At 50.7% G+C, this 57,671-nt stretch carries 55 protein-coding genes (2 of these 55 only partly in view); 37 read left to right on the top strand and 18 right to left on the bottom strand.

All coding sequences use genetic code 11. From position 1 onward, the window contains the following. On the top strand, positions 1-123 hold the 3' portion of the coding sequence (locus tag D4L85_RS02190) for a TonB-dependent receptor (protein WP_160143492.1). 2,805 nt of this gene lie to the left of the window's left edge; 123 of the gene's 2,928 nt are visible here — the last part of the coding sequence; its start codon lies off the left edge, out of view; its stop codon occupies positions 121-123. A gap of 117 nt (positions 124-240) precedes the next feature. Here D4L85_RS02190 and D4L85_RS02195 read toward each other — a convergent pair whose 3' ends face one another. Genes D4L85_RS02195 through D4L85_RS02205 form a run of 3 tightly spaced genes read right to left on the bottom strand, consistent with a single transcriptional unit; the run spans position 241 to position 2,411 of the window. Then, positions 241-987, bottom strand: coding sequence for a copper homeostasis protein CutC (locus tag D4L85_RS02195; protein ID WP_119752780.1), 747 nt, complete (start codon positions 985-987; stop codon positions 241-243). Beyond that, positions 988-1,950, bottom strand: coding sequence for an isoaspartyl peptidase/L-asparaginase family protein (locus tag D4L85_RS02200; RefSeq protein ID WP_119752781.1), 963 nt, complete (start codon positions 1,948-1,950; stop codon positions 988-990). It lies immediately after the preceding gene. Positions 1,951-1,970: 20 nt separating this feature from the next. Further along, the gene (locus D4L85_RS02205; RefSeq protein WP_228450746.1) at positions 1,971-2,411 is read right to left on the bottom strand and encodes a C40 family peptidase; all 441 of its coding nucleotides are present in this window, start codon (positions 2,409-2,411) and stop codon (positions 1,971-1,973) included. A 111-nt stretch (positions 2,412-2,522) separates the two neighbouring features. On the opposite strand from D4L85_RS02205, the gene D4L85_RS02210 reads away from it, so the two are divergent. Further along, on the top strand, positions 2,523-3,938 hold the full coding sequence (locus D4L85_RS02210; protein WP_119752783.1) for an FAD-binding oxidoreductase: 1,416 nt from the start codon (positions 2,523-2,525) through the stop codon (positions 3,936-3,938). 134 nt (positions 3,939-4,072) lie between these two features. Here the strand turns inward: D4L85_RS02210 and D4L85_RS02215 are convergent, their stop codons facing one another. Beyond that, complete coding sequence (locus D4L85_RS02215) at positions 4,073-4,510, bottom strand: hypothetical protein (protein WP_119752784.1); 438 nt, start codon at positions 4,508-4,510, stop codon at positions 4,073-4,075. Between the two features lie 169 nt (positions 4,511-4,679). Here D4L85_RS02215 and rbsK point away from each other — a divergent pair, with 169 nt between their 5' ends. The 4 genes from rbsK to D4L85_RS02235 all read left to right on the top strand — a co-directional run bounded on the left by rbsK (position 4,680) and on the right by D4L85_RS02235 (position 9,181). Then, positions 4,680-5,594 (top strand): ribokinase, encoded by a 915-nt coding sequence (gene rbsK / locus D4L85_RS02220; protein ID WP_119752785.1) that lies wholly within the window; start codon positions 4,680-4,682, stop codon positions 5,592-5,594. Further along, entirely contained in the window at positions 5,591-7,138 is a 1,548-nt protein-coding gene (locus D4L85_RS02225) for an ADP-ribosylglycohydrolase family protein (protein WP_119752786.1), read from the top strand. The genes rbsK and D4L85_RS02225 overlap by 4 nt, the downstream gene beginning before the upstream one ends. A 15-nt stretch (positions 7,139-7,153) precedes the next feature. Further along, complete coding sequence (locus D4L85_RS02230; RefSeq protein WP_119752787.1) at positions 7,154-8,155, top strand: GRP family sugar transporter; 1,002 nt, start codon at positions 7,154-7,156, stop codon at positions 8,153-8,155. A 63-nt stretch (positions 8,156-8,218) separates the two neighbouring features. Beyond that, on the top strand, positions 8,219-9,181 hold the full coding sequence (locus D4L85_RS02235) for a nucleoside hydrolase (protein ID WP_119752788.1): 963 nt from the start codon (positions 8,219-8,221) through the stop codon (positions 9,179-9,181). A 7-nt stretch (positions 9,182-9,188) separates the two neighbouring features. Here D4L85_RS02235 and D4L85_RS02240 read toward each other — a convergent pair whose 3' ends face one another. Continuing rightward, positions 9,189-10,328, bottom strand: a complete 1,140-nt coding sequence (locus D4L85_RS02240; protein ID WP_160143493.1) for a carboxylate-amine ligase — start codon at positions 10,326-10,328, stop codon at positions 9,189-9,191. A 228-nt stretch (positions 10,329-10,556) separates the two neighbouring features. Here D4L85_RS02240 and asnB point away from each other — a divergent pair, with 228 nt between their 5' ends. Beyond that, on the top strand, positions 10,557-12,473 hold the full coding sequence (gene asnB, locus D4L85_RS02250) for an asparagine synthase (glutamine-hydrolyzing) (RefSeq protein ID WP_119752791.1): 1,917 nt from the start codon (positions 10,557-10,559) through the stop codon (positions 12,471-12,473). Between the two features lie 7 nt (positions 12,474-12,480). On the opposite strand, the gene D4L85_RS02255 is transcribed toward asnB, so the two are convergent. Next, positions 12,481-13,146 (bottom strand): CPBP family intramembrane glutamic endopeptidase, encoded by a 666-nt coding sequence (locus tag D4L85_RS02255; RefSeq protein ID WP_160143494.1) that lies wholly within the window; start codon positions 13,144-13,146, stop codon positions 12,481-12,483. Positions 13,147-13,195: 49 nt separating this feature from the next. Between D4L85_RS02255 and D4L85_RS02260 the strand changes: the two genes are divergently transcribed. Further along, complete coding sequence (locus D4L85_RS02260; RefSeq protein ID WP_119758622.1) at positions 13,196-13,561, top strand: DUF4260 domain-containing protein; 366 nt, start codon at positions 13,196-13,198, stop codon at positions 13,559-13,561. A gap of 35 nt (positions 13,562-13,596) precedes the next feature. Here the strand turns inward: D4L85_RS02260 and D4L85_RS02265 are convergent, their stop codons facing one another. Both D4L85_RS02265 and D4L85_RS02270 read right to left on the bottom strand, forming a co-directional pair. Further along, positions 13,597-13,992: a VOC family protein gene (locus D4L85_RS02265; RefSeq protein ID WP_119752793.1), complete on the bottom strand. Its 396-nt coding sequence runs from the start codon at positions 13,990-13,992 to the stop codon at positions 13,597-13,599. 90 nt (positions 13,993-14,082) lie between these two features. Next, complete coding sequence (locus D4L85_RS02270) at positions 14,083-14,835, bottom strand: nuclear transport factor 2 family protein (RefSeq protein ID WP_119752794.1); 753 nt, start codon at positions 14,833-14,835, stop codon at positions 14,083-14,085. A gap of 412 nt (positions 14,836-15,247) precedes the next feature. On the opposite strand from D4L85_RS02270, the gene D4L85_RS02275 reads away from it, so the two are divergent. From D4L85_RS02275 to D4L85_RS02305, 7 genes are all read left to right on the top strand, one after another. Further along, entirely contained in the window at positions 15,248-15,898 is a 651-nt protein-coding gene (locus D4L85_RS02275; RefSeq protein WP_119752795.1) for an outer membrane beta-barrel protein, read from the top strand. 244 nt (positions 15,899-16,142) lie between these two features. Further along, positions 16,143-16,778, top strand: a complete 636-nt coding sequence (locus D4L85_RS02280) for an outer membrane beta-barrel protein (protein WP_119752796.1) — start codon at positions 16,143-16,145, stop codon at positions 16,776-16,778. A 30-nt stretch (positions 16,779-16,808) separates the two neighbouring features. Next, positions 16,809-17,426: a porin family protein gene (locus D4L85_RS02285; RefSeq protein ID WP_119752797.1), complete on the top strand. Its 618-nt coding sequence runs from the start codon at positions 16,809-16,811 to the stop codon at positions 17,424-17,426. 347 nt (positions 17,427-17,773) lie between these two features. Further along, complete coding sequence (locus tag D4L85_RS02290) at positions 17,774-18,415, top strand: outer membrane beta-barrel protein (RefSeq protein ID WP_119752798.1); 642 nt, start codon at positions 17,774-17,776, stop codon at positions 18,413-18,415. Positions 18,416-18,450: 35 nt separating this feature from the next. Beyond that, complete coding sequence (locus D4L85_RS02295; RefSeq protein ID WP_119752799.1) at positions 18,451-19,113, top strand: hypothetical protein; 663 nt, start codon at positions 18,451-18,453, stop codon at positions 19,111-19,113. Positions 19,114-19,399: 286 nt separating this feature from the next. Further along, positions 19,400-20,272 (top strand): SIR2 family protein, encoded by an 873-nt coding sequence (locus D4L85_RS02300; RefSeq protein WP_119752800.1) that lies wholly within the window; start codon positions 19,400-19,402, stop codon positions 20,270-20,272. Positions 20,273-20,351: 79 nt separating this feature from the next. Next, positions 20,352-20,792 (top strand): hypothetical protein, encoded by a 441-nt coding sequence (locus tag D4L85_RS02305; RefSeq protein WP_119752801.1) that lies wholly within the window; start codon positions 20,352-20,354, stop codon positions 20,790-20,792. Between the two features lie 75 nt (positions 20,793-20,867). Here the strand turns inward: D4L85_RS02305 and D4L85_RS02310 are convergent, their stop codons facing one another. Further along, the gene (locus D4L85_RS02310; RefSeq protein ID WP_119752802.1) at positions 20,868-22,448 is read right to left on the bottom strand and encodes an amidohydrolase family protein; all 1,581 of its coding nucleotides are present in this window, start codon (positions 22,446-22,448) and stop codon (positions 20,868-20,870) included. A gap of 47 nt (positions 22,449-22,495) precedes the next feature. On the opposite strand from D4L85_RS02310, the gene D4L85_RS02315 reads away from it, so the two are divergent. The 5 genes from D4L85_RS02315 (at position 22,496) to D4L85_RS02335 (ending at position 29,029) form a co-directional block, all read left to right on the top strand. Beyond that, a complete protein-coding gene (locus D4L85_RS02315) occupies positions 22,496-23,920 on the top strand; it encodes a DUF4403 family protein (RefSeq protein ID WP_160143495.1) in 1,425 nt (474 codons plus the stop codon). A gap of 369 nt (positions 23,921-24,289) precedes the next feature. Continuing rightward, complete coding sequence (locus D4L85_RS02320; protein WP_119752804.1) at positions 24,290-25,633, top strand: ammonium transporter; 1,344 nt, start codon at positions 24,290-24,292, stop codon at positions 25,631-25,633. A 332-nt stretch (positions 25,634-25,965) separates the two neighbouring features. Beyond that, on the top strand, positions 25,966-27,168 hold the full coding sequence (locus tag D4L85_RS02325) for an outer membrane beta-barrel protein (protein WP_119752805.1): 1,203 nt from the start codon (positions 25,966-25,968) through the stop codon (positions 27,166-27,168). Between the two features lie 26 nt (positions 27,169-27,194). Next, the gene (locus D4L85_RS02330; protein WP_119752806.1) at positions 27,195-28,229 is read left to right on the top strand and encodes a glutamine synthetase beta-grasp domain-containing protein; all 1,035 of its coding nucleotides are present in this window, start codon (positions 27,195-27,197) and stop codon (positions 28,227-28,229) included. Positions 28,230-28,375: 146 nt separating this feature from the next. Further along, positions 28,376-29,029 (top strand): SET domain-containing protein, encoded by a 654-nt coding sequence (locus D4L85_RS02335; RefSeq protein ID WP_119752807.1) that lies wholly within the window; start codon positions 28,376-28,378, stop codon positions 29,027-29,029. On the opposite strand, the gene D4L85_RS02340 is transcribed toward D4L85_RS02335, so the two are convergent. Together D4L85_RS02340 and D4L85_RS02345 are read right to left on the bottom strand one after the other, a co-directional pair. Further along, entirely contained in the window at positions 29,017-33,054 is a 4,038-nt protein-coding gene (locus D4L85_RS02340) for a DEAD/DEAH box helicase (RefSeq protein WP_119752808.1), read from the bottom strand. The genes D4L85_RS02335 and D4L85_RS02340 overlap by 13 nt on opposite strands. Positions 33,055-33,123: 69 nt before the next feature. Then, positions 33,124-34,047 carry a ComEA family DNA-binding protein gene (locus D4L85_RS02345; RefSeq protein ID WP_119752809.1) on the bottom strand — a complete coding sequence of 308 codons (924 nt, stop codon included), beginning with the start codon at positions 34,045-34,047 and terminating at the stop codon, positions 33,124-33,126. Positions 34,048-34,204: 157 nt separating this feature from the next. Between D4L85_RS02345 and D4L85_RS02350 the strand changes: the two genes are divergently transcribed. The 3 genes from D4L85_RS02350 (at position 34,205) to hemA (ending at position 36,508) form a co-directional block, all read left to right on the top strand. Further along, positions 34,205-34,609, top strand: a complete 405-nt coding sequence (locus D4L85_RS02350) for a hypothetical protein (protein WP_119752810.1) — start codon at positions 34,205-34,207, stop codon at positions 34,607-34,609. 28 nt (positions 34,610-34,637) lie between these two features. Further along, positions 34,638-35,096, top strand: coding sequence for a group I truncated hemoglobin (locus D4L85_RS02355; RefSeq protein ID WP_119752811.1), 459 nt, complete (start codon positions 34,638-34,640; stop codon positions 35,094-35,096). 149 nt (positions 35,097-35,245) lie between these two features. Beyond that, complete coding sequence (gene hemA / locus D4L85_RS02360; RefSeq protein ID WP_119752812.1) at positions 35,246-36,508, top strand: glutamyl-tRNA reductase; 1,263 nt, start codon at positions 35,246-35,248, stop codon at positions 36,506-36,508. Between the two features lie 247 nt (positions 36,509-36,755). Here the strand turns inward: hemA and D4L85_RS02365 are convergent, their stop codons facing one another. After that, positions 36,756-37,745, bottom strand: coding sequence for an AraC family transcriptional regulator (locus D4L85_RS02365; RefSeq protein ID WP_119752813.1), 990 nt, complete (start codon positions 37,743-37,745; stop codon positions 36,756-36,758). Between the two features lie 92 nt (positions 37,746-37,837). Between D4L85_RS02365 and D4L85_RS02370 the strand changes: the two genes are divergently transcribed. The 4 genes from D4L85_RS02370 to D4L85_RS02385 all read left to right on the top strand — a co-directional run bounded on the left by D4L85_RS02370 (position 37,838) and on the right by D4L85_RS02385 (position 40,984). Next, complete coding sequence (locus D4L85_RS02370) at positions 37,838-38,713, top strand: cytochrome c4 (RefSeq protein ID WP_119752814.1); 876 nt, start codon at positions 37,838-37,840, stop codon at positions 38,711-38,713. Positions 38,714-38,923: 210 nt separating this feature from the next. Beyond that, entirely contained in the window at positions 38,924-39,415 is a 492-nt protein-coding gene (locus D4L85_RS02375; protein WP_228450747.1) for an RNA polymerase sigma factor, read from the top strand. 2 nt (positions 39,416-39,417) lie between these two features. Continuing rightward, positions 39,418-40,029 carry a hypothetical protein gene (locus D4L85_RS02380; protein ID WP_119752815.1) on the top strand — a complete coding sequence of 204 codons (612 nt, stop codon included), beginning with the start codon at positions 39,418-39,420 and terminating at the stop codon, positions 40,027-40,029. Between the two features lie 64 nt (positions 40,030-40,093). Then, positions 40,094-40,984 (top strand): TraB/GumN family protein, encoded by an 891-nt coding sequence (locus D4L85_RS02385; protein WP_119752816.1) that lies wholly within the window; start codon positions 40,094-40,096, stop codon positions 40,982-40,984. Positions 40,985-40,990: 6 nt separating this feature from the next. Here D4L85_RS02385 and D4L85_RS02390 read toward each other — a convergent pair whose 3' ends face one another. Next, positions 40,991-41,683, bottom strand: a complete 693-nt coding sequence (locus D4L85_RS02390; protein ID WP_160143496.1) for an N-formylglutamate amidohydrolase — start codon at positions 41,681-41,683, stop codon at positions 40,991-40,993. 243 nt (positions 41,684-41,926) lie between these two features. On the opposite strand from D4L85_RS02390, the gene D4L85_RS02395 reads away from it, so the two are divergent. After that, on the top strand, positions 41,927-42,829 hold the full coding sequence (locus tag D4L85_RS02395) for a LytR/AlgR family response regulator transcription factor (protein WP_119752818.1): 903 nt from the start codon (positions 41,927-41,929) through the stop codon (positions 42,827-42,829). Positions 42,830-42,969: 140 nt separating this feature from the next. Next, on the top strand, positions 42,970-43,389 hold the full coding sequence (locus D4L85_RS02400) for a COG1470 family protein (protein ID WP_119752819.1): 420 nt from the start codon (positions 42,970-42,972) through the stop codon (positions 43,387-43,389). Positions 43,390-43,448: 59 nt separating this feature from the next. Here the strand turns inward: D4L85_RS02400 and D4L85_RS02405 are convergent, their stop codons facing one another. From D4L85_RS02405 to D4L85_RS02420, 4 genes are read right to left on the bottom strand one after another with little or no spacing between them, the layout of a single operon-like run. Next, positions 43,449-44,693 (bottom strand): carboxylate-amine ligase, encoded by a 1,245-nt coding sequence (locus D4L85_RS02405; RefSeq protein WP_119752820.1) that lies wholly within the window; start codon positions 44,691-44,693, stop codon positions 43,449-43,451. After that, positions 44,690-46,132 carry a RimK family protein gene (locus D4L85_RS02410; protein WP_119752821.1) on the bottom strand — a complete coding sequence of 481 codons (1,443 nt, stop codon included), beginning with the start codon at positions 46,130-46,132 and terminating at the stop codon, positions 44,690-44,692. The genes D4L85_RS02405 and D4L85_RS02410 overlap by 4 nt, the downstream gene beginning before the upstream one ends. Beyond that, the gene (locus tag D4L85_RS02415; RefSeq protein ID WP_119752822.1) at positions 46,110-46,853 is read right to left on the bottom strand and encodes a C39 family peptidase; all 744 of its coding nucleotides are present in this window, start codon (positions 46,851-46,853) and stop codon (positions 46,110-46,112) included. Before D4L85_RS02415 ends, D4L85_RS02410 begins: the two co-directional genes overlap by 23 nt. A 20-nt stretch (positions 46,854-46,873) precedes the next feature. Continuing rightward, positions 46,874-47,671, bottom strand: coding sequence for an RMD1 family protein (locus tag D4L85_RS02420; RefSeq protein WP_119752823.1), 798 nt, complete (start codon positions 47,669-47,671; stop codon positions 46,874-46,876). Positions 47,672-47,766: 95 nt separating this feature from the next. Here D4L85_RS02420 and D4L85_RS02425 point away from each other — a divergent pair, with 95 nt between their 5' ends. Beyond that, positions 47,767-48,525 carry a S1/P1 nuclease gene (locus D4L85_RS02425; RefSeq protein WP_119752824.1) on the top strand — a complete coding sequence of 253 codons (759 nt, stop codon included), beginning with the start codon at positions 47,767-47,769 and terminating at the stop codon, positions 48,523-48,525. Between the two features lie 7 nt (positions 48,526-48,532). On the opposite strand, the gene D4L85_RS02430 is transcribed toward D4L85_RS02425, so the two are convergent. Next, on the bottom strand, positions 48,533-50,926 hold the full coding sequence (locus tag D4L85_RS02430; protein WP_119752825.1) for an ABC transporter permease: 2,394 nt from the start codon (positions 50,924-50,926) through the stop codon (positions 48,533-48,535). A gap of 263 nt (positions 50,927-51,189) precedes the next feature. Between D4L85_RS02430 and D4L85_RS02435 the strand changes: the two genes are divergently transcribed. The 7 genes from D4L85_RS02435 to D4L85_RS02470 form a co-directional block, all read left to right on the top strand. Next, positions 51,190-51,597 (top strand): hypothetical protein, encoded by a 408-nt coding sequence (locus tag D4L85_RS02435; RefSeq protein WP_119752826.1) that lies wholly within the window; start codon positions 51,190-51,192, stop codon positions 51,595-51,597. Positions 51,598-51,766: 169 nt separating this feature from the next. Then, the gene (locus D4L85_RS02440) at positions 51,767-54,163 is read left to right on the top strand and encodes an ABC transporter permease (protein WP_119752827.1); all 2,397 of its coding nucleotides are present in this window, start codon (positions 51,767-51,769) and stop codon (positions 54,161-54,163) included. Continuing rightward, on the top strand, positions 54,160-54,369 hold the full coding sequence (locus D4L85_RS02445; protein WP_119752828.1) for a hypothetical protein: 210 nt from the start codon (positions 54,160-54,162) through the stop codon (positions 54,367-54,369). Before D4L85_RS02440 ends, D4L85_RS02445 begins: the two co-directional genes overlap by 4 nt. Before the next feature lie 96 nt (positions 54,370-54,465). Continuing rightward, a complete protein-coding gene (locus tag D4L85_RS02450; protein WP_160143497.1) occupies positions 54,466-54,951 on the top strand; it encodes a hypothetical protein in 486 nt (161 codons plus the stop codon). A gap of 105 nt (positions 54,952-55,056) precedes the next feature. Next, positions 55,057-55,998, top strand: a complete 942-nt coding sequence (locus D4L85_RS02455; protein WP_119752830.1) for a transglutaminase domain-containing protein — start codon at positions 55,057-55,059, stop codon at positions 55,996-55,998. Positions 55,999-56,351: 353 nt separating this feature from the next. Further along, complete coding sequence (locus tag D4L85_RS02465) at positions 56,352-57,440, top strand: DUF695 domain-containing protein (RefSeq protein WP_119752832.1); 1,089 nt, start codon at positions 56,352-56,354, stop codon at positions 57,438-57,440. A 100-nt stretch (positions 57,441-57,540) separates the two neighbouring features. Continuing rightward, positions 57,541-57,671, top strand: partial view of a class I SAM-dependent methyltransferase gene (locus D4L85_RS02470; protein ID WP_119752833.1) — the 5' end (the start) only. Its footprint extends 559 nt past the window's final position; only the first 131 of its 690 coding nucleotides appear in the window; the start codon lies at positions 57,541-57,543; its stop codon lies beyond the right edge, outside the window.

Here is a 57,671-nt window from a genome sequence, read left to right on the forward strand (position 1 = left end):
AACACCCCAAACGGCACGATGACCATGCAAGTGAAATCCATCATCGAAGACAGCAAGATGACGGGTAACATCACAGTGGGTCAATTCGGAACCTTCCCGCTGAATGCTACGAAAGCACAATAAATAATACGAGTAGTTAGTTGATAAAAGAAACGTCCCGGTCTCGCAAGAGGCTGGGACGTTTTCTTTTAGGAGCGTCTGGAATTTCTTATCAGGTGCTACGTTGTTGACAGCGTTTGCTTACGATGATTTCTTTTCGGCCAACGCGCGAATGGCTTTGATGCGCTCCGGGTCTACCGTTTTCAATTTGAATTCGGAGCCTTCGTCGGAGCCCATGCCGGCAATGTCGGGGTTGCGATATTGCATGAGGCTGTCGGTGGTGGCAGCAGCGGAGAAATGTATTTCCGTTGCGCCGGTTTTGGCTACGAGCTCTTCTACGGTGTTTTCGTTCACACCCGATCCGGGCATGATGGCAATGCGGCCGTTGGCACGCTTGATCAATTCGCCGATCAACGTGGCCCCTTTTATGGCTTGCATTTGTCCACCTGACGTGAGGATGCGATCAAAGCCCGCTTCGATACAATCTTCCAATGCCTGGAAGGGATCGCGGGTCATGTCGAAGGCGCGATGACACGTCACTTTCAGGGGTCGCGCTTTGTCGATCAATTCCTTGCAGCGCTTTTTATCGATAGTGCCATCGGGGTTGAGAATGCCCAACACGACGCCATCCACGCTCAGCTTCTGGCTTTGGTAGATGTCGCGTTTCATGGCGTGGAACTCATAACTTGAATAGCAGAAGTCACCACCGCGGGGACGGATCATCACATAGACGTCGATGCCCAGGTTGGCGCGCACCACTTCCACCGTTCCAAACGACGGTGTGGTTCCTCCTTCTCCGGGGTTGTCGCACAATTCCACACGGTCGGCCCCGCCTTCCTGCGCTTTCAGGGCGGAGGCGATGTTGTATACTACGATCTCTACAGTCATTTAGAAGTTGCTTTTAGAATCAAAGAGTTTGTTTCCGGTGGGGTCGTACTTGGCGTAGGTAAATCCTTTTTGTAAACAGTAGGCGCCATATTCACCATTCTTGTTCAGGGCCAGGAAACCAACTTGTACTTCTTTCGCCTTCGCGGGATTTTTTTTGAGGATGCGCTCGACGGCGAGCTGACAAGCTTCCTGGGGCGAGTGACCTTGTCGCATCAATTCTACCACGAGGTGGCAGCCCACGATGCGGATCACTTCTTCGCCCACACCGGTGGAGGTGGCGGCGCCAATTTCGTTGTCGACATACAGCCCTGCGCCGATGATGGGAGAATCACCTACACGACCGTGCATTTTGTAGGCCATGCCACTAGTGGTGCAAGCGCCGGATAAATTACCATTCGCATCCAGGGCAATGATGCCGATGGTATCGTGGTTCTCGATGTTGGCTACCGGTTTGTATTCCGATTTTTTGGTCCATTCTTTCCACGCCTGCTCCGATTCTTTTGTCAGCAGTTTCTCTTTTTTAAAACCGTTGGCCAAAGCGAACTGTAGTGCCCCTTCACCGACCAGCATGACGTGAGGAGTCTTCTCCATCACCAAACGCGCCACGGAGATGGGATGGACGATGTGCTCGAGGAAAGCCACGGATCCACAGCCGTCATGCTCGTCCATGATGCAGGCATCGAGGGTGACGCGGCCGTCGCGGTCGGGCAACCCTCCTAAACCAACGGAAGTTTCTTTCGGGTCGGCTTCGGGAACACGGGCGCCGGCCTCTACCGCGTCGAGGGCACGGCCGTTGGCAGAGAGTATTTTCCAGGCGGCCTCGTTGGCGGCCAGGCCGAAGTTCCAGGTGGAGAGTACGATGGGCTTGGTGGCCTCTGGTGTAGCGGCCAGGCTTTGAGCCATAGGCAACATGCCCGCACCCAAGGCCGACAACTTCAAGAAATCTCTGCGTGTTTTTTTCATGGTATAGATAGGACTAGCGTTTATTCAATGATCACCCGGCGTGCGCCGCGGAAACGTTTTTGATAGTATTCGGCATACAGGTTGGTCTCCACCACTCCCAGCGAACTGGAAGAATGGATAAATTTCACATCTTCCTTTCCCCTCACGTCTGTGACCAGCCCTACGTGTGTTACTTCTCTTTTTCTTCTACCGGTGGCGAAAAACACGAGGTCGCCCGGCTCCAGTTCTTTCATCGTCACCTCTTCGCCTACTTTGCTTTGGGCCTCGCTGCTTCGGGGCAGCGCGACGTTCACGGCCTGAAACGAATTGATGAGCAACCCCGAGCAGTCCATGCCGTTCCGGGTAGTTCCTCCATACTTGTACGGTGTACCGATGAAGGTGCGTGCTGTGGAGATCACCTTGTCAACCTTGATCTCGCGAGCGTCGGCTTGTCTCACCTTGTGGGCGGCACAGGAACACAAAAAAAGTGTTGCAGCGATTACCCCGTGAAGAACAAGCTTTTGACTAATTTTGAGTTGAAAAAATCGCATCAGCAAAAGGTTAAAAAATAATTATCCAAATATACTTGTTTCATGGCATTTGCAGAAGTTTCCAACGACATCATCGGGCAGTTTGCCGCCATCGTAGGCGAATCGAACATTGTTATTGATCCTGCGCAGCGCTACAACTACTCGCACGATGAAACGGAAGACTATTCATTCCTTCCTGACGTGGTCCTGAAACCGGGCACCCCCGAGGAGATCAGCCAGATCATGAAGCTCTGTCACGAACACGTCATCCCCGTCACCCCACGCGGGGGCGGTACGGGCCTCAGCGGCGGGGCGCTCCCCGTGCAGAAGGGCGTGGTCGTTTCTATGGAACGTTTCAATCGTATTCTTGGTATAGACGAACTCAACCTCCAGGCCACTGTCGAGCCGGGGGTGATCACGGAAGTGTTCCAGAATGCCGTAAAAGCCAAAGGCCTTTTCTATCCCCCCGACCCTGCCAGCCGGGGCACCTGCTTTATCGGCGGCAACGTGTCGGAAAACAGCGGCGGGCCCAAGGCCGTGAAATATGGGGTGACGCGCGACTACGTGCTGAACCTCCAGGTCGTGTTGCCCACCGGCGAGATCATCTGGACGGGGGCCAACGTATTGAAAAATTCAACCGGCTATAACCTTACTCAATTGATGTGCGGCAGCGAAGGCACCCTGGGCATCATCACCAAGATCGTGTTCAAGCTGCGTGGCCTACCTCAAAAAGACGTGTTGCTGCTCATCCCGTTTGCCACCAACGAAGAAGCCTGCAAAGGCATCGCCGAAATATTCCGCGCCGGCGTAACCCCCAGCGGCATGGAGTTCTTTGAACGCGAAGGGGCCATGCTCACGATTGATTACTGCGAAAAGATCTACGCCGCCAAAGTGACCACACCCTTCTCCGAAAACATGAACGCCTACCTCCTCTGCGAACTCGACGGCAACGACGACGAGGTGCTCATGCGCGACGCCGAGCGGGTGATGGGGGTAGTGGAGAATTTCCAGGTGGGTGAGATCCTGTTTGCCGACACCGCTGCGCAAAAAGAAGAGCTGTGGAAGATCCGCAAGAACCTCTCCCCTGCTGTGAATGCCTACACGCTTACACGGGCAGAAGACGTGGTGGTTCCGCGCGCCAACCTGCCTAAGCTTATCGTGGGCATTAAAGCGATCGGGCAGGAATATGGATTCAACTCCGTTTGCTATGGGCATTTGGGTGATGGCAACCTGCACATCAATGTTTTGAAAGAATCCATCAACGAAGAGGATTGGAATACCAAAGTAGTAGACGGTATCGGGGAGATCTTTAAGCTAACGGTTAGCCTGGGGGGGACACTTTCGGGGGAGCATGGCATTGGGATTGCGAAGCGGCCGTATATGCACCTGGCGATGCAGGAGGCAAATTTGGAGGTGATGCGGGGGATTAAGCGGGTGTTTGATCCCAGGGGGATCTTGAATCCAGGGAAGATATTTTAATTTTCTTTTCGTCAGCCTGAAGACTGACTTTATAATAGGCGCAAGTGTATTCACTTGCGCCAGTCATTTGGAAAGGCCGGGCTTAAAGGGTTGCACAGCTTGCCTTCATGGCCCGGCCCCGGACATTTGCGGTCCTAGTTTCTTCTGTTTAGCACGTCCATAAGGTTCATCCCCATCCCTTCGAAAGGGGTCATATCCATATGGGGAAGGGTGAGCTGCGACTCTTGCATGCACCGGCGGATGCAGCTGTCGATCTCTCTGTAAAAGAAGGCGGAGTCGATGTAGGTGTTTTCGTTTTGCAGGACCATTTCAAGGATGGGCAGGTAGTTGTCGATGTCGATGCCGGCGTTCATGAGGCGGCCTAATCCTCCACGTACTTTGCCGTTTTGGGCGGAGGTCATTTTCAAACCCATTTTGTGGTCTACATATACCTGCAAACCGTTCTCGTTCAAGAGGCGGTCGATCAATGTCTTGCGCTGGTCCTGGAGGATCTCGCGAAGCTGGAGCGGGATGAGGTTGGCGTTCCAATCTTCGATTTTGCGTGTTCCGGAGGTGGTTCTTACTGTTTTCATGGCGGATTTGCGTTTGATGGCTCAAAGGTAATAAAACTAATTATATTAGTATATAATAACTAACAATTTTAGTTTGATATAAAAGTTTTTCGTGTAAAATCCGCCATTCCGGGATGATGGAATGGCAAAAAAAGGCTAGTATCGGAAACGTTTTCTATCCTACCTGACCATGCCCGGAAAATCCATTCTCGTCGTCGGCAGCTCCAACACCGATATGGTGATCAAGACTGCCAAATTTCCAGACCCCGGCGAGACCCTCCTCGGTGGCACTTTTTTTATGTTCCCCGGTGGCAAAGGTGCTAACCAGGCCGTGGCTGCCGCGCGATTGGGTGGCGATGTTACCTTCATCGCCAAACTGGGCAACGACATTTTCGGACAACAGGCCCTGCAGCAATTCCAGAAAGAAGGCATTCACACCGATTTTATATTGACCGACCCCCAGCATCCCTCCGGCGTAGCATTGATCACGGTGGATGCAAAGGGCGAAAACACCATCGTGGTAGCCCAAGGGTCCAACGGCACACTCGCAGCCGACGATCTGGCAAAAGCCGGAAAAGAATTCGAGCGGGCGGATACGGTCTTGTTGCAATTGGAAATCCCCATCCCCACCGTTGTCCATGCCGCGCAACTTGCCGCGAAGGCCGGAAAGAAAGTCATACTCAATCCCGCTCCAGCCACGACGTTGCCGGAGACGGTCTTCAAAGATCTTTACCTCATCACCCCAAACCGGTCGGAAGCCGAGACGCTCACTGGTCTGTCCGTACGCGACGCCTCGGCCATTAGCTCCGTGTCAAAATGGTTCAGGGATAAGGGGGTTCAAAAAGTGGTGATCACCCTCGGCGGCGAAGGCGCGTATGTTCACGACGAACGCGGCGGCCGTTACATCGCCGCACCGCGCGTGAATGCAGTGGACACGACAGCCGCTGGCGATGTGTTTAACGGCGCACTGGCCGTTGCCCTGGCAGAAGGCACTTCGCTGGACGAAGCCGTTCAGTTTGCCAATCGCGCGGCGGCGCTTTCCGTCACGCGCATGGGTGCACAAGCCTCGGCGCCTTATCGAGATGAATTAACCTCCTTATTATGATACGACGATCCATTCTATGTTTACTGTTGCTGCTCTCGGTGACGGCGTGGTGCCAGGAGAAAAAAATCAATCCGCCTTCCAACGGGTCTTATAAACTTTCCAAGGAAGTGTTGAAAGACAAGATCATGGGAGGATGGGCCGGCCAGACGGTGGGTGTCACGTTCGGTGGTCCGACCGAATTCAGGTTTTGTGGCACGATGATCCAGGATTATCAACCTATTAAATGGTATGATGGCTATTTGAAAAATACTATGGTAAACAACCCCGGGCTATACGACGACATCTACATGGACCTCACCTTCGTGGACGTGTTCGAACGTAAAGGGTTGGATGCACCTCTCAGCGAATTTGCCAACGCCTACGCCAATGCAGGCTATGCACTATGGCACGCCAACCAGGCAGGACGCTATAACATTTTGCACGGCATCGCTGCACCCCAATCCGGCCACTGGCTCAACAACCCGCATGCCGACTGCATCGACTATCAAATTGAATCTGACTTTGCCGGACTCATGTCGCCGGGCATGCCCAACACGGCGTCGGAGATCAGTGACAAGATCGGTCACATCATGAACTATGGCGATGGCTGGTATGGCGGTGTGTATATGGGCGCGATGTATACGCTGGCATTCACATCGTCTGATATTCCCTTTATTGTGAAGGAGGCGTTGAAGACCATTCCCGCTGAAAGCCGGTTTCACCACGTGATCCAGGATGTTATTCAGTGGCACCAGCAATATCCCACCGACTGGAAAGCAACCTGGTTCGAGATCCAAAAGAAATACACGAACGACATCGGCTGTCCCGAAGGCGTATTTGTTCCTTTCAACATCGACGCCACGGTGAACTCAGCTTATGTCGTGCTGGGTTTGTTGTATGGACAAGGTGATTTCACGAAGACGATGGAGATCACCACGCGGGCGGGTCAGGATTCGGATTGCAATCCGTCTTCGGCCGGGGGCATACTCGGCACCGTGCTGGGTTACAAAAACATTCCGCCCTATTGGAAGATGGGACTCCAGGAGTCGGAGCCGCTCGACTTCAAATACACCACCATGTCGCTAAACGACGTGTATACCATTGGCTACAACCACGCGCTAAAAATGATCGCCCGCAACGGTGGCACGGCAGACGACCAGTCGGTGTACATCAAGGTGCAGCAACCTAAAGCCGTGCGCCTGGAGCAAAGCTTTGAAGGTCATCACCCCGTAGACAAAATGGAGATCCGCAAAACGCTCACGGACGAATACACGTTCGACTTTGAAGGCATCGGCTTTGTGGTGCGTGGCGAATCGGCGCGCTGGCAAGCCACGTCGTCTTATGTGGCCAAGACCGAACTCTACATCGACAACAAGCTCGTCGAGAACGTGGAGCTCCCGGGCAGCTTCACGACGCGGCGGTATGAATTGTTTTGGAAGTATCAACTGCCACGTCAAAAACATACGGTGCGCGTAAAGATCCTGAACCCTGACGAAAAGAGCCCGGTCTACCTGAACGAATTCATCGTGTACGACAATAAGCCTGCGAACACAACCCATCCATAACCAAACCCCTGGCCTATGTTCATTCTAGAAAGTTATACCGTCGCCGTGCTGTTCTGTTTTATTACCATGCTTTGCTGGGGCTCGTGGGCCAACACGCAGAAGCTGGCGGAAAAGTCATGGCGCTTTGAATTGTTCTATTGGGATTATGTATTGGGCATCTTCCTGCTGTCGCTCCTCTTCGCGCTCACCCTGGGCAGCATGGGCGAACACGGACGCAGCTTCCGGGCCGACTTTGCACAGTCCGACGTGGCGAGCCTTCGTTCAGCGTTTTTGGGCGGTGTGATATTCAACCTGGCAAACATTCTGCTCATCGCCGCCATTTCTATTGCCGGGATGTCGGTGGCGTTTCCAGTAGGCATTGGCATCGCGTTGATCTGGGGTGTGTTGGATAATTATTTGAAAGTACCGGCGGGTAATCCGGCCGTTATTTTTACGGGCGTTGCGCTCATTGCCATTGGGATTGTTGTGAATGCGGTGGCCTATAAAAAATCATCCGGCAGCGCGCAGAAGGTCTCGTCAAAAGGGTTGATCATTTCTGTGGTAGCGGGTGTGCTCATGGCGCAGTTCTATGGGTTCGTCGTATCGGGGATGGCCCACGACTTTGTGAACCCCGAGGCAGGTAAGCTCACACCGTATACGGCGATCGTCGTTTTCGCGGCGGGTATTTTTGTCAGCAACATTTTGTTCAACACCGTGTTGATGCGCATGCCGGTGGAAGGCGCGCCCGTGAGCTATGACGATTATTTCAAGGGCAATTTCAAAAGTCACATCACCGGCATTTTGGGTGGCGTGATCTGGTGCATCGGTATGTCGTTCAGCATCCTCGCGTCGGACAAGGCGGGGCCGGCCATTTCATACGGCCTGGGTCAAGGAGCGGTGCTGGTGGCGGCCGTGTGGGGTGTCTTTATCTGGAAAGAATTCAAGACTGCACCCAAAGGTGTGAACACCCTCCTGTTGGTGATGTTCGTTTGCTTTTTCTTTGGACTTGGTTTATTGGTTTACTCCAAAACAGCGTAGTCTTTTCGCCTGTCGATTTTGCTTATGCTTTCATTTTCATTCACGCTTTAATCTACCCATCTTATGAGACTCACCTTCCTCCTGCTTCTCCTGATCAGCGTCTCCTCCCTCGCGCAAAGAACAAAGACAGTCAAGATCATTCTCGACACCGACTTTGGCAATGACTGCGACGACGCGGCCGCTTTGGCCGTCTTGCATCAATTGGCCTACCACGGCGAGGCCGAAATTCTGGGCGTAGTCTATCCCATGAACGACGACATGGGTGCTCCGGCGATCGATGCCGAAAATACATATTACGGGAAACCCAATATTCCCGTGGGCACCTACAAAGGAACTTATGAATACAAAGACAAGCACAACGATCTTTATAACAGCAAGCTGGCGGAGCTGCCCAACGATCTGAAGTCGGGGAAGAATGCGCCGGATGCCGTTGCTTTATATCGCAAGATCCTTGCCGCGCAACCCGATCAGGGCGTGACCATTGTGGTGGTGGGTCCCCAGCGTTTAGTGGCCGACCTGCTTCAATCCAAGGCGGATTCGCTCAGCCCGTTGGACGGCACGGCGTTGGTGAAGAAAAAAGTGCTGCAGTTGGTGGTGATGGGGACGGCCTATCCGAAAGGTCACGAGTGGAACATTCGCATTTGTCCGGATGCGGCGCAGTACGTAGAAGAGCATTGGCCAACCCCGGTGGTGTATTCCGGGTTGGAGATCGGCATAGCGATCATGACCGGCGAGCGGTTGTTCACCGAGACGCCGGAAAATAACCCGGTGCGCATTGCTTTTGGAACCAATCCTGGGTTGGATGCAAAAAAGAACCGGCATAGTTGGGATCAGACCGCGGTGCTGTATGCCGTGAGAGGGGTGCGTGATTATTGGACGCTGGGGACGGGGTTCCCTCAGATCACAGAGGATGGGAAGAATAGTTGGGTGGTCTCTAAAGGAAACCGGCATTATTTGATCGCCAAGAAAGGGATACCGGAGATGAAAAAGATTTTGGAGGATATGATGGTCGCGGCTCCGAAGTAATACAAGGCTACCATAGCGGCATGCCTTTGTCGAATTCGGCGACGTTGTGGCGGATGACGGCGTCGAGGTCGTTGGTGGCTTGGAAGACGCGGGTTTGGCGTTGGGAGCTGTTGCCTTTGGTGGTGATCTCGGTGATGCGCGATAGATATTCTACGCAGTTCAATTCCCGCGCATAGGGCTCCAGTTTCAGGATCCATTCGTGGATATCGTCGCGCATGTGTTTCGGGCTGCCGCGGCGTGTGGGCACCACGTCGGCGTCGAGGCCGTAGCGGATGGCGCGCCATTTATTTTCACGGAAGATCCAGCGATGCAGGTACGTAAATGATTTTGCCCATTCTTCTTCGTGGTCGCGAAACCAGTGGGCCAGGAGTTGAATGAACGTGACGATGGCCATGGTCTCATATAAGGTGGCGGGTTCGTCACAGAAGCGCAATTCGAGTGTGCCATAGTGCGGACTCGGGCGCAAATCCCACCAAAGGTCTTTCATGCTTTCGATGGCTTGGGTTCGGATGAGGAAGCGATACAGCTTCTGAAATTCATCCCAATTCCGCACGAGGTAGGGCATGCCGGCAGTAGGCAATGCTTCGTAGGTAGTCGGGCGGCAGGAGGACAGCCCGGTATATTTTCCTTGCCAGAACGGTGAACTGCCCGACAACGCCAGGATATGGGGGAGAAAATGCATAAAGAAATAATTGTAGCGGATGCAGGTATCGCCGGAAGGCATACCGATGTGCACATGCATGCCATACACCGCCATGCGGCGGATGATCCATTGATTGCGGTCGATCAGTTCTTCATAGCGTTTGGACGGTGTGATGAGCCGCTCGCGATAGTCTGCCAAGGGATGTGTGCCCGTTGAGGCGATCTTCAAGTTCAACGTGTGCGCTTTGGCCGATACCAATTGCAACGAATGCTTCAAATCGGATTCCACGGCATGAAGGGTGTGGCAAACGTCGGTGATCACTTCCAGCGTGCTTTGGAAAAATTCAGGCTTCAGTTTTTCGTCCTCACCACGTTCCATCACATCGGCCGCGCGCGGGGTCAGCAGGAGGCTTTCCCCATCCAAAACCTGCAATTCAAGCTCCACCCCAAGGGTAAGTGCCTCGGCGCTCGGTTTAAATTCAAGTCGCTTTTTTAGTCGTGTCATTTTCTTTTGGACGCGGATGTGATCAACAAGGCTCATCTCTCTTTTCTTTGTTATCTGTATAATGCCCAAAACGCCGATTTGTTTAAAATCCCATCCTTTGCGCCCGCCCGCCAAGCTTTAGCGAACGCGAAGCGACGAAAAACCTTATAGGGGATCACTCCCAAACCCACACCTGACAATCCCCAAACTTTCCTAACTTTCCCCAAAAAATTCAATCGCTTTACCAGCATGTGCGGCATTACCGGGATTTTCGCATTCAACCTCGTCGGCAAATTCAACAAGATCCATATTACCAATGCCACCATGGCCCTGGAAAAACGCGGCCCCGATTTCCAGGACATTTACATCGATGAATGGGTCGGCCTGGGCCACCGCCGCCTCTCCATCATCGACACCCGCGACGTGGCCAACCAACCGATGTGGGACGACGAAAAGCGCTACTGCATCGTGTTCAACGGCGAGATCTTCAACTACCGCGAGCTGCGCGCGGAACTGGAAGCCAAGGGAGTGACCTTCTTCACGCAGTCCGACACAGAGGTACTGCTCAAACTCTACATCCAGCAAAAAGAAAGCTGTCTTCCCAAACTCAACGGCTTTTTTTCCTTTTGCATCTACGACCGCCAAGCGCAAACCTTTTTCCTGGCGCGCGACCGTTTTGGTATCAAGCCGTTGCTTTATCTTTTCGACGAAGACAAATTTATTTTCGCCTCCGAAATGAAATCGGTGTTGCAGTTTGGTATCGAACGCAACCTGGATCACACGTCGCTCTACACCTACTTGCAACTCAACTATATTCCCGCGCCGGATACGATTTTCAGCAATGTTAAAAAGTTGCTGCCCGGGCATTACTTGAAGATCAGCCGTCAGAAGATGGACATGGCGCGCTATTACGAGATCCCTTATGATCGCGAGAAAGCCGAAAGCAATCCGCTATCTTACGACACCGCGAAAGAAGAATTCAAGCGCCTGCTGGAAGCCTCCGTGCAACGCCGGTTGGTGGCCGATGTGCCTCTGGGTTCTTTCCTCAGCGGCGGCATCGACTCGTCCATTGTTGCAGCACTGGCCAGTAAACACAAGCCCGATCTGCACACCTTCTCGATCGGCTATCGCGATGAAAAGTTCTTTGACGAAACGCATTATGCGCGGCTGGTCGCCAAACAGATCAAAACGGAGCACACGGTCTTTTCGCTGACCAACAATGACCTCTACACGCACGTACACTCCATCCTAAATTATATTGATGAGCCCTTCGCCGACTCCTCGGCCATCGCGGTATACATCCTCAGCAAGGAAACGCGGAAACACGCCACCGTAGCACTCTCGGGCGATGGAGCAGATGAAATGTTTGCCGGCTACAACAAGCACGCCGCGTTCCGGCAGATCACCGACAAAGGCTGGAAGGAAAATTTAGTGGGCGCGCTCGGTTCGTTATGGAAAGTCCTGCCAAAGTCCCGTAGCGGCGCGATCACAAATAAAATCCGCCAGCTCTCCCGTTTCAGCGAAGGCATGAAGCTCTCGTCCCGCGATCGCTACTGGCAATGGGCTGGCTATGCCGGCAAAGATGAAGCGATGAACATGCTGCAACCCGAGGTGCGCGCCAACGTCGGATTGAGCGACTTTGCATCGCGCCAGCAAAATATTCTTCGCGGTCTCCCCGAAAAAGAAAACATCAACGACATTTTGCTCACCGACATGCACCTTGTGCTCCCGGACGATATGCTCACCAAAGTCGACCTGATGAGCATGGCGAATGGTCTTGAAGTGCGCGTGCCTTTCCTTGATTACGAGGTGGCGAATTTTGCGTTCAGCCTGCCCGTGGAGTATAAGATCAACGCCGGCATGCGGAAGCGGATCGTGCAGGATGCCTTTCGCGAGATCCTTCCCGTGGAACTTTATAACCGGCCGAAGAAAGGATTTGAAGTGCCGTTGCTAAAATGGTTCAGGGGGGAAATGCGGTCGCTTATTGAAGAAGAGCTTTTATCGGAGAAATTTATTTCAGAGCAGGGGATCTTTGATTATCCCACAATCGCCGTACTGAAGCGTCAGCTCTTTTCATCCAATCCCGGCGATGTGCATGCGCGCATCTGGGGGCTGATCGTGTTTCAATGGTGGTGGCGAAAATATATGACGGTAAAGAAATCGTAACGTATCGTCATAGCACAGCACTCACAAATTCCAACCAGGGATCTCTTCCCAAGACAAAGAAATAGAAGAAACACCCCAGCCATCCGTGAAAGAGTCCCAGTATCCACAGGTTCCTGTATTGAAGATAAATAATCGTATAGCCGATCGCTAACAAAGCTGTGGCGACCACTAAAGGTATCGACGGGAAATGAACGATCGAAAACACGATTGAACTGACCACAACGATCGCGGCCTTCCCCGCTTTACGTCCCTCCCAATCCTCCATATTTCGCGCGATCAACCCGATGATGAGGAATTGTTGGATCGTTCCCCACAACGGGTAGAGGATCATGATGGGAAGGATATGCCAATTGAAAACCAATGTTTCCCTCGCGGTGCCAAGAACGATGAAAGCAACCAGCGCGACGAGCGACACCGGCCCGATCCAGCGCAGGCTGTTTCGAAAGCCTTCTTTTCTGAAACCCCAGTACGCCGGAACATCTCGGTTTGTTTTGATGCGATACAGGATGTAGGCGATCCACAACAGGCACGCCGTCGTGACATACCAGAATTTCAGATGGAGCCAATCCACGAACAAAAATTTACCAAAGCCGGTCAGCACAACGGCGACGATCTCGGTCGTTCGGGTAGCATTCGTGTGGTAGGCAGGGGTGGGCGTTGTTCGCTCGCTCAAAACATTATCTTTACAGGAAAGATAAACATTTCTCATCACTCGCATTGCTATGAAAAATCTGCTCCGGTTAGAAGAAGCCCTGGAATTTTTTCTCGCCATTTTTCTCCTCCAGTCCCTTCCCCAGCCGGGATGGCTATACGCCATACTCTTTCTTGCGCCCGACCTGAGCATGTTGGGCTATATCGTTAATACACGGATCGGCGCGGCCTGCTATAATGTAGCGCATCACAAAGGACTGGCCATCGCGTTGTATGTGGCGGGAGTTTATTTTCAAATGCCCTGGGTGGCCTTTACAGGACTACTTTTATTCGGACACAGCGCCCTCGACAGGATCCTCGGCTATGGGTTGAAATATCCGGATCACTTCAAGCACACACATTTGGGGTGGCTTCCGGAACCGAAGAAAAATCGATAGCTATTGAATCGCCTGCTGAAGCTAAAGCCAATAGCTCATTTTGTTGGTGGTTCAATCAGGTCCCACAGGTTTCCATACAAGTCGGCGAAGACCAGCACCGTGCCATAAGACTCGGTCTGCGGTGGTCTGACAATGGTGACGCCTTGCGCTTTCAGGTTTTCATGATCTCTTTTGATATCGTCGGTGTGAAGGAACAGAAAGACCCTTCCACCGGTTTGATTGCCTACCCTGCTTTTCTGTTCATCGCTGGCAGCCTTCGCCAACAACAGGCAACATCCTTCCGAACCGGGCGGCGCCACCCTAACCCAGCGTTTTGTCTCGCTTAGCGTAGTATCTTCCAAAAGAGTAAATTTCAGTTTGTCGACATAAAAGGCAATGGCTTCATCGTAGTCGGCAACCACCAGGGCGAGTTGAATCAGGTTTTGTTTCATGGGATCTTTCGGGCTTTGGACCGGGTGAAGATAAAATTAATTTACCATTCGTTACCCCGGTCCTTAGCCACAAAAAATTTTGACGATGAATCAGAACATGCCGTTGTTGTGAAGAAGTGTTGCGGGTATCGGTTGCTTTACGCGCCAGTGCTCGACGATCTTACTTTTATCAAGACGATAGAGATCATAACAGGCGTAAGGCGTTTCGTTTTGAAGCACACGGGATTGCGTCATTACAAAATTTCCTTCCCCGATGATACGGTATGTCTTTTCAAACGTGCAGCGTCGAAGCATCTCTTTCCAACCGGGCAACCCGGACTTCGCCTCCGGGTCATGTGTGACGATCCCGGAGGACACAAAATCTGCCGCCTGCTCCCACTGCCCTTCTTTGAGCACCGTTTGTGCAAAGTCTGTTATCCGCTGCTTGTTGGATTCGGTCTGCACGAGGTCATTGATTTGGGTTGGGCCATCGATGGCGGCATGTGCCGTGGCCTCGCTCATCGGTTGGATGGCATCCCAATGCTCGGCAAACCGGGCGTTTTGAAGACGCACCATGTCAAGCACGATCATCGTGTGGCCGCCAAAGGTGATGAGCATGTGAAGCGCAACGTAGTCGCCATCGGCGATGATGCGCAGGAAAGGCTTTGGAGGATTTTCGGGTTTTGGCATTTGCTTGAACATGGCCAAAGCTTCCAGTAATGCGGCCTTGCCCGGTTTGCCGGATGCGCTGTGCTGAATGTAATCTTCAGCTATACATTGCCCGGCTACCTCCAGGTCGCCTTGACCAATGGCGCGTTTCCAAAAATCGAGTACGATTTCTTTGTTTGATATCGGAGTTTCCATGATGTGATCTGTTAGGATTTGTGCACGTGTGGCAAGGCAAGCAAATGCGCATAGCCCCACGGCAATGAAATGTTTTGACTTCACGTAATCAGGATAAATGATAAATGGATTTCAGCATTCCGTGATCCCGGAATGCCGTGATGAAGTCCATGCCTGCGCAAAGCGCGGGGGATGGACATGCGGATGGTGCTTAGTACTTCTTGATGGATCAAAGATAACAAATGTCGACCATCATCCTAAACCTACTGCAAAGCGCGCCAGACCGGTCATGGACGTTTTATTCCGCCATTCCGTTTTGATCGCTCGACCGAGTGGAATTATCCCTCGCATTCATTATTTTCGTCAAAGGTCCTACCTGAACTAGTTATCGCCATTGTAAGTCCTATTTTATCCTTAACCAACCCCTCAAATCATGAAAGTCAGATCTATTTCCAAGGTCGCGTTGTGCCTATGTCTTCTCGGCCCTGCCGTCCATGCCCAAACCACAAAAGGAAGCTTCCTGCTGGGAGGCTCGCTCAGCTTCCAGAGTGGCAAAAGCAAGTACAACTACTCCAGCAGCACCTTTAATTCTGAAAGCAAAAGCACCACGTTTTCGATCCGTCCCAGCATTTCTTATTTCGTTATCGACCAACTGGCCGTAGGCGTGGTCACGCCCTACAGCTACACCAAAATAAAATCAGACGGCGTGCAATCGACTGGGTCGAGCTACACGATCGGTCCCGTGGTGCGCTACTATTTCCCCTTGGGGGATCAATGGGCCGTTTTCCCGGAAGTAGCCTATAGCTACGGATGGCTTTGGACCAAGACCCCCAATTTCGTGCCTGCCACGGGCGACTACGAAAGTCTCAAGATAAATGGGCACACCAGTATTTTCCAAGGCGGCGTGGGGCTGGTATATTTCCTGAACCCGAGCATTGGCATAGAAGGAAAAGTCTATTACCAGAACCGGACCGATTCCGAGGAACGCGGCGAGCGCACGGGAGTCGTTCCGACCGGCATCGACCAATCGTCCTTCAATTTTAGCGTTGGTTTGCAAGTATACTTTGCGCGAAACGCAAAATAACCAGCGCGATAAGGAGGCAACCTCCTGCCTCCTTATCGCTTCTCTTATTCGTCGAATCGCTGGCCGCTATTCAGATATTATAACTTTAAGTTGTCCACCCCATATCAAATTGCTGTTCTTCATCGTTACAAAAGAAATGTTACCCGGCGCTGCCGTGGTTTTGACGAAATCGCTCACGTTCCTATTTTTACGGACTCTCTCAACCAGTTACAAGTAACCATAATTCAATAGCAGTTTCTTTATCATGAAAAACCTATTCCCCTCCCTGACAGCGCTATGGCTTTGCCTGGCCGTTTCTTCCAGCATGGCTCAAACCTCAAAAGGCACTTTTCTATTAGGTGGTTCGCTGGGTTTTTCCAGCGGGCACTCGACCAGTACATATGATTATCTAAGCACGCCTTCCAAGCAAAAACAATCCACCATCAGTCTCGCCCCAAACGTCTCCTATTTTGTGATCGACCGTCTGAGCATTGGCATCGTGACGCCACTTTCGTATACGCAGTATAAACGGGAGGATATCGATCAGAAAACAACGTACCGATCCTATTCGATTGGACCGCTCATCCGGTATTATTTTCCACTGGGAAGCCACTGGGCTATTTTTCCGGAGGCAAGCTATAGCTACGGCTGGATGGAGACCATGGGACATTATTCTATCAACGGCGATGTCTTTAGGCAAACGTTTCGCGGGAACGCGCGGAATTTGCAAGGCGGTCTGGGCTTAACTTATTTTCTTAACCCCAACATTGGCTTGGAGGGGAAATTCCGCTATCAGTCCATGCGCGATACCTACAATCACGCCGGGCTGGACCACGTCGACAACAACTCGTTTGACTTCACGATCGGTGTGCAAGTATACCTCTTCAGAAATACACAATAAATAACATTCGAAATCGCTACTTCCCTGCATATGAAAATCAACGTTACGCTCCAGTTCCTCCTGTGTTTTTGTTTTATGGCCAGTGTCAGCTTTGGTCAAACCGATAAAGGAAGCTTCCTGCTGGGCGGCTCTATCGGATTCGCCCACAATAACACGACAACGTACATTACAAACTCCGGCTCTACAGAAACCAGGTCGTTCACGATCGACGCGCAGCCCAGCATCTCATATTTTATCATCGACCGGCTAGCCGTCGGGTTGATCACACCCTATAGTTATTCCAAAATAAAATCCAAGTATGCTGGAAGCGAATCGACGTCGACGGATAAATCTTATTCTGTTGGCCCGGCCGTGAGGTACTATTTTCCCCTGGGAAGTGAGTGGGCCATTTTCCCGGAGGCAAGCTACAGCTATGGATGGACGTGGAACAACGACCTGACCAATAAGACAAGGGTTTTCCAAGGTGGCGTCGGGCTTGTCTATTTTCTTAATCAAAGTGTTGGTGTGGAAGGAAGGGCATTTTATAGAAATGCACATACCAACTATGAAGACGTTCCCGGCGCTTACCGCGGAAGGAGTTCCGATGAGCCGAACTTTAATTTTAGTCTGGGTGTGCAGATATACTTTGCCGGGAAAGCAAACCCATAAAAAAATCTCATCGCATTCTAACTACCACCGGTCCCTTGTCCGGCGGAAATATTTAAAACCGAGTATTGGTATAGAAAAGGTTTGTTCTCTATCTAACAACGATTTCTATAGGCGCGGTGACCTGAGCGATCCAATAGTGAGCCGTGATGACAAATCGTCAATTAACTTCACTGTGAAGTACAAATGTACTTTGCGAGAAAAGGTGTAAAATAAAATTTTATTCAGGCGGAAAGAAATCTCATCCAGCCCGACAACGTTGTACTGAAAATCCTCATTTACATTCTTATTTTTGCGATCTCTCTTAAACAGTTATAAGTAACCATAATCCAACAGCAGTTTCCTTTACCATGAAAAACCTATTTACTTCTCTGGCAGTGCTATGGCTTTGCCTGGCCGTTTCTTCGAGTTTTGCACAAACTTCAAAAGGCGCTTTTCTATTAGGCGGTTCCCTGGGATTTTCCAGCGGGCACACGAACACGACCTATAATTACCCCGCGATTTCCCGCAAGGAAAAGCAATCAGCAATCGGCGTCGATCCCAACGTTTCCTATTTTGTGATCGACCACCTGAGCGTTGGCGTGGTGACCCCATTTATGTATAGGTGGTATAAAACTGAAGGCGTCGATCAAAAAACAACGTACACGTCCTATTCTGTCGGACCGCTGATCCGGTACTATTTTCACCTGGGAAACCAGTGGGCCATTTTCCCGGAAGCAAGTTATAGCTATGGCTGGACGGTGACCAAAGGCTACTCCTATCTCAGTGGCGACATAGTCCCCGTTACGTATCGCGGGAACACACGAAATTTACAAGGCGGCCTGGGATTGGTCTATTTTCTCAACCCCAACATTGGTGTGGAAGGAAAATTTCGCTATCAGTCCATGCGCGATACCTACAATCGCACCGACGTTGGGCTGGATCATACCGACAACAATGCCTTTGACTTCACGATAGGTTTGCAAGTATACCTCTTCAGAAATACCCAATAGTCAACACTCAAATCGCCATTCTTAATTTTCGCATTATGAAAATCAACGTTACGTTTCAACTCCTGTTATATTCTTGTTTCATCGCCATCGCAGGCTATGGCCAAACCGACAAAGGAAGCTTCTTGCTGGGTGGCTCTATCGGGTTCACCCGGAATGCCAATACGACCTACGGCACAAGCAATTCCAACATCATTTCAGAAAGCAAGTGGTTCTCGATCGCCGCGCAGCCCAGTGTTTCGTATTTTATCATCGACCGGCTAACGGTTGGGCTGATCACGCCCTACAGTTATGCAAAAACAAATTCCAAATCCAATTTGAGCACCGAAATGATCTCGACCACCAAAACCTATTCCGTTGGCCCAACCGTGAGATACTATTTTCTGCTGGGAAGTCAATGGGCCATTTTCCCGGAAGTAAGCTACAGCTATGGGTGGACCTGGGACAAGTATCCGAACATCATTTCGCAGAATCCCTATTCGGTGGTCTATACCAAGTCGACAGAGAAGATGAGCAGTTTCCAAGGTGGTGTGGGGTTGGTCTATTTTCTTACCCAAAGTGTTGGCATCGAAGGAAGGGCGTTTTATCAGACTCAACATACCCGGTACGAAGAGGAATCCTACGGCATAAAGAGTATCGATGAGCCTTCTTTTAATTTTGGTCTGGGTGTGCAGATATACTTTGCCAAGAATAAAAAGTAAGTGATGCCTTAACGAGGCACTTAGTCGTTACGCCCCCTTATGACTTTCACCATTCCCTCGGTGGTCCGTTCCAAACTCCTGTCATCAGTCTGAGTTTCGACGTGCAGGTATATTTTTTCAAGAAAGTACAATAATCACATTTACAGGGTTTTAAAAACGCCGGTGCCCCTACCGGCGTTTTTCATTTTACGGCAAGCGAAACCCCAGCCCATAGGATCTGCGTTCAATCCACTAACTTTACGCTACCGTTTTAACTGAATTTTGAAAATAAGAAAGCACCCTCTCTATGAAAAAATTCTCCATCCTGCTCGGCAACGGCATCAATAACCTCGACGCCGACAACAGCTGGGACAACCTCCTGCAGCGGCTCGCCGCCGATATCGGCTTTACGATCGACGAAGAAAAGAAAAAACAATTTCCGCTCTTGTACGAAGAGATCTTTCTCACTGGCGCCAACTTAAAGAAAAAAGGAGTTTCCGAAACCCAACTAAAAAAATCGATCTGCGACAACATCTCGCAAATCAAAAAGCACCCGCTCTACGATGTGATCCGCGCCCTTCCCACCGACGACATCATCACCACCAACTACGATTTTTCGGTCGAGGGATTCGACCCAAAAAAAAACGAAGGCATTGTCAAGGAAATGCTTTACAGTGTTTTCAGGCACTACCGCGCCGGCAACAAGCGCGTGTGGCACGTCCATGGCGACCGACTCCATCCCAACTCTGTGAACCTGGGTTTTGAACACTATAGCGGGCAACTGCAAAACATTCGCAACTATGTGGCTACGGGTACACAGTATGCGTCCAAAAAATATCAACTCCCGCTCATCAAACGATTGGAAACCGGTGCACTGGATGGCAGTTCCTGGTTGGATCTTTTTTTCACCACCGATATCCACATCATCGGGCTCACCCTCGGCTTTGTGGAAACCGACCTTTGGTGGTTGTTGACTTACCGGGCACGCATAAAGATCAAGAAACCCAAACTTGTGCCCAACACGATCACATATTACACACCGCAGAAATTCGTAGCCGGTTCCAAACATAAACTGGACCTCCTCGAAGCCACGGGCGTGAACGTGGAAAAAATTAACAAAGACGGGGCAGCCTATTATCAGGACATCTTGAGCCGGTTAGACCCCGCTCCAAAAAAATAAACTTGACTGGGATGGCGTATGAGCGGAGGGTTAAAACCTTAGCCCCTCCGAGTTGTTATTACCTCAAACCCCCGGGATCATGAAACCAACGTTATCATTTATCGCAGCCATCGTGCTGCTCGCGGCCTGTCATCGCGGCAAAGAACAATCATCCGAAACCAGCGTTGAAGGGGGTCCGCAACCCGGGTGCTACGCGTTTCATGAAGGTGGGTCGAGCATCGAGCTTCAACTGGCGGTGAACGGCGATGCTGCGTCCGGGGACTTGCTTTATTCATTGGAGGAAAAAGACAAGAACACCGGTACCATCCGGGGTACCGTGAGAGGCAACATGCTGGATGCTTACTATACGTTTACGTCTGAAGGGGTGACCAGCGTACGTGAGGTCATTTTTCAGTGGGTCGACAATTCATTGGTAGAGGGCATTGGCGAACACATCGAGCGAAACGACACTTCCTTCTATGCAGATAAGAAGAAAGTGACGTTCACCGACAGCAAGGTGGCACTCAAAAAATGTGAGTGAGCCATGAAATCATTTTGAACCGCCTCGCCTTCGCTAAAGCTTCGGCGGGCAAGCAAGGCGATGTAAAGAAAAATCCTAGTTGGTGCCGGGCTGTTTTAGGACAAACCCACTCTTTTGTTTTTCGTCGGCTACCATTTTTCGAACATCTGCAAGAAGCTTTTTGGCGTCATAGACAATGCCGTCCTTGATAGTGTATTTGACACCGCCAACACGGACCACTTTATTATCTTCGGTCAGCTTTATGGCGCCGGTGCCATAGAGCACCTGTAGATTCTTTAGGGGATTTTCTTCGACGATAACAAAGTCAGCCAGCTTGCCTACTTCAACAGAACCAACCTCTTTGTCTTTTCCGAGGGCTTGCGCTCCATATAAGGTAGCTGAGCGAATGATCTCTAGCGGGTGGAATCCTGCTTCACGCAACAACTCCAACTCGCGGATGTAGGCAAAACCATAGAGTTGAAAAATGAAACCAGAATCGGATCCTGTGGTAACGCGTCCGCCGCGGTTTTTATATTCGTTCACGAAGGTCATCCAGAGCTGATAGTTTTCTCGCCAGTTCACCTCTTGTTCTGTGCCCCATTCGTGCCAGTAGGAGCCGTGCGAAATTTTGCTGGGTTGATAAAATGCCCACAGCGACGGCAGCGTGTACTCTTCGTGCCATTCGGCGCGACGGGCGCGGTGCAGATCGCGGCTCGCTTCATAGATATTGAAGGTGGGATCGAGCGTGAAGTCAAGCGACAGCAATTCGTTCATCACTTCGTTCCAGTGCTCGCTATACGGTGGTGCGGCTTGCTTCCAAAGTTTGCCGGCTTCGGAAAAGCGGTGTTGTTCGTTTTGATAGTTGTAGTCGAGGGGATAGTCCTGGATGGTGCGTGCGGTGAAGAGCGCTTCGGGCAAACCGTACCAATGTTCCATCGACGTCAGTCCCGCCTTCGCAGAGTTCACTACGTTCCAACGGGCCACATCCACTTGAGCGTGGTGACATGCCGAGCGCAGACCCAGCTCTTTGTTCTTCCGGAGGGCAGCGTCCATGATCTCGGGTCGGGCACCAAAAAATTTGATGCCGTCGGCGCCTTTGTTCTTATTTAAGATCACCCAGTCGATGGCTTGCTGTGGTGTGCTGATGGGATCTTTGCTGCCTTGGCCAAAAACCGTGTAGGCCCAGATGCGTGGTGCCGTGATGCGGTTCTCGGCGCTCAGTCTTTTTTCTTCCAACACCCAATCCAGCCCGTTGCCGGCCGAAGGTTCGCGTATGGTAGTGATGCCGTGGCCCATCCACAGTTTGAAAACATATTCGGCACTGGGCGCTTGTGAGCCACCAATGTGGCCGTGCATGTCGATGAAACCGGGCATGAGGTACATGCCTTCGGCGTTCAGCTCTTTCCCTCCCGCTTCCAGCTTGGGCCGTTTTTCGCTGTTGATAGCAACACCCGGATAGCCCACGGTTTGTATCGAAACGATCTTATTTTGCTTCACCACAATGTCGGTGGGCCCAATGGGCGGCGCACCGGTGCCGTCGATGAGCATCACGCCGCGGATGATGAGCTGCGTATATGGCCCCTCTCCTTCTTTTACGATGGGCGCTTTTTCAACTTTTTCCTGTGCATGGATGGAAAAGGCCATGAGGGCGAGCAGGACGGGTAGTAACTTCTTCATATCTTATGTGTTGATAGTGAATCTACACAAGTATAAGGGAAATGAAAATGAAGTTAGGAGCTATCGTCACATTTTGTGGTCTTGCGGCGGCGACGCTCCTTGTTCAATGCGAGCGGGTGAGACCCGAGCCTCCCAAACCTACCCGGCTGGAAACAGAACTGACACCGCCACGCTCCACGGTAGTGATACCGGTATACTATCATGTCGACAGCCTGGAAGCCACCATCAATAATAAAGTGAAGGGCACTTTTTTAAAGAAATGGATGGTGTTGAATGAAAAGGGCGACAGCCTTTACCTGGAAACAACCCGCACCGGGCGGATCAACATCGCCTGGGACAAGCATGCCCTCACCAGTTCGTTCCCACTGCATGTCTCGGGCAAGTTCATCAAGCACCTCGGGGGCATCGTGATAAAAAATTCAGAGCCCGTGGAAATGGAGGTTGTGCTGAACCTGGTCACCCAGGTGGGCATCGGCAAAGACTGGAACCTGAAGCTGGAGTCGAAGCTGAAACTCATCCGCTGGGTGAAAGACCCGGTGCTGAAGGTGGCGATGGTGAAAGTGAACTTGCGCAAGAAAGTGGAGGAGGCCATCGCCTTACACCAGGAGCAACTCATCGGAAAAATGGACGACGCGTTGCGCGACCGGTTGAACACGCGAAAGGTCATTGTCAAAATCTGGAACGATCTGCAGAAGCCAATTCGCATCAATAAGAAAAGTATGCCCGTGTGGCTCAAGCCCTATGCGCACGACCTGAAAGCGAAACTCTCGCAAAGTGGTTCGTTCATGGTGCTGGAGGTGGAGTTGGAGGCGACGATACAAACCATCCTGGAAGACGAAGACATTCTCCCGTCCAACACCACCCTGCCCGCCTACAAACCCAAGACCTCGGCCGCCGACAGTTTGAAGATCTTCGTGCTGGCCACGCTGCCCTTTGAAAAGATCAACGCCATCCTGGAAAAAGAATTAAAGGGAAAGACCATTACCGCCGAGGGCTACTCGGCAACGGTAAAAGATGTATCGGCCTATGGCACCGACGATGGCCTGGCCTTGAAGATCCAGGTGAAGGGCGATGTGGTAGGCAATGTCTACCTGCGGGGTACTCCTTATTATGACACTACAAAGGCCGTGTTCTCGGTAAAAGACTTCCGGTTTGATGTGGATTCTGAAAATGCGCTGATCACGACAGCCGATTGGATGCTGCACGACAACGCGCTGGGCTTTGTCCAGGAAAAGCTCTCGATCGATGTTCAACCGCTCATTGACCAGGTGCCGGATCTCATTGAAAACGGCATCGAAAAGGGCAAGTCGGGTGAGAAGATCAATGTTTTTGTGGACCGGCTTGATTTGGTCCCGCAGCAATTGGTGATCACGCGAAAAAACATACAGGTCATCCTAAAGGGCACCGGCAAGGCCTCGATCGGCCTGGAGCGAAAGGTCTTTGCCGGCAAAAAGCGTAAAAAGAAGGCTTAGCCCGCCTGATGGTGCTCTCACGGTGTGGGCATCACATTTTGTTAACGAACGGACTATCCCCGGATCCGGGTGTCTAAAATCCTCTCTAGCAATCACTTACCGGGTATTCGATTCATCTATCCCGGTACCCTTTTTCAGAATAAAACCAATGCCATTCGTTCTATTTCCCAATAAGGTTTGGACGGACCCGATCTTTTAAAAATTTTATAATTTTTACCCGTTTTCGGTTAGAAACAGACCCTACCTACAACGTTTCCGTGAATTTTTTTTCAAAAGTGGTTCATTTATTACCCTATTGTTAAAATATTCGTCCAATTATTAATCACAACCAGTAAAATTTTACCCCTATATCCTAAAACTACAAGCAAAATGAAAAAATCAATCGTCTTTCTCGTCCTGCTGATTGCGGTAAGCATTCTGGCAGTCTTTATGCCGGCCGTCCCTACGACCATCAACACCGAGGGCATGAATTCGGGTGATGTGGCCTGGATGTTGGCGGCTTCCGCTTTAGTATTGCTCATGACTCCCGGCCTGGCGTATTTCTATGGCGGGATGATTGACACCAAAAACATTATCACCACCATGCTCCAGAGCTTCATCGCCATGGGCGTGATCTCGGTGTTGTGGATCGTTGTAGGATTTAGCCTTGCCTTTGGCGAAGATATTGGGGGATTTGTAGGCAACCCGTCTACATACTTCATGTTCGGCAACGTATTGGATGCTCCGCTGTGGGGTACCATTCCGTTGGTGTTGTTTGCCTTCTTCCAATTGAAGTTCGCCATCATCACCCCTGCGCTCATCACCGGTACTTTTGCTGAACGTATCCGCTTCAAGTCTTATATCCTGTTCCTGGTGTTGTTCTCCTTGTTGATCTATGCTCCCCTGGCACACTGGACCTGGCATGCTGACGGCTTCCTCTTTAAAATGGGTGTGCTTGATTTTGCCGGTGGAACCGTAGTGCACATGTCTGCCGGTTTCGCTGCTTTGGCCGCTTCTATTTACCTGAGAACAAAGGGTGAAGAAAAAAAATCGATCGCTCCCGCCAACATTCCTTTCGTATTGTTGGGCACAGGCTTGCTGTGGTTCGGCTGGTTTGGTTTCAACGCCGGTAGCGCATTGACCGCCGGTGCACTTGCCGCTTCTGCTTTTGCTACTACCAACACCGCTTCGGCTGCTGCTGGTCTTGCGTGGATCTTGTTTGATGCTGCCCGTGGCAAGAAACCTTCTGCCCTTGGCTTCTGTATCGGTGCCGTGGTTGGTCTCGTGGCCATCACCCCTGCTGCCGGTTTCGTAACGATCCCTTCGAGCTTGTTCATCGGTACGTTCGCTGCGATCATCAGTAACATCGTCGTGCATTGGAAAGCAAAAACTTCCCTGGAAGATACACTCGACGTATTCCCTTGCCACGGTGTGGGTGGAGCAGTAGGTATGGTAATGACCGGCTTGCTGGCCAACACGGCGGTGAACGGCCTGAACACTACCGGCAACGGTCTGTTCTTTGGCGAGTTCCACCTCTTCCAAGTGCACATGATCGCCCTGGTGATTGTGATCGCCTACACGTTCCTCGGTTCGTTGATCTTGTTGAAACTGACCGACCTCATCTCGCCTCTGAAAGTATCGGCGGAAGAAAAGAAACTGGGTTCCGATTTCAGCCAGCACGGCGAGAATCTTTACCCAGCCGATTTCAGCTCGCTGAAAGAAGAAATGGCCTAATACAAAAAGAAGTCCCGGCAGTACCAGTGCCGGGACTTCTTAAAAAATATACTAACCGAACCTTTATCTAACCTAAACCTAACCTTTTCCTTAACTACTAACCCCCACGATCTATGACAAAGTCTACAAGTTCTCACCCACACGATTTCTAAACAACACTGGCTGTAATTTTTCAGGAGTGCTTTGTCCGGGAAATGCAAAGCAGCCGATGAACAAAGAGATTGTTATTAGCCTATTGATCTCCGCGTCATTCACTAAAGCATCCCAGGGAGTGTGAGATACTCCCCCGGGATTACTCTAGCTTATTGTTTACTAAAACACACAACAAAACTATGAAATTTCTAAAACTGAGACTTTTACTTTCTTTGGCTTTAATAGGATTGGCCTTCTCTGCGATGAGCCAGGATTCGACGCGAACCTTCACCTTATCGGGTTCCATCGACGTCTATGCACACACCGCACTCGGCATGAAGAACACCGCGTTTGGAACCGCCGCACCGACCACTTCTTTCGGTAACCTGAAAGGATTTTCACTCGGCATGGCGAACCTGATCGCATCCTATCAAGGTCAGAAAGTAGGATTCGTTGCAGATCTCGTATTCGGTCCTCGTGGTTCGGATGCCGTATTCAACTCGGGTGGATATCGCAACGTTGCCGCCGCCGGTAGCGGTCAGATCGTGAACCAATTGTATACTTATATTAAACTGTCGGATGTCGTAACGGTGAACCTTGGTCAGTTCAACACCTTCGTGGGATATGAAGTGATCTCTCCCACACTGAACGCCAACTACTCCACTTCATACATGTTCTCTAACGGTCCCTTCAATCACACCGGCTTGCGCGTAGACTTTGCGACCGAAAGCGGATTGGTAGCGAAACTGGCCGTGATGAACCCGACGGATATTTTGGAATTCAACAAAGTGAACACGTACACCCTGGGCGGTCAGATCGGTAAGACCACCGATGCAGGCGGTATCTGGTTCAACGTGTTGTATGGTGACCAGGACGGCAAGCTCAAGAAGGCCGACTTCGGCGGAGAGCCCGCTGCTTCCTACGGCGATCTGTTCCAAGTCGACCTCACGACAGGATGGACGTTGAGCGACGCTTTCTTCCTGGGTGCCAATGCTACTTACCAAACCATTGCCAAAGGTCAGGAGTATAACGCCGCCGGCGATGTCATCGATGGCACGCGCAAATCCACCTCCTTCTACGGTGTGGCCTTGTATCCGAAAGTTACCGTATCAGACAATTTTGCGCTGGCCTTGCGTGCTGAGTACTTCGGCGTGAAAGGTGGCACGGTGGGTAACTTCCCCGGCTTCCGCGCCCACCCGCTCGCTTCTCCTATCGGATTGGATGGCGACAACAAGGGCAACGTGATCGAGTTCACACTTTCCGGAAACGCGAAGGTTGGACCACTTACGCTGATCCCTGAACTCCGCTTTGACAAAACTTCCGAAGACAGCTTCGTCAACAGCGACGGCGAGGCGAAAGACTCTATGGTCTCCGCCACCTTCGCAGCAGTTTATAAATTCTAATTCCTTAACCAAAAAATTGCAACCTTATGTCAAAAACAAAACTTGAATACATCTGGCTCGATGGATACAAGCCTACTCAGAGCCTGCGTAGCAAAACCAAGATCGTGAGAAATTTCGATGGCACCCTCGACGGTTGCCCAGGATGGTCCTTCGACGGCAGCTCTACGGAGCAAGCCGACGGACACACGTCCGACTGCCTTCTTCAACCGGTAGCCTTGTTTCCCGATCCTGCTCGTAAGAATGCCTTCCTCGTGATGTGTGAAGTGCTGAGCCCCGATGGCACACCACACGCCTCGAACGGACGCGCTACCATCGACGACGATGACAATGATTTCTGGTTTGGCTTCGAGCAGGAATATTTCCTGTGGAATCCCGAGACCGACAAGCCGCTCGGCTTCCCCGCCAGTGGCTACCCCGCTCCTCAAGGACCCTACTATTGCTCGGTGGGCGCCAAGAATGCTTTCGGCCGCGAGATCGTGGAAGAGCATCTTGACCTTTGCCTCGATGCGGGCATCAACGTGGAGGGTATCAACTCGGAAGTGGCCACCGGCCAGTGGGAGTTCCAGATCTTTGCCAAGGGCGCGAAAGCCGCCGGCGACCAGGTTTGGGTAGCCCGCTATTTGCTGGAAAGAACGGCTGAGAAATATGGCGTGGCCATCAACTGGCACTGCAAGCCGCTGGGCGCCACCGACTGGAACGGCTCGGGCATGCACGCCAACTTCTCCAACGAGCTGCTGAGAACCGCCGGCTCCAAGGATGTATACGACACGGTATGCCAGGCTTTTGCTCCTTACGTGAAGGAACACATCGCCGTGTACGGTGCCGATAACCACCTGCGCCTCACCGGAAAGCACGAGACACAGTCGATCGACCGGTTCTCGTACGGAGTTTCCGATCGCGGAGCGTCCATCCGAATCCCGATCGCCACGGTGGAGAACAGCTGGAAAGGTTGGTTGGAAGACCGCCGTCCCAACTCCGCGGCCGATCCCTACAAGGTGGCTGCACGCATCATCAAGACAGTCAAAACGGTTCCCGAATACGCCACGGTGAACGGACACTAATACTTAAAAATTTTCAGGGCGTCTGGTTGTAGTTTGAAGTCGGGCAGAAATGTCCGGCTTCTTTTTTTTATATGTTGACGAATAACTTGATAGTAACATAAACTTCTTTTTACTTTGAGATTATGTTACGCTAACGTCCAGCAATCATGATCCATCCTCATACCGAACTCAGGTTCATCAGCGACAAAATAGGTTACGGAGTTGTCGCCACCAAGTTCATCCCGAAAGGCACCATCACCTGGGCGCTTGACAAACTCGACAGAATTTTCACACCGGCGCAAGTCCGGGCCATGGACCCGCTCTACCAGCAAGTCCTGGACACATACACCTACCGAAACCCGGAAGGCAACCACATTCTCTGCTGGGACAACGCCCGGTTTGTGAACCACAGCTCCAACTCCAACTGCATCACCACCGCCTATGAGTTCGAGATCGCCATCCGCGACATCTACCCCGGCGAGCAACTCACCGACGACTATGGCTACTTGAACTTGGAGGAGCCCTTTGAAGTGGTGCCTGAGGAAGGCACGGACCGCGTCATCATCTACCCCGACGACCTGGTGCGCTACTATCACGTTTGGGATGAAAAGTTGCTGGAAGCCTTTGCCCGCCTCCAAGATGTAGAACAACCCTTGCTCCACATCCTGGACCTCAACACGGTGGCCAAGGCCAAGCGCGTGTCGGCCGGCGAAGAGCAGATGGACTCTATTCTGAATTGCTATTGCCCGCAACATGGCCGCATCAACGGTGAAGCCCAGCAGATCAAGGTGCGCTCCCCGAAGATCGCCTACCCGTTCTGAACGGCCTGAGAGCCTACGAAGAGCATTAGTTCGGTTTCCACTTTTTCCCTGTCTTTCCAGAAATTCCGGCTGAACACCATGAGGTGCTTCCATTTCTTTTGCGTCAACAGCGCGGGGGTATAGGCATGCACGTCCTTGGCGGAGAGCGCGGAGAAATAGCGCACGTCGTCGGTGAGGATCACGCCCAGGTATTGGTCGTCTTTCAGTACGTTGATGTCGGTGAAGGGTAGCGCTTCCGTGTCGAAGATGAACTCGGGCAAGCGGCTCGCACTCCACTCCTGCAGACGGCGGCTGAGGAACCACGCCTTCGTGTGCTGGCTTGGGATGGCTGACTGGGGCCGGTAGCGGCCGGCGCTCACTTCGCGGGCAAAGGCCAGGTAGTCCTTCAACAACCGCGGACCTTCGTTCCGGATGTCGTCTACCTTGAGCTGTTCCGGGGTGATGCTGGTGAAGAGGATGATCTTTTCGCGGGCGCGGGTCACGGCCACGTTAAGGCGGTTCTCGCCACCGGCCATGTTAAGGCTTCCAAACTGCATCATCAATCTTCCCTTCTTGTCAGGCGCATAGCCGATGGAAAAAATGATGATGTCCTTTTCATCGCCCTGCACATTCTCGATATTTTTCACAAACAACGACTCGGGCAACGTTTGGCCGGCCAACAGGGCCTCGGCTTCCAGGGCGTCGAGCACCATCATTTGTTGTGGTGCGTTGAAGGTGACTACGCCAATTTCTTTTTCGGGCTGGTCGCGCAAAATGTCGAGCACGCACCGGGCCACAGCCTGGGCTTCGACGGCGTTGGTCTGGTTTTCCCAAATGCCATCGACCTTGTGATATTGGATCGGCGGGTCGTCGGTGTTGATCACTTCGCGGTCGGGCAGCAACTGCAGCCGTCCTCCGTAGAAGTGCGTGTTCGAAAAATCGATCAGGGCCAGCGACTTGCTGCGGTAGTGGCCTTGCAAGTGAACGGTGGCCAGATAGCGCGCCGACAATTCCAGCAAGGAGTCTACTTCCAGGTCGGGGTTCTCCTCCTCGCCCTCGCTCCACCGCGCCTGGTACAGCTCGCTGGGGCGCAACTGTTTGTCATCGCCGGCCACCACCAGTTGCTTGCCGCGATACATCGCCGGAATGCCACGCTCGGCAAAACACTGGGAGGCCTCGTCGAAGATGACAATATCGAACAACCCCGTGGTCATGGGAAAGATAGCCGACACCGACTCGGGCGACGCCAGCCAGCAGGGCACCAACTGAAAGAGCTCGTACGGCGACGACTCGATGAGCTTGCGCAGGGGCCAGATCTTTTTCTTCTTCGTGACCTGGTGCAACAGATCGCGATACGTCACCATGTTGTTCAGGCGGTTGTACTCCAGGTTCTCATACACCCGCTCACGGGCGCGTACCCACAAAATTTCTTTGCTCAGCTTTTTCTTTTCCTTGAGCGACGACCGCAGCTCGTCTTGCAGCGTGTCGATCTTCATCGACGACACGGCGCGCAGGATGGGATACTTCGTTTCAATGTGGTCGATCCAGGCCAGGCGCAAGCTGTTTTGAAAGAGTCCTTCCATGGCTTCGCCGTCCCACGTGCCCAGGTGATCGTAGAGCTTTAGGGTGACGTCGCGTTCAAAGAATTTGAGCGATTCCTTCAGGGTGTCATATTCACACAGGGTATCAAAGTCGCGGTGCAAGGTTTTCAGGTACTCTTCTTCCCGTGCAGGTTCCAATATCAGCTGCGTTACCTGGTAGGGTACCAGCCACACCAACCAACCCGCCTTCTTTTCCCGCACACCCGAAATGGCCGACAGGATATCCTTGAATAAATTCCCAAACTCCCGCCGCGAATATTTATGAACGCTGACGGCGTCCTTCACTTCCCGGAGGGTGTTGAAGATGAGCTTGGCGCGGACCGCCAGTTTTTGGCGATCGAACCACCGTTGCAAGGCGTCCTTGTCGTAGTTCGTGGGCAATTCGACCAGCCAGGGTTTGTTCTTCAACGCCGTGAGATGATGCTCGAGGTTGAGGCGGCTATCGATGCGGCGCTCCATGATGCGCAGGCCCTCTTTGCTATAGGTGAGTTGGTTGGCGACCAACACGCGGCGGAGGTAGAATTTTTCTTTCGAGAACAAATGCCACCGGATGAGGCGGACCAGGTTTGTCCGGGCGGCTTGCGAGTGTTGCAACGCCTCCTGGAACTTGCCCAACTCGTTCGAGGGCAAGGTAGTCTCGGGCATCTCGTCGTCGTAGCAGTTCATGATGACCCGTTCCATGTTCAAGAGCCAGAGGAGGCTGGTCTCGTCGTCGGTTTCGTTCATCATGGACTGGAAGTAAAAATAGGTGTCGTCGTCTTTTATGACGCTGATCATGCCCAGGATGTCGTCTTCTTTGGCGACCAGTGTTTCACAATCTTCCAGGTGCGGGCGGATGCCGATGAGTTTTTCGATGGCGCCGGCCACCTTGTTTTGATAGCTCGGGATGTCGGCGACGATTTGGGCGATCTTTTTTTCATCCGATGGTTTGAAGCCGGCAAACGAGCGCCGCTCGCGCCATACATAGTGATCGTTTTCCAGGCGCGCGGCGTATTGTGCGTAGATCTTCAGCTTGCGCAGAAAATCATGCAGCGCCCCGAAGTTGAAAAAAGGATACTCTTGTTTTATGTTGATGGATGGTCCGTTCAACTCCGAAGTGAGGTAGAGCTCTTTCACGGAAAGGCCCGATTCTTTGTCGTCGAACAAGGCGTGTTTGAATTCTTCCAGTTCTTCCGTCACCTGGTCGATGCGGCGGCACAGTTGGAAGAACTTGCGTTCGGTCTGGATCACGTCGATGCCGCGGTTGCGTGTTTTGAATTCCTCCACGCGCTCGACCTGCCGGGCGATCTTGGCATAAATTTCTTTCCGGTCGTTTCGAAAATCATGTACCAATCCCAGGAAGTCGCCCAGCTCGATGTCCTTCAAGCGGTCGTACACCACGTCGAGGGCGGCGCGTTTCTGACAAACCAACAACGCTTTTTTCCCGGAGGCAATGGCGTCGGCCAGCAGGTTGCAGATGAGCTGCGACTTGCCGGTGCCAGGCGGGCCCTGCACCACGATGGAATGGCCGTGCTTGATGGCCTTGATGGCGTTTTCCTGGTAGGCATCCATCACAAACGGTGCAAAGATCTTTTCTTCGCTGATGGCATTGTTCATGACGGCACCCTGGGCGGTGAGACCGTCGCTTCCTGTATTTTTCTCCACGAAAAATTCCTCCAGGTCGGTGACGGTATCATTTTCAATGAGCTGCAAATAGTCGGGAACCAATTGCGACCCGGCTTGAGGAAAAATTCCCAGCACGGCTTCAGGATACAATTTCAACTCGCCGTTGCGGAGGGTTTCTTCCAGCGTCTCTTTTTTGAATGTCTCGAAGGGTGCGAGTGTATCCAGGAAATTGTCGGGGTTGAAGTTGATCTCCAAGCGGTCGCGCAGCAACTCATACAACTCGGTCCGGAACACCGTGCTGTCGATGTCGAAATCTTCGAAGCTGGTGTCCAACAGTTCTTCTTCCAGCTTCACCTGGTTGTAAAAAGCAAATGCCAGTAAGAACGACTTGTTGAACGTAATGCCCGCATCCTTCCGGGGCTGCAACGCCCAATGTTGTCCTTCCTGCACAATGCTGACGGGGAAATACAAAAGCGGGCAACGCACGATCGAGCCGTCTGAAAATTTTCCACGCACAAACGGCCAGCCTACGTGCAGATCGTTCGACCCGCGTTCTTCAAAAATAAAATGATCGATGCGCTGAAGTTTTTTTAGCCTCCGGCTGCTTTCGTTGTTGGCTTCCAGACGGCTGTCGAGCACCTGGCAAACCTTTTTGCTTTTGTTAGCGATGAGCGCTTTGATCAATTCGAACGAAGGTTCGCCATTGAGAAAACTGAGTGTGTGCACATCGATCAATTGTTCGGCGTGCAAACGCAGCAACAGCAGCGAGCGGTTGTTTCCCGAAAGGTTGGTGAGCCTTCGCAGGTAGGATGGCAATATATTTTTAACAGGATGCGACATGAGCGTATATAAAATTTTCTTCTCCTGAAGAACAGCAAGAGCCCCTCACCGGTTTTTTATCGGTTGGTCTTACAGGGTTAAATATGGTGCGATTTTATCAATGATTTTAGGGTCGAGGCCTTGTATCTTTCGAAGATCGTCCACGGACCTGAATTCTCCATGTTGAAATCGGTAGGCGACGATGATGCGGGCCACACCGCTCTTTAAATAGGGATGGGCGGCCAGCCTTTTTTCGTCTGCCTGGTTAATATTGATCCGATCCGGCCGGAAATCCGGCAACACGACACATTTTGTCTTGAGCCGGGTCACTACGGCCGTGTCCAATCCGTAGATCTCCGTCAGTTGCTCCAGCGTCACAAATCCTCCGAGTGCGTCACGGTATTTCAAGATGCGTTGCGATAGCTTTTCGCCGATGCCATAGACGCTCTTCAATTGCGCGGTGTCGGCCGCGTTGATATCGAAGCGGGCGTTGTTCGTTTTGAACCGGCTTTCCCTGCTTTCTTTGTGGTGATTATCCCAAAGATCCTTCTTTTCCTCCGCCCCCGTTTTGTTCTCCGGCAAGGCGATGTAAGCAAACACGCGGTGATAGAACGCCGGGTCGATGCCATAAATTTTAAGGAGGTCGGCCTTTACCCTAAACTTTCCACCCTTCTCCCGGTAATGTGCAATACGGGTCGACGAGGCTGCCGATAAACCCAATGCACGCCATTGCTCAACGGTGGCCGTATTGGGATCGAACCTGAAAACGGACGGCTCCACCGCCTCCGGTGCTCGAACTTTATCCTTCTCTAAACCGGCCTCCCAGACCCCCACAAGGCTGTCGAGCATCGCGCGATCTTTCGTGTCGTCGTATGGACGTGGTAACACATAATTTTTCCATACCGCCGGTGCAAAAACGATCAGCATCATCAACGGAAGTAAAATGAGAAAGGCATTCACCTGCGAACGGGAAAATCCAAAGTAATCTCTGACCCAACGTTGTATTCGATTCATAATGGATAGCAGATAACGGTTACCTAAAATGGCAAAATTTTTTCAGCATCCAAGGGGATGAATCTTTCGAATGTCGGTGAAACTATCTTTAAAACAGATAAAGCGCTGAACTGTTAAAGCAGTGTAGTCTCACGCACCAAAAAAATTCGATAATCCCATGAAAAAAATAAAGATCCTCTCACTATCGCTCGTGGTGGTGTTTGCCGGATTGTTTGCCTATGCCAATCTGCGGCCATTGTCCATCACCGAAAAATTGAAAACGGTTGACCTTGCCTCGTATCGATTGGAAGGCACGATGACACCGGCTGAACGGTCGGCGCTCGAACAAAAAATAAGCGCGCTCCCCGGCGTCACCGCTTGCTCAGTCAACAAAGAAGGCCGCGTGGCTTCCGTGCTCTTTCACCGGAAGGAAATAAATGAAGCGCAATTGGCTCGTCAGCTTTCGAACAAAGGGCAATGGCAGGTGGCTCAAAAAACGCTTCAAGCTTCAGGCGGCTGTCCGGTGCACGGGATGACCACAACGCTCTATACTTTTATTTCCGTGCTCGATCTCCGGAACTGATTCCCTCCAAAAAAATTGACCCTCTAAAATGAAAACGAAAATATTTTTTACTGTTCTGACGTTCGTCGCCATGGCCCTTACGAGTTGTAATGACGACAACAAGGACGAGAAGATCGAGCCCACGCTCTATACCCGGCTCGGCGGCATCGAAACCATCTCGAAGGTGACCGATAAATTTCTGACCAACGTAGCGGCCGATGACCTCATCAACAGCCGGTTCGAGGCCACGGTGGGCAATCATTATCGCCTGCAATTGCTCCGCAACAACCTGATCGACCAAATCTGCGCCGGCACGGGCGGCCCCTGCCAGTATAAGGGAGAAACCATGCTCGATGCCCACGCCGGCATGAAAATCACCGCCGCCGAGTTCGGCGCCTTTACGGCCGACCTGACGGCAGCCCTGGATTACTATGAAGTGGCCGAACGTGAGAAGAACGACCTGCTGGCGATCCTCACCCCCATGGAATCCGATATCGTTGACAAGTAAATCGATTGAAATTTGAAGAACTAAAATCCGGTTCCCTCCGTAATAGTGTCAGACGAAGCTGAATTGTTATTTATATCGATTCTAAATTACTGATTAATTGACTTTTGTCACCCTTCGATTTCGTCTAGGTTATACTTTTGTAACGCGCCATGACACAGAATTTTAAAGCATTAGTGCTCACCTACAAAACCGCTCCGGTAGCCATCCGCGAGCAGGTTTCTTTGACCGAGGAGGCCTCTAAAAAGCTGTTAAATTTCATCCGCGACTATACCACGGCGTCAGACGTGCTGGTGGTCTCTACCTGCAACCGTACGGAAGTATATTACCTGGCCGAAAAGGACTTTTCCGCTGAAATTTTCAAAGGCCTTTCCCTGCTGAAGCAGATCGACGCCGGTTTTGAAGAACATTTCACGTTTTTCCAGGGCCCTGAGGCCGTGCAGCACCTTTTTGACGTAGCCATCGGCCTGGATGCCCAGGTGATCGGCGACCTTCAAATCTCCGGACAAGTAAAAAATGCCTACCAGTGGAGCGCCGACGAGAATATGGCCGGCCCTTTCCTTCACCGGTTGATGCACACCATATTTTTTGTCAACAAACGCGTCGTACAGGAAACCGCGTTCCGCGATGGCGCCGCCTCCATTTCCTATGCCGCCAAAGAAATGGCCGAAGATCTTACCGCCGGTCTGACCTCGCCCAAAGTGCTGGTGGTCGGCGTTGGAGAGATTGGACAAGACGTTTGCCTGAACCTTGCCCACTCGCGCCTCAACCAGGTAAAGATCCTGAACCGGACCGTTGAAAAGGCGGAAAAGCTGGCTCAAAAATGCGGCTTCACCTCCGGCAGCATCGACGCCCTGGCCGACGAAATTGCCGCAGCCGACATCGTGATCAGTTCCGTGTCGGGCAACACTCCGCTCATTACCCGTGAGCTGATGAGCAACGTAAAAATTCTTTCCCACAAATATTTCATCGATCTCTCCATGCCCCGCAGCATTGAGAGCACCATCGAAGAACTCCCCGGCACCATCGTTTATAATCTCGACGACATCCGCGAGAAGACCAACGAAGCCGTAGAGAAACGCAAAGCTTCCATCCCTCACGTGCAGGCCATCATCAAAGAAGTGATCAACGACTTTGAAGATTGGTCGAAAGAAATGATCGTGACGCCCACCATCCAGAAATTGAAAAATACGCTGGAGCAGATCCGCAAGGAAGAGTTGGCGCGATTCCTGAAAAACACCAAGCCCGAAGAAGCCGAGCGCCTGGAAGAGATGAGCAAATCGCTGATGCAAAAAATATTGAAGTATCCCGTACTCCAATTAAAAGCCGCATGCCGCCGCGGCGATGCCGAATCGTTGTCTGAAGTTTTGAACGAGCTTTTCAATCTGGAGGGTCATCCGGAGAAGTCTAAGTAATTTTTGACGGAGAATGTTTTTATAAGTAGGGCACAGATCCCTGTGTCTTTGTTAATGTCTTACTTGACAAAGACGGTGGGAACTTTGCTACGGCTATAGCACTAATATTGATGAGTCTCATCAAGGGTTTCTATCTTCTAAACATTTCTGTACTCAAGCCCGTAGGGCTTAGGTGTAGAAACGGTTTATTGATATAGACAATTACACTTACCCCCAGTTTCACTGGGGCTATTGTAAGGAAATTCTCTTAGTTTCTGTACTGCGTGGGGTTGATGCCGAACTTGCGTTTGAAGGCGGTGGAGAAGTGGTTGGGGTTTTTGTAGCCTACCTGGCTGCTGACTTCGTTCACGTAGGCTCCGGCATCTTGGAGCAGGCGGCGGGCGTGTTCCATTTTGAGATCGTGGAGGTAGTCGAATACGGTGGTGCCGAAAATTTCTTTGAAGCCTTTTTTGAGTTTGAATTCGTTCAGGCCGAAGGCTTTGCTGAGGGTGCGCAACGAGTGATCATCGGTGAAACGTTGGTGGAGAAAATCGCGGAGGGCGTAGAAGGCGTCCTGGTCTTTGGAATTTATTTTTTGATCGGTGGAGGCTTGGTCGCGTTTTACGAGTTGGTCCAGTTGCAAGGCCACGAGCTCCAGTACTTTGGCTTCGATCACGATCTTGCGCAGGTTACCGCTCAGTGAGCAGTTGAGGATGTCGTGCACCACGCCAAACATCTTGGGTGTCATCTGCATGTTGTCGAGGCTGCCGCTTACGGGTTGTTTGTTCAGCAATTTTTCTTTGAGGTTCGCCTGCCATCTTTCTTTGTCGCACAACAGTTGGGAGTAATACAGACGGTCTATGGAAAGGTGGAGGATGTCGATGCTGTCCTGGGCATCCATGTAGTGGTCCTGGTTCACTTCAGGTTTGTACACGAAGTTGTGCTGGCCTTTGTCCATGCGCAGGCGTTTTTGCAGGCCGGCGAAATCAGACTCAATGGAGCCCTCGAGGAAAATACAGGTGTCGACCGTGGTCGATTCCCATGACTCGCGTTGTTGGAGGTGGAGGTTTTGGCTCACGTGGCCTTCGAATTTCACGAGGTGTATTTCGGGCAGCACCAGGTCTTGCAGGGCGAGGCGGCCCCATTCCGTATCAATGGGTGTATGGGCGACGAATTCTGTTTCAGCGACAGGCGAGACGGGCCATGCGGGGGGCAAAATCCGGGTGTAGTCTACCGTAATACAGTTACTTCGATTCATAAAATTCCTTTTCGCGGATGAGATGCTCCGTTTAACGTAGGCTTCGGGGTTTGGTTGGACCGTAAAAGAATGGAAAATCGATTGAACCCTCTATGATAAAGAAGATCCTGAAAGTTACTGGCCTTGTACTCGGCGTTTTGGTGGTCATTATCGCCGGCTATTATACCAAGGCGCACATCAGCACCAACCAGCGCATGCACAAGCGCTATGCCGTTACCCCGCAGATATTGCCCATCCTGAACGATTCGGCCGTCCTGGCGCGTGGCGAGCACCTCACGCGCATCAAGTCGTGCAACGGCTGTCACGGCAAGGACATGGGTGGTAAAGTATTTGTGGACGATCCCGCGCTCGGGCTCCTGATCGCCCCCAACCTGACAAAAGGAAAAGGTGGACGCCCGGCCGACTACAATGCCGAAGACTGGTCGCTGGCCTTGCGCCATGGCCTGCGCCGCGATCGCACACCGCTTCTGTTCATGCCCTCCCATGAGTTCACCCTCATGAGCGAAGAAGACATGACCGCGATCATTTCCTATTGTGCCAACCTGCAGCCCATTGACCGCGAATTTCCGAAAACCAACATCGGACCGCTGGCCCGCGTGCTGGCCGACCTCGACAAACTGCCATTGTTGCCCGCGGAGATGATCGACCATGATCGCAAAATGGTGAAAGAAGTAAAGGCCGAGATTTCCGCAGAGTATGGCAAATACCTGTCCACCTCCTGCACGGGATGTCACCGCGAGAATTTGAAAGGTGGTGATCCTGTGGCGCCGGGATATCCTGAAGTAGCCGACATCAGTGGCTCGGGACATCCAGGTCAATGGACCGACGAACAGTTCATCCAGACCCTGCGCACGGGTGTGACCCCCGAGGGCAAGACCCTGAACCCGGAAGAAATGCCCTGGACGATGACGAAAGAATTTTCGGATGTGGAGTTGAAAGCGCTTCACCTCTATTTAAAGAGCATATAATCTCACCTTCTCGCTGCATGCCCCGGCACCTCTGCAAAAGCGGTGCCGCGGGCATTGTAGTTTCTCCCCCTCCGGTACTCCACGTTTTTATGAAAAGAACAAAAGACCTCTTCGACCAGCCCTTGCTTTATGACGGGATCCGTATTTCATATGCTTTGCCTGTAATTTTCTTTTTTTACCTTCGACATATTCATCAACGAAAGGCACCCCTTGGCGATAGCGGAAGAAAAGCGATTCATTAACCTGATCAATGAGCACCAGGGGCTCATCCACAAGGTCTGTATCATGTATGAGAACGACCCGGATGTGCGCAACGATCTGTTCCAGGAGATCGTGTTCCAATTGTGGAAGTCATTTTCAACGTTTCGGGGTGAGGCCAAGATCACCACGTGGATGTATCGTATCGCGCTGAACACCGCCATCTCCGGTTTTCGGAAGCAAACGCGGAATGTAAAGACAGAAGACCTGAAAGAGCTTCACCTCAACATTTCCGATGGCTGGGCCGACGATCGCGAAGAAGAAGTGCAACGCCTCCACTGGGCCATACGCCAGCTCTCCGAGATCGAGCGCGCCATGATCATGATGGCGTTGGAAGAAGTGCCCTATGAAGAGATCGCCGAAACGATTGGCATCACCCAAAATAATGTGCGGGTCAGGATGAACCGCATTCGTGAAAAACTCAAAAAACTTATGTGTCCCTAACCATGGAACTCGAAGATTTAAAAAGCATTTGGAAGAGCAGCGAACCTGCGTTTCAGCCTAAGAATGAAACGGAGATCGCTTCCATGTTAACCGGACGAAGCCGCTCCATTATCGAAAAACTGAAACGCAATGTTTGGTTTGAATTGATACTCACGCTGGTCGTGAGCGTAGCGCTGCTCATCTACGCCCTCGCGCTTACGTCGGGGATGCTGAAGTGGTCTTTCATTTCTATTTTGGTGATCTGCCTGGCCTACACGTTCTACTACATCAAAAAGCTGATGCTCCTGAACCGCTTCAACCCAGCCAACGAAAATGTTCACGCGAACCTGGTGGCCCTCATCGATAGCCTGACGGGATACCTGAAATTTTACCGGCGCAGCTACTCCATTCTGTATCCGCTTTATTTTGGATTGGTATTGTTGCTCGGGGCGATCGAACGGGGCACCACGCAATTCCTGGAACATTTGTCGAAACCAAAAACGATTGCTTACCTGTTGTCGATGGCCGCGATGGTGTTCTTTCTCTGCACGTCGTTCACCAACTGGTATTTGAAAAAACTATACGGCAACCACCTCGATAAACTGAAGGGTTTATTGAAAGACCTGGAGCAATAAAATTTTTTGGCTGGCTTTTCCTGCCATCATTATTCAACCTTATTCCACGCTTAACGGTCACTTCATGAGATCCTGCGCACGATTATTTTTCTGGCTCACCTTGTGCGGCCTCTCCCCTCAAGCCTTGGCGCAATCGCCGGCGGCAGAGAATGCCGTGTTTTGGGAGATCAGCGCCAACGGTCTCTCCAAGCCTTCTTATCTCTTTGGAACCTTTCATTTGAAAGGCTCCACCTATGTGGACAGCCTCACGCAAGTGATCGATAAGTTCAAAGGCAGTGGCACCGTCGTGGGCGAATTGCTCTTCGACAGCACCATGACCATGAAGGTGATGACCGCCTCCATCATGAAAGACACCACGCTCGACATGTTGATGAGCCGCGAACACTTCCAGCAAACGGCTTCCTGGCTGAAAGAACTGACGGGCTATGACCTGAAGATGTTCAACAAGATGAATCCGATGATGATCGAGATCCTCATCATGAGCACGCTCCAACAAAAATATTTCCCCGCCCCGCCCAACGACCGCCCCATGGATCTCTATTTCCAGCAACGCGCAAAGACCGAGGGTAAAAAGATGATCGGCCTCGAATCGTTCGATGAGCAAATCAACGCGCTGTACAATCAATTCAGCTACAAGCGGCAGGCCGATATGCTCATGGACTACGTGCTGGAGAAAGACCGCGCAAAAAGCGACGTCGTCAACATGAATCGCTACTACCGCGAGGGCAACCTGAGTCAACTGGAATCGATGATGACCCGCGAAGTGTTCTCTGAAAAAGAGACAGACGTGCTGGTCAACGACCGTAACCGTAAATGGATGATCCAACTTCCCGGGCTGATGAAAGAACAGCAAACCTTTATTGCCGTGGGCGCGCTGCATTTGGCAGGCGAAAATGGGTTGGTCGCGCTGCTGCGCAAAGCCGGCTATGTGGTGAGGCCTGTGCGAATGTTGTAAATCAAATCACAAGTAAGGCAGCTCGTCCAGGACTTTGGCGATGCCGTTCTTCAACGCGTGCGTGATCGCCCCCCATTCTTCTGTCCCGATATATTTCTGGTTGATCTCCACCTCGATGCCCACATAGCACTCGTCGGGAAAGACTGTGCGCAGGTAGGTTGGGAATCCGTCGTCGATCCCTTTGTAGGGGGCGTTAAATTGGATGGACATCGCCGGCAGGTATTGTTCCAGCGCCTCCGCGTAGCGCCGGCAGAATTCGGTTTCATTTTTCCGCGAGGGGTCAAACAACAAACCCACATCGACCGTGCGCGTGACCCCATTGAGGACTGGGGTGAAGGAGTGGATGGCCAGGTGAAGGGTGGGTTGGGTTGCCCGTTCAATAAGGTCCTCCACGGCGCCGCGGTGTGGGTGATAGTACTGTTGCAAAATGTGTTCTCTTTCCGCGTCCGTCAGGGCCTTCACATATTCGGAAAACAAAGCATCGTTGTGCAACGACCGGTTGGGTTCCACCAGCAACCGGGTGGTCTCGCATACCCATAAGGGTGCCGCCAATTGATCGGACAAATAACGCGCGACCTCCACCGCGCCCGGATCCCACCCGCGGTGGGACTGCAACACGTCTTCCTGACCTTTAAAAAAATGCCCATATGAGGGCGGCACTGTATTTCCGGCGTGTTCGCATGTAAAAATGATGTTCACGATGGTTCAAAATTATGACCTACACAATACAGCAATGCTATCCGTTTTGTTTAAAAATGGGTCGCCGGTCATCCAAATTCCTAACTTTTCACCCCAATCCTTATCCTTTTACCACATCCTGCGTACAATTGGAAACCCTGGGCGCCTGGTGTAGTTCAGAAATCAGGAGTACTAAATTCTGGCTCCTGACTCCTGGATTCTGGCTCCTGACCTCCTAGCTTTGCCATAAACGAAAATGTGAAGATGCGTTTAGCTGAAAAACTCAATTCTCCCTTTCCGTTCTATCTGAATGATGAGCGTAAAAACGTCATCTTCATACTGTTTGTCAGCCTTTTTGTGGTGTTCTTTCTGCAGGTTTACCGCACTTCCCATCACCAACATGTGCTCACCCTGGGGCACAAATTTTTGTTTGGTGGGGTCACGTTTGTGGTCCTCTTCTTCAATATACTTGTATTGCCCCGATTATTTCCGCAGGCCTTTGACACTTCTCAGTGGACAATAAAAAAATATATACTGCTCACGCTGTGGCATTGCGTGGTCATCGGGGCCGCCAGCTCGCTGATTGAGAAACTGTTCCTTTTTCCGGATATGCCCTTTTGGGACCTGGTGGTGGGAGCAAACCGGGAGGTTGCGCAAACGGGTGTGATCACCATCACCATCATGACGCTGTTCCTGAGAAACAATGTGTTGAAACAAAACCTGCGCAGCGCCACCCAGGCCAACCGGGAATTGAGCGAGATCAAGAGCCTGAAACGGGAAAATCACGCCGGCAACGGTCAAAACCACCACCTAACCCTGCATTCAGAGACCAGCGAAACCCTGAGTTTTCACCTCCCCGACCTCCTCTTCATCGAGGCCGACGACAACTATTCTACCGTGGTGTGGAAAGACAGCAAGGGCATGCACAAAAAGCTGCTGCGGGCCAACCTCAAAAGCATGGAAAGCCAGATCAACAACGACTTTGCCATCCGTTGCCACCGCTCCTACCTGGTGAATGTGAACGCCATTGCCAATATCAGTGGGAATGCGAACGGTTATAAGCTTCAGATCCTGGACACAGACATTTCCATCCCGGTGTCGCGCACAAAAGGGAAGGAAGTGATCGAAAAGATCCACCATTTGCGCAACGCGATGGAAATGGCTTGATGGCCATTTACCCCAAACGCCGTCGACTCACCCCAAGCCTGCACGGCCCGCCACAAGATCGCCACCATTCGCTTCATTGTGATCCACGGCCGGACCGAATCCTTTTTCTTCGCGTTAGCCTTTAGCAAAACACTACGCGCATGAAAAAAACTTTCCTCCTCCTCTTTGTCTGGGCCGTATGTGTTGTCAGTGCTTCGGCCCAGGAAAAACCCGCCCCCCGTTCGGAATTTGCTGTTGAGCTTTCCGCTTCCTCTCTCGAAATCAAAACCGGTGAGTCACGTGACGTCACGGTGCATTTGAACCGGTCCAAGAGCTATTCAAAATCAAAAGGTGTGTTGGGAGTGTCATCCGGCTTGCCCGAGGGCATAACCGTATCCTTTGAACCGGCAACCGATGTAACCACAGAGAGCATCGCAAAAATTGCGGTCTCCAAAACGGCAAAGCCTGGAAGTTATACACTGATTCTTAATGGCACCATGGAACACAAAACAAAAGGTGCTACGCTCATGCTGACCGTTCGCGAAGGCGAGCCTTCCACGGCCGTGTCGTCCATTCATTAACCTGGACTGTTGTGTAAGGCGTCTTTGCGGGACTTCCCGTAAAGGCGCAAATACACAGCTTACAGGCTGAACATTTTATTGTCGGCAAGGCAGGTGGCGAGCGTCTTGAAGGTTGCCACGATCGTTTCATGGGAAGGGTCTTTCCCCATGGCGCCGATGATCCGTTGCGACAATGTGCCTTCTTTCAAAATCAGATCCACCGGTTTTTTCCATCGCTCGGGCTGCGGGTCATATGTGGCCATTTTCGCGGCGAGATGTTGCAAGACTTCACGCGCCGTGGCCGTGGTTTGTTGCATTCCGAAAAAGGCCAGGTACTCGGTTTGTGTGATCACGGCCTCTTGTGCCTTCTCGGTGGTTTGATCGAGGATCTGCGCCAGCGTTTCCGTCTTCCATTTCATCTGAGCTTCATGGTCGGCGATCTTGCCGTTCACCAACGCTTTGATGAGCCCGATCACAAACGACACAATGGCCAGGTCGGCCGCAGGACATTCCTGGATGTCCATGATCCGGATCTCGATAGAGCCGCGATCGAAACGGGGAATGGCGCCGCGCGAATTCACCCAGATGGCATTCAGTTCGCCTTCGGGGTCATAGGGCGCGATCTCGGTCTTGATCTTTTCGTAAATAGTATTCAAATAATTGCGTCGCGAGAACACGGCTTCCGGGATCACCTTCCCCGTGATGCAAGGGATCTTGGATTGATTGGTCTTATAGTACTTCAACCGCGTATCCATCAGGCCCGTCAACTTTCCATCCAACATCGGCGAGCTGGCGCAAAGGGCCGGCAACAAGGGCAGCACCAGCCGGATCGCGGCATGCAGCCGGGCAAACTCTTCGTCGTCGTAGAAGGGCAGGTTTAGGTGGGTGCTTTGCAGGTTGGACCAGCCATGACCTTTGCAATCGAAGATCTTGTTGTAGATGGTGTAGACTTCGTTGTTCTCGTGCGGCCACAGCTTGGTTTCCGTCATGGGATTCATGAACGGGTGGGCTGCCGTAGGCAATAGCATGGCGTTCCATTGCGAAAGAATGGTGTTGATATTTTTCACATTGGCAGCGAACTCTTTTTCCAATGTAGCAAAATCGGATTCCGGCTTGGTGGACTTCAATTCGACCACGTGCATCACCAGCTCGTTCGACCAGGTGACCATCCCTTTCTCCACATCGCTGCCGTAGTGCCCCAACTCGTGCTTCAACAGATCGTCGGTGATGGGTTTGATCTGTAGCGTGCTGCGGTCGACGAGCATGTATTCCAGTTCTACGCCGTAGCCCTGGAAGAGGTGAATACGTGACGGTTGGTGCATCATTTTTCGGCTTTGATCTTGTTTAAGAAAACATCCATGATGGTGGCGTATAACTTATCTTTTAAAATTTTATCTTCCATACCGGAGTCGATGTTGGGGTTGTCGTTGATCTCGATCACATAGAACTTTCCATCTACTTCCTTCATGTCCACCCCATAGAGGCTGCGGCCGATCAGAGCCGTGGCTTTTAGTGCCGTCCGGATCAGTCCGGCCGGTGCGTTGTCTACGGCCACCGACTCTACATCCCCTTCGCGATTTTGCTTTTCCGAATTCCAGTTCACGATCTGCCAATGTTCCGTCGCCATAAAATACTTGCAAACATACAACGGCTTGCCGTCAATAATGCCGACACGCCAGTCAAAGGTCGTCGGCAAAAACTCCTGGGCAATGAGTAGCTCCGATTTCACAAACATCTCGGCGCACACTTTTTTATACTCCTCGGCATCCTTGATCTTGAAAACGCCCTTGCTGAACGCGCCATCGGGTTGCTTCAGGATGAAGGGATAGGGAAGCTTCTCCGAGAGGGTCTTATAGTTTTCTTTGCTCACCACATACGACTTGGGCGTGAGGATCTTGTTGGCCGTCAGCAATTCGTTGAGGTAAACTTTGTTGGTGCATTTGAGAATGGACTCCGGATCGTCGATCACGGTGAGCCCCAACGACTGGGCCTTCTTGGCGAAGCGGAAGGTGTAGTGGTTCACGTAAGTCGTTTCGCGGATGAAGAGGGCGTCGTATTGGATGAGCTCGTCGAAGTCGTCGCGGGTGATCAACTCCACGTTGAAGCCCGCCTGGTCGCCGGCTTTGATGAATTTCTGGATGGCTTTTTCGTCGGAAGGTGGATTGGCATCCTTCGGGTCGACGAGGATGGCCATGTCATATTTCTTTTTATCGGGCCGCACTTCGCGTTTGCGCAGCAGGTAACGCTCTGCCGACGAACGCAGCAACGACTGATCCTCTTCCGGTACCTCACCCAAACTCAACGGCTTGATACTTTGCAGCACCCACTTGCTTCGCTTCGTGAACGTGGCCCGCAAACTCGGTGCCTGGATGTATTGAAAGAGTTGCTTCGCCAGCGGGTTCAGATCTTCTTCATTGCTGCTGCCAAAGTAAATGTTGAACTCCACTTTGTCGGTGGTCACCCCCTTGAACGACGCCTGGATCAGGTCGTCAAAGTCCTGTGAATCTTCCCGCAGGATTGACGGGAAGCGCAGGTCCTGGATGGTCGACACGCCGGGCAGCACCTTGTGTTTCCGGGCTTCGGCCAGGAGCGACACGTAATAGCCGAGGCTTTGGTATTGGTAACTTTTGCAGAGGTTGATCACCTTCAGTCCACGGGCCGGGTAATCTTCCCCCTCGATATACCGCGAAGGCGAAATGACTTCGACGTCTTCGAGATTGAACCGCCAGTGGCTGGGATTTTCAACGATGATGAGTTTTGGCATGGGTCTTTTTTTCTTTCGGTTCAATGACCATCAAATTGGCATCATAGGTAACGATGCCGAGCATGATACTGTTTATGAGACGCGGAAAACTTACGCTGTATACTTGTCCCTTTCCCAGCGGGTTGGGCTCCATGGGATCGGCGATGTAGGCGCAGTTCTTGGCTTCGTCGTAGCCCGTGATCACCACAAAGTGCCCGGAGGGTTCGCCCTTGATGCTGTCGTAGATGTCGAACTGGGGAATTTCGCGGGCCGTGCCATACAGGTGGGTCGCACTGAGACCGGCCAGCAACGGAATGGAACGGTTCAGATAGTCTTTGATGAGATTCTCATCCAACTCTGTGTTGCGCAGCTCACCGCCGGCTTGGAGAAAATTGATGTAGGCCCTGGAGGCCACCTGCAATTTCCGGCGCTTTATCTTGAACTCCATCTGGGCTTTCAACTGCTGGACCATCTTTTTAGATGATGCTTTGAACCACGTGGGGTCGAATACATTGAGATTGTAGGTATAGATATGCGTGTTGTAGCCGCGCTTCAACGCATGATGTCCCAGGAGCACGGCCAGTGTGCCACCGAACTTGAGCTGCTTCACCTCCTTGATCACTTCCTTGAGGGGAAGCTCGTCGCCGTAATAGTTGTAGAGCGCGTGCAGACACGTGGGCCCACAGGTTACATCATCGGGTTGAGCAAGAATATCGAAACCGAGTACAAGTTCTTTTTTCATATCAGGTCTGTGGGCTCAGGCTAGGTAAGTTTGAGGAGTTTTGTGATCAAGAGATCGAAAACCTCTACAAGAATAAGAATGATAATGATCCATTCCAATAAACTGCTCTCCCGTTGGTTGATGACCTCCCTGAAAACGCCAAGATTATCTTCAATGATACGCAACGTATACTCTATTTCACTAAAACGCACACGCAAGTCGAAATGTTTGATCAGTCCCTGGTGCAACTTGTCCAGGTAGGCATCATCCCAAACCAGGTCCGGGGCATCGAAGATGTAGATATTTTCGGCGATGTCGTTTTGCGTGTTGAGGGCGCGGCCCATGAAGCGCATCATGTTGTTGCGGCTCACTTTCAGCTTGCCCGTGGTCTCCAACTGGTTGGTGAAGACTTTTACCTCGGTCAATAAATTCTCGGTCACGGCGTGATAGTGGTCCAGGGCCACCGATTGGGCCAGGTTGAACATGGTGATGCGGATCACTTTGTCGTCGATCTTGTCGAGGATGAGTTCGTCAAAACCAAACCGCAGTTCGTTGCCGGGGTTGGCGCTAATCGTGTGGTCGTCGCGCAACGGGGGCACCACCTGGTTACGTTGGAAGGGCTGCACGGTCTTGATGGCCCACTTCATCTCGTCTTCGGAATAGCCCGAAAAAACCACCACGCCAAAATTGAAATAGTACTGAAATTTCTGCCCGTCAAAAAAATAGAAAAGTTCTGACGAGCTATCGGCCAGGGGCTTGATATCGAGGAAGGTCTTTATTCCTTTGATATCAAATTGATTGGCTACCAGAAAAGCGCAGAGTTTAACCGTTTGGGGCATAGATCAGCCTTTCACTAAAGATATAAATTTAAATTCATGAGCAGTTCATATCCGTTTGTTGGAAATGTGAGAAATTGTCGCCCTTTAACCTGTTTATGAAAAAGATCATACTCACGCCGTTCTTCCTGTTCCTCTGCCTCAGCGCCTGGGCCTGGGGTGTCACGGGCCACCGTGCCACGGGGCTCATTGCCGAAAAACACCTGACTAAAAAAGCACTCAAAGAATTGGAGCGTGTCCTCCACGGCCAATCCCTGGCCATGGCCAGCACCTGGATGGACGAGATCCGTTCCGACTCCACCTACGACTACGCCTCCGACTGGCATTGGGTGACCATACTCGACGGCCAGACCTACGAGCAAAGTACAAAAAACCCGCATGGTGACGTCATCCAAACCCTGGAGCGTCTCATCGCCGAACTGAAATCAAAGAAGCTGAGCGCCAAAGATGAACAAGAGCACGTGAAAATGCTCATCCACCTCGTCGGCGACATCCACCAGCCCCTGCACGTGGGCCTCAACGACCAGGGAGGCAACCTGGTAAAAGTAAACTGGTTCAGAGAAGACAGCAACCTGCACCGCGTGTGGGACAGCGACATGATCGACTTCACCCGCCTGAGCTACACCGAGCTGGCCGAGTCGCTCGACAAACCGGACGCCACCCGAGTCGCCACGCTGCAAAAAGCAACGGTGCGCGACTGGGCAAACGAAAGCATCTCCTATCGCAAGCAGGTGTATGCCTACGGAAACGGTAAGCTGGGCTATAAATATTCCTACGTGAACATGCCCCTCGTACGGGAAAGATTGATGATGGCCGGCGTGCGCCTGGCCGGCATTTTGAACGAGATCTATAAGTGATTTGTTTTTATTCTGTTTTCAAACTGTCTACCGGGTTGGCAACCGCCGCTTTGATAGATTGAAAGCTGACCGTAAGCAACCCGATCAACATCACCAAAAATCCTGCTGAAGCAAATAGCCACCCGCTAAGCGTGATGCGGTAAGGATAATGCTGCAGCCAGTTATGGGTGGCCAGCCACGCCAGCGGTATGGAGATGGCCAGTGAAATAACGATCAGCTTTAAAAAATCGGTTGAAAGAATAGAAACAATACTGCTCACCGACGCGCCCAACACTTTGCGTATGCCAATTTCCTTTGTTCTTTTCTCAGCCGATAAAACCGATAGCCCAAACAAACCGATGCAGGAAATGAAAATGGTGAGCGTGGCGCTGAATAAAATAATTTGTTTCCACCGGGCTTCAGCTTCATAAGCGGCTGCGTTTTGCCGGTCGAGAAAATGGTAAGCGTAAGCATCGAGCGGGAACAGTTGCCTGAACGTTTGTTGTATAAAAGCAAGGCTTTGCGCCTCACTGCCCGGGCGTATTTTTATATACATCATCCCAAAATTATTTTGCGGACTCATTGTAAACAATTCGGGCTCAACCGCATGGGTAAGCGGCTTGAAATGATAATCTTTTACAACACCGATAACCGTCACTTTTTCATTGTTGTCATAATTTGAAATCTGCTCGCCAATGGGACTCTTCCAGCCGGCTTGCTTTACAAAACTTTCATTTACCAACACGCTCTTTGTTGAATCGGACGGAAACTGTGAAGAAAAATTTCTTCCCTGCACGATGGAGATCTTTAAGATCGGCAGGTACGATGTATCCACCGTCTGCAAAATTGTATTTATCGGGTCATCGCCGTTCACTTTAAGTGTATTGCCCGAATAACCGCTATTCTTTGGCGCAGCGTCAATAATATCAGCATGGCGCAGCAAGCTTTGTCTGAACAGCGCTGCTTCATTGCGCGTTATGCCCGGCTTTTCGACCGTTACAACATTTTCATCATCATAACCCAACGGCTGGGTAGTGAGATAATCAAACTGCAGGAAGATAGCGAACGTTGCAATGATTAAAAATGAAGCCAGCGCAAACTGAAAAACAACCAGGCATTTTTGCAGGTAACCTTTTCCAGCTAAACTGAAACGCGCATACAATGTTTGCGCGGGCTGATAGCCCGACAACACCACGGCCGAGTACACGCCCGCCAACAAACTTGTACTCACGAGCAGCAGCACATAGCCGAACACAAGTTTTATATCCAGCAGGTAAGCAAGTGAAAGTGATTTATGGCATAACTGGTTAAACACCGGCAGCACAAGCTGTACAACCACGATAGATAAAGTAAAAGCAACCAGGCAGAACACGAAAGATTCTCCGAGAAACTGTATCACCAGTTGCCGTCTGCTGCTCCCGACCACCTTGCGTATGCCGATCTCCTTTGCCCGCTTTACGGAACGTGCCACGGTAAGGTTAATGAAGTTGATGCAGGCGATCAACAAAATAAAAACGGCTATGCCCGAGAGTATGTAGGAATAAACAGGATTGCTTGCATTGAACAATGGCGTTTCTGCCATGGCATCCTTGCTTAAATGAATAGCCCCGAAAGGCTGCAGATAGAAGGACATGCCAATGTCTTTAATATTATACTGTTGCTGAATGGCCTTTATGGTTTCTGCGGCATCGCTTAAAAAAAAGTGCTGCATCTTCTCGCTCGTCATCTTTGCATCGGCCTGTGGTGTTAACACGACAAACGTGTTCAGGAACGAGTTGAACCAGTTTTCATTCTTCCCCGCATCTTCTTTTGAAACTTTCAGCGGCATGATGACGTCGAATTGTATGGATGAATTTTGCGGGCAATTTTTGGCAACCGCCGTAACCTCGTAAGGACTGAAATTATCGCCGTCTTTAAACATGATCAATTTGCCGACGGCATCGGTTGTGCCAAATTCTTTCTTTGCCATATCTTCCGTGATCACAACGGAATTGGGTTGCTGCAGAGCCGTATGCACATTACCGGCGATAAGCGGGAAACTGAAAACAGAAAAGAAATTGGTATCTGCTAAAAAAACTTCTTGTGCGTGAATGTCGATGCCTTTTTGAATATTCATTTCGCCCTGCTGGTAACGCACAAATGCCTGCACCTCGGGAATATTGGCGGCAAACCTTGGACCTTGCAGGTAGCCTGTATAACCGCTCTTGTCAATGTCGCCATTGGGTCTCGTGATTTGCCTGTTGATGCGATACAATACCGAGGTGTTTTTTTGAAACGCATCATAGCTTACCTCATCGTTTACATACAATAAAATAAGCATCGCGCAAGCCATGCCTAGCGTTAAGCCCGCGATGTTGATGAAGGAATAGACTTTATTATTCCGCAGGTTTCTGAAAGTGGTTTTAAAGAAATTTGTAAACATGATGCGTGTTTTAATCGGAAGTCATATCAACTGATATGCCATACCCGTAAATTACTGCATAACAACTAGTTAATCAACCTTCAGCACACCGAAGCCGTCCGGATTCGAACGGCGCGGCCTTTTTAATATGATCTTTCGAATGCCGAAGAGGCGCAGCGTGAATGAAATACATTTTACGCCGTACGTCGCGGACGAGGGTGAAGAAATATTTTTTAGACCAATTTGTGGTGGTATATTTCAACTGACACAAATCAAGACAAAAGATGCGCATCGGGATAGGTGACAAGCGGTTTGATCGAAATGCCTTTTTTGTAGCCGGCGTATTCATCCTTGCGCTTTCGATATGGGCATTTATCGACATCACTATACTTGGCGTTTTGGGGTTAGTCCTTGCAACGACCGTGATCCAACTCGTTCGAAAAATGAGTTACAGCTACATAACTTTTGAGCAAGGGGAGTTTGTCATTGAAAATATGCTAAACAAAAGAACCGTGCTGAAATCGGATTTGTTTGACCGTGTTTACGTATCCAGATTTAATCTTGTTTTTGTAAACGCCGTGAGGGTTTACTTTAAAAACGGCGAGAACTATAAAATCATTGGAGGGCCTGAAATGTGGTATGAAGTGGAGGCTAAAATTAAAAATCTGATACAGGAAGAAGGGAAGGCATAGCCGGCAAATCATCAAGCCAAAAAATCAAGGATGATCCCTCCGTCCGAAACCGCGACGAATACGGTCGGTCCCGGACATCACACACCGGAAATACATTCATTTGGAGTCCAATCGCCTCCTGGAAGTTTGGAACGATTTTTAAGCAACACGATAAACCTCAAACCGCGCTATGTACAATTTCTGGCACACCAACTTCAGGGCTCTCTGGAAAAATAAACTCCACTCTTCCGTCAACCTGCTGGGGCTCACCCTCGGCATCGTGAGCACGCTCGTCATCGTGTTGACCATTCACTTTGAACTGAGCTTCGACCGCTACCATGCCGATGCAGACCGCATCTACCGCATCGTCACGGAAAAGCAAGAGCATGGGCAGATCGGGTTCACGGCCGGCATCACGTATCCACTTCCTGAAGCCGTCAGAAATGATTTCCCCGAGCTGGCGGGCGTGACCATAGTCGACGCCAACGAGACGTCGCCCGTATTCGGCATTGTTGACAAGGATGGATCGAAGAAGCTTTTCAAGGAAACGAAGGCCGCCTTCGTTGATCCGGATTACTTTTCAGTTTTTACCTATCACTGGATCGAAGGCCATCCCGCCGATGCGCTCACCCGCGAAAAAACTGTAGTGCTCACACAAAGCGAAGCGCGAAAGCTGTTCGGCGATGCGCCGGCGATGAACCAGGTGATCAGCTGCAATAACCAGTTCGACCTCACGGTGAGCGGTGTCGTGCAGGATCCACCCCTGAATACCGATCTGCCCTTTACCGTTTTCATTTCAAACCGCCTCGGCGCCAACAAGCACGGATGGGACAACTGGGGGTCTACTTCGGCTTCACTGAATTGCTATATCAAACTGCCGGAGCATGTGAGCCAGGCCGACCTGGAGCGAAGAATGAAAACATGGCACCTGAAATACTTTTCGGGCGATGCTAAGGAAACCGGGGAAAGCCGGTTCTATTTTCTTCAGCGCCTCAGCGATGTGCACTTCGACACGCGGTTTCAGAACTTCAACAACCGCACCGTATCGTCTGCGAAGTTGCTGACCTTGTCGCTGATCGGATTCCTGCTTTTCGCCACCGCCTGTATCAATTTCATCAACCTCAACACCGTGCTCATCATCAGCCGCGCCAAGGAGGCGGGCGTGCGCAAAGTGCTGGGGGGTGTGCGCAAGGATATCGTGCTTCAGTTTCTCGGTGAGACTTTTCTGATCACCGTGCTGGCCACGGTCGTTTGCGCCGGGGTCATTGATCTTGTACTGGCAAGCCTTTCGCCGGTGCTGGGATTCAAGCTCCAGTTTGAACCTTTCACCGATCCTGTCACGGGATTGTTCCTGTTGGCTATTCCCTTCGTGATCACGCTGGCGGCGGGGTTGTATCCGGCGATGGCGCTCGCGTCCTACAAGCCGGTCGACGCGCTGAAGAGCAAGCTCACGGGCAATGCCGGCCAACGCCTCGGCCTTCGCCGCACGCTGATCGGTGTGCAACTGGTGATCTCGCAGACGCTGGTGATTGCAACGATCATCATCGCCCGACAACTGGATTTTTTTGCGAATCAACCCATGGGACTGGACACAACGGCCGTCATTGAATTCGGGATCCCCGAAAGGGAAAAGATCAATCTCCACGACGTTTTGGGCCGCCTCAACGCCGTACCCGGGGTAGAAAGTTCGGCCATGAGCAATACGGGTGCAACGGGCAACAACCAATGGAGCGGCGATTTTGACGCGGTCGTAAACGGAAAAAAGGTTACGGCTGGAACAGCAGTAAAGTTCATCTCGCCGGATTTTTTAAAAACCTATCGCTTGAAGTTAATCGCCGGCAAGGATCTGGCTTCTTCAGATTCCGTCACCGGTTTTATCGTCAACGAGGCCTTTACACGGGCCATGGGCGTCAGCGCACAGGATGCTGTGGGCGTGCCGGTGGAGATGTGGGGGCGGAATGCGATGATCTCCGGTGTGATCGCAGATTATCACAGCGAATCGCTGCATCAGGCCATCGCGCCGCTGATCATGATGACGGGCATTGATGTCTCCTATGTCGGCGCTGTGAAGCTCCAGACGGCGGATGTAAAAACGGCTATGCAGGGCGTTGAAAAAGTCTGGAAGCAAACCTTTCCAAACTACGTATTCGAATACGCCTTCCTGGACGACACGATCAGCCAGTTCTATGATGCCGAACGGAAGACGTCCGGCCTGATCTCGATCTTTTCCGTAGTGGCTATTCTGATCGGATCGATCGGGTTGCTCGGCCTGGTATCGTTTATGGCTGCGCGCCGGACGAAGGAAGTCGGCATCCGCAAGACGTTAGGCGCCAGCGTGGCCAGCATCATGGCGCTTTTCTCGAAGGAATTCATGTACCTCATTGGGATTGCTTTTCTTATCGCTGCGCCGGTTTCGTATTATTTTATGAAGGAGTGGCTTGCGAACTTTGCGTATCGTATTGAGCCGGGGGTGTTTCCTTATTTGGCGGGAGTGTTTGTGATTATGACGGTTGTTTTGGTGACGGTGGGGATCGTGTCCTATCGCGCCGCGTCTGCCAATCCTATTAAGGCGCTGCGCGATGAATGAAAAAGGGTATCGCCCTTGTTGGTCTATTCAATATCCTCTTCTCAGTTGTCGGTGTTCACACCGACAACGCTCTTAAATTTCCTGTTCATCTAAATCAAAAACAATCTCCAGGCGCGACACACCGTGCCGGCCTGTTGCTGCCAATCCGATCAATGCTGCGCGAGGAAATGCCCCTCGCCCTTGTTGTTCTTCGCCAAGCAAGTTGATTTTGAAGGAGAAAGATGATAAGATTGCGTTGCTGACCAAACGCAGCACTTCACCTTGTTATAGAGCCCTCCACGAATCCGAAACAAGAGACATCAATGAAAAATGAAATAATTCTCTCCTTTACATTAAGCATCTCCACGTTCTCGCTTTTTGGACAAATGGCAACAGCAGACAAAAGAATAGCAGAGATTGAGTCTTTCAAAAACTATGAGGTAACTAAATTCAACAACGAGGACGACTTAAAATTACTTAGCGACAGCGCTACCAAAATAACTGAGCTGACCCATTACGCTAGAAAAGGCAAGAGTAACTTTTCAGGCAAATTGACCCAGAACTCAAGGACTAAGATTGGAGAAATCAAAAGAACATATTATTTCAACGAACGATCAGAACTTTTCGCGATCGTCGACAGCATAACAACGGCCGATAACAGGACCCGGAAACTAACGTATTACTTTGGGGGCGGACAACTTACGAATGTAGTCGATGAAAATAAGAATGATGTAACAAACACCGTTAACAAACAACAACTTTATCTCTGGATTAGGCGAATGTTTGACGACAAAACAATTGCGAAGTAAAAACTTCTTTAATAATAGCAAAATGTACAGACGCTGTTGCAAATTAGGTGTCTTTTTTGAAATAAAATTAAACTGCGCCTATATCGCGTTGGCGGCAATTTTGCAATGAGAATAATCATTCTAACAGCACTAATACTTATTTCCCAACAGACACTTTCGCAAGACGGTGGATTTGATGAGGTCGATTCCTATGTAGACGGACTTCAGTTACGCAAGAATGTTTCGATAGAGAAGCTCGTTATAACGCTCACAAAGCCTTTTGCTAGTCCGACTTTGAAGACCAGGGCGATCTATTATTGGATCGCCAAGAATATTAAGTATGACTATGCCGGATCTGAAACTGGTTTTTGGAAAAAGTACCCCTCAGACCAAGCTATAATAGCAGACACGTATAAATTCAGGCGGGGAGTTTGCAGTGGATATTCGCATCTATTTAAGTACATGCTGACAAAAACTAAAATTGAGAGCGAGGTTGTCGGTGGCTATGGAAGGGGCGATTTACAGACCGTTATTGTTGAAGAGGCTAATCACGCATGGAACGCTGTTAAGCTAAATGACAAGTGGTATCTGTTTGATGTTACATGGGCTTCTGACCTATCAAAGAAGGTAGTTGACTTCTGGTTCCAGACCTCCCCGGACATTTTTATACTAAGTCACTATCCCGAAAATTCCAAGTGGACACTGCTCGGCAAGAATATAAGCCTAACTGAATTTAAAAATTTACCAATTTATACAAGGTCCTTTATTGAAATGCAGCTCGTCAAAAGCTACCCTCAAAAGGGTTATTACAGAACAACGGATAATACGGTTACCATCGACTTGAGTACAACAAAAGAATATCTTTGGCTAGCGAAGTTGTACGATCTTGACAGAGATGAATGGTTTTCACCCACCAATGTCGAGGACAGAGCATTTCAGAAAGGGTTCATTAATTTGACGATCGATCGAAAGGGCAAATTTATACTTCGATTGAATGCTTTAGAGAATGGTGATGGTTCATTTACATTATATGAGGGCTTATTATACTACATTGTTGAGTGTAAGTAAAATCACCTCGTCCTTCCTCTTATCCACCGCCCTTGTTGGTGTTCTTCACCAACAAAGTTGACGGGCCACCACCTCTTATTATATCCTGTCCCCCCATCCGCTCTCCACGCTCTTTCTGGAAGGACTTAAGGCATTGAAGGAATTTTAAACGAAGCAGGGGATTATTTATGGCACTGTGAAGATCTGGATTGGAAAACGTTTGATAATTAATTACTAATTTGGTCTGCCGGCACATTCTAAATAGAAATCACAAACAAATTCAGAATTTAGTTAAAGCCTCCGGTTTTTCGTTCGATTTATTTTCAGCATTTCGTAAAAAAATTGAACTAGTCCTATTGAAATAAGATCAACAAATGAGTATACTAAAACGACTATTCGGAACAAAGCAAGAGCCCATAAGAACATACAATGACTTTTGGAAGTGGTTTCAAGAAAATGAACGAGGATTTTTCAAAGCTGTAAAGAATCATAAGAATATCGAGAAGGAATTCTTTGATAAGTTATCGCCAAAACTCAACGAACTGCAAGACGGTTTCTTTTATCTGACAGGGATGTTAGACGACAATACAGTTGAATTAATTCTGACACCGGATGGAAATATCAAGAATATTGTTTTTGTTGAGGAGTTAGTACACGCCGCACCCGCTATTCCTGGTTGGACCTTTACATCCTTAAAACCTCCCGTGGACATAAAGAATGTTCAACTTGACATGGCCGGTTACACGCATGACAGTGATTCTTTATCCTTTTATCCCAATGACGTGAAAGACTATCCGGATGAAATAGACATTACAATCGTTCACAAAGACTACAATGAAGACGACAAATCCTCCATTACCAATGGAATATATATCTTTCTAGACAATTTCATTGGCGAATTGAATTTAGTCACCACAATTGATAATGTAAAAGTAATTGGAAGGGGACAGGCAGAAAAGGCACTGATACCAATCGAAAAACTAAGGGATTTTTTGCTCTGGCGGCAAAAGGAGTTCATTGAAAAATATGAAGGGACATTACAAAACACCGACACGGCTGAATTCGCAATTCTAGAAGCTGAATTGGAGAACGGCAACAAACTCATTGCCACCATTAACAGAGACATACTCAACTGGGACAAGAAAGCATCGCATCCTTGGATCGCAACATTGGAAATACAATATGATGGACAATTCAAGGGTATGCCAGACGAGACAACCTATCAGCTACTCAATGAAATTGAGGAAAAGGCACTTGAACAGCTGAAAGACGCTGACGGTTACTTGAACATCGGGCGGCAGACAGCCGACAACTCGAGAGAAGTCTATTTTGCCTGTAAGGATTTCCGAAAACCTTCTAAAGTTTTACACCAATTGACCAAGGACTATCCCTCTATTAATATCCAGTACGACATCTACAAGGACAAGTATTGGAGGTCGTTCAATAGATTTAATAGCAATTAGATGAACACGGCCTTCGCCAATTGTTCTTAGATTTAATCTCGTTGATCACACTCATCCATCATGCCCCATTCATTATCCCTGTTCAACTGCTAAGCCTGCCATGAGCCTCCTCCTCAATGATCGTCTCGAACTTTCGCCTATTGTAGCCAATAACCGAATGAACAGAGAACGCAATGCCGTAGGGGTAAATAGCTACGAACGCGATATCTGGCTATCCCCTATCGAATTTCT

The sequence above is a fragment of the Chryseolinea soli genome, from assembly GCF_003589925.1.
Lineage (GTDB): Bacteria > Bacteroidota > Bacteroidia > Cytophagales > Cyclobacteriaceae > Chryseolinea > Chryseolinea soli.

Coding starts and splice junctions, on each gene's coding strand:
- D4L85_RS02195 (WP_119752780.1), bottom strand. CDS start 987: ATGACTGTAGAGATCGTAGTATACAACATCGCCTCCGCCCTGAAAGCG.
- D4L85_RS02200 (WP_119752781.1), bottom strand. CDS start 1,950: ATGAAAAAAACACGCAGAGATTTCTTGAAGTTGTCGGCCTTGGGTGCG.
- D4L85_RS02210 (WP_119752783.1), top strand. CDS start 2,523: ATGGCATTTGCAGAAGTTTCCAACGACATCATCGGGCAGTTTGCCGCC.
- D4L85_RS02215 (WP_119752784.1), bottom strand. CDS start 4,510: ATGAAAACAGTAAGAACCACCTCCGGAACACGCAAAATCGAAGATTGG.
- rbsK (WP_119752785.1), top strand. CDS start 4,680: ATGCCCGGAAAATCCATTCTCGTCGTCGGCAGCTCCAACACCGATATG.
- D4L85_RS02225 (WP_119752786.1), top strand. CDS start 5,591: ATGATACGACGATCCATTCTATGTTTACTGTTGCTGCTCTCGGTGACG.
- D4L85_RS02230 (WP_119752787.1), top strand. CDS start 7,154: ATGTTCATTCTAGAAAGTTATACCGTCGCCGTGCTGTTCTGTTTTATT.
- D4L85_RS02235 (WP_119752788.1), top strand. CDS start 8,219: ATGAGACTCACCTTCCTCCTGCTTCTCCTGATCAGCGTCTCCTCCCTC.
- D4L85_RS02240 (WP_160143493.1), bottom strand. CDS start 10,328: ATGACACGACTAAAAAAGCGACTTGAATTTAAACCGAGCGCCGAGGCA.
- asnB (WP_119752791.1), top strand. CDS start 10,557: ATGTGCGGCATTACCGGGATTTTCGCATTCAACCTCGTCGGCAAATTC.
- D4L85_RS02260 (WP_119758622.1), top strand. CDS start 13,196: ATGAAAAATCTGCTCCGGTTAGAAGAAGCCCTGGAATTTTTTCTCGCC.
- D4L85_RS02265 (WP_119752793.1), bottom strand. CDS start 13,992: ATGAAACAAAACCTGATTCAACTCGCCCTGGTGGTTGCCGACTACGAT.
- D4L85_RS02270 (WP_119752794.1), bottom strand. CDS start 14,835: ATGGAAACTCCGATATCAAACAAAGAAATCGTACTCGATTTTTGGAAA.
- D4L85_RS02275 (WP_119752795.1), top strand. CDS start 15,248: ATGAAAGTCAGATCTATTTCCAAGGTCGCGTTGTGCCTATGTCTTCTC.
- D4L85_RS02280 (WP_119752796.1), top strand. CDS start 16,143: ATGAAAAACCTATTCCCCTCCCTGACAGCGCTATGGCTTTGCCTGGCC.
- D4L85_RS02285 (WP_119752797.1), top strand. CDS start 16,809: ATGAAAATCAACGTTACGCTCCAGTTCCTCCTGTGTTTTTGTTTTATG.
- D4L85_RS02290 (WP_119752798.1), top strand. CDS start 17,774: ATGAAAAACCTATTTACTTCTCTGGCAGTGCTATGGCTTTGCCTGGCC.
- D4L85_RS02295 (WP_119752799.1), top strand. CDS start 18,451: ATGAAAATCAACGTTACGTTTCAACTCCTGTTATATTCTTGTTTCATC.
- D4L85_RS02300 (WP_119752800.1), top strand. CDS start 19,400: ATGAAAAAATTCTCCATCCTGCTCGGCAACGGCATCAATAACCTCGAC.
- D4L85_RS02305 (WP_119752801.1), top strand. CDS start 20,352: ATGAAACCAACGTTATCATTTATCGCAGCCATCGTGCTGCTCGCGGCC.
- D4L85_RS02310 (WP_119752802.1), bottom strand. CDS start 22,448: ATGAAGAAGTTACTACCCGTCCTGCTCGCCCTCATGGCCTTTTCCATC.
- D4L85_RS02315 (WP_160143495.1), top strand. CDS start 22,496: ATGAAGTTAGGAGCTATCGTCACATTTTGTGGTCTTGCGGCGGCGACG.
- D4L85_RS02320 (WP_119752804.1), top strand. CDS start 24,290: ATGAAAAAATCAATCGTCTTTCTCGTCCTGCTGATTGCGGTAAGCATT.
- D4L85_RS02325 (WP_119752805.1), top strand. CDS start 25,966: ATGAAATTTCTAAAACTGAGACTTTTACTTTCTTTGGCTTTAATAGGA.
- D4L85_RS02330 (WP_119752806.1), top strand. CDS start 27,195: ATGTCAAAAACAAAACTTGAATACATCTGGCTCGATGGATACAAGCCT.
- D4L85_RS02335 (WP_119752807.1), top strand. CDS start 28,376: ATGATCCATCCTCATACCGAACTCAGGTTCATCAGCGACAAAATAGGT.
- D4L85_RS02340 (WP_119752808.1), bottom strand. CDS start 33,054: ATGTCGCATCCTGTTAAAAATATATTGCCATCCTACCTGCGAAGGCTC.
- D4L85_RS02345 (WP_119752809.1), bottom strand. CDS start 34,047: ATGAATCGAATACAACGTTGGGTCAGAGATTACTTTGGATTTTCCCGT.
- D4L85_RS02350 (WP_119752810.1), top strand. CDS start 34,205: ATGAAAAAAATAAAGATCCTCTCACTATCGCTCGTGGTGGTGTTTGCC.
- D4L85_RS02355 (WP_119752811.1), top strand. CDS start 34,638: ATGAAAACGAAAATATTTTTTACTGTTCTGACGTTCGTCGCCATGGCC.
- hemA (WP_119752812.1), top strand. CDS start 35,246: ATGACACAGAATTTTAAAGCATTAGTGCTCACCTACAAAACCGCTCCG.
- D4L85_RS02365 (WP_119752813.1), bottom strand. CDS start 37,745: ATGAATCGAAGTAACTGTATTACGGTAGACTACACCCGGATTTTGCCC.
- D4L85_RS02370 (WP_119752814.1), top strand. CDS start 37,838: ATGATAAAGAAGATCCTGAAAGTTACTGGCCTTGTACTCGGCGTTTTG.
- D4L85_RS02380 (WP_119752815.1), top strand. CDS start 39,418: ATGGAACTCGAAGATTTAAAAAGCATTTGGAAGAGCAGCGAACCTGCG.
- D4L85_RS02385 (WP_119752816.1), top strand. CDS start 40,094: ATGAGATCCTGCGCACGATTATTTTTCTGGCTCACCTTGTGCGGCCTC.
- D4L85_RS02395 (WP_119752818.1), top strand. CDS start 41,927: ATGCGTTTAGCTGAAAAACTCAATTCTCCCTTTCCGTTCTATCTGAAT.
- D4L85_RS02400 (WP_119752819.1), top strand. CDS start 42,970: ATGAAAAAAACTTTCCTCCTCCTCTTTGTCTGGGCCGTATGTGTTGTC.
- D4L85_RS02405 (WP_119752820.1), bottom strand. CDS start 44,693: ATGATGCACCAACCGTCACGTATTCACCTCTTCCAGGGCTACGGCGTA.
- D4L85_RS02410 (WP_119752821.1), bottom strand. CDS start 46,132: ATGCCAAAACTCATCATCGTTGAAAATCCCAGCCACTGGCGGTTCAAT.
- D4L85_RS02415 (WP_119752822.1), bottom strand. CDS start 46,853: ATGAAAAAAGAACTTGTACTCGGTTTCGATATTCTTGCTCAACCCGAT.
- D4L85_RS02420 (WP_119752823.1), bottom strand. CDS start 47,671: ATGCCCCAAACGGTTAAACTCTGCGCTTTTCTGGTAGCCAATCAATTT.
- D4L85_RS02425 (WP_119752824.1), top strand. CDS start 47,767: ATGAAAAAGATCATACTCACGCCGTTCTTCCTGTTCCTCTGCCTCAGC.
- D4L85_RS02430 (WP_119752825.1), bottom strand. CDS start 50,926: ATGTTTACAAATTTCTTTAAAACCACTTTCAGAAACCTGCGGAATAAT.
- D4L85_RS02435 (WP_119752826.1), top strand. CDS start 51,190: ATGCGCATCGGGATAGGTGACAAGCGGTTTGATCGAAATGCCTTTTTT.
- D4L85_RS02440 (WP_119752827.1), top strand. CDS start 51,767: ATGTACAATTTCTGGCACACCAACTTCAGGGCTCTCTGGAAAAATAAA.
- D4L85_RS02445 (WP_119752828.1), top strand. CDS start 54,160: ATGAAAAAGGGTATCGCCCTTGTTGGTCTATTCAATATCCTCTTCTCA.
- D4L85_RS02450 (WP_160143497.1), top strand. CDS start 54,466: ATGAAAAATGAAATAATTCTCTCCTTTACATTAAGCATCTCCACGTTC.
- D4L85_RS02455 (WP_119752830.1), top strand. CDS start 55,057: ATGAGAATAATCATTCTAACAGCACTAATACTTATTTCCCAACAGACA.
- D4L85_RS02465 (WP_119752832.1), top strand. CDS start 56,352: ATGAGTATACTAAAACGACTATTCGGAACAAAGCAAGAGCCCATAAGA.